Genomic DNA, 57,671 nt, shown 5'->3' with positions numbered 1-57,671 from the left:
ACATTAGCAATATATTCATATTTTGATTTAAGCACTGAATAAGTAATATAGTTGTCATTGATATTATTTATCAATCTACGATCTAAAATTATATAATCTACATCAAGATATAAGAAATTATCCGTATTCAAATATCCTTTACCAAAATCTCCAAGAGCAAACTTAACCCCTTTATTTTTAAGAAGTAATATTGCTTTTTGGATAGCATCAAAATTATCTGTTTTATCATGATTAGTTAATTCTAATGTGATATTTTTCTCCATTTCAAAAATATCCAAGCATTGATTTATAAAATCATTGTCGAGTAAACTTGCAATCGAGATATTCAATGATATGGAAACATCATCGCAAATATGCAATGATTTTCTGTCTTGAAGTACTTTCAAAATAATATTCAAATCAAAATGAGCTGAACATTGAATTGAATACACAAAATCCTCAACATTAAAATTGTGTATATGGCTTCTTAATAATGCCTCATAAGAGTATATCTCACCATTATAGTATCTGGGTTGATATCTAAAATATAAATCATGAATCATCTTAATTGTTTAACACCTAGAGCTTTAATTACCCATATATTAAGACACACAATATTAACACTATCAATACAATAATTGTGTATTTATCAATATAAATACGTAATAATACTTATAGGCATAATAGTATTCAAAATAGAATATAAACACCTAAAATTACCCGCTTATCTTTTCCTTTTATCGATTTTAAGTCACATAATAGCCACTAAATAGATACATTCTTCATATTTCTATATAAAATGTCAGAAATGTAAAGATAAAGTGCATACAGTATGGACAACCTTACTTATTTTTTTAAGCCACATAGTATTGCCGTCATTGGTGCATCAAATAATTTCAATCGAATTGGCCATATAGTTGTTAGGAATTTGTTATCAGGATGTTTTTCTGGGCCAATTATTCCAGTCACCCCAAAGTATGCTGCAGTTGCCGGAATTCTGGCTTATCGCAATATTGAATCAATGCCTATTATTCCAGACATTGCTATTGTGTGTACTCGCGCAGAGCTTGTTCCCGATATTATTAACCAGCTAGGGGAAAAAGGAATAAAAGCAACGATTGTTATTGCCGCGGGTATGGCTCCTCATACTAACAACAAAGAAGCTATTAGCCACCAGCAACAAATGCTTACCAATGCACAGCGTTATAATATGCGTATTATTGGCCCAAATAGCATGGGGATAATTTTACCTTGGTTGAACTTAAATGCTTCCGTCACCCCTACTCGTGCTAATAAAGGCAATATCGCATTTATTTCACAATCAGCAGCAGTGTGTACCACTATTCTTGATTGGGCACAGAATAAACAAATTGGCTTTTCTACTTTTATTTCTTTAGGAGATGCCTGCGACATTAATTTTGCCGAGTTACTTGATATTTTAAGCCAAGATACAAAAACTGAGGCAATCTTACTTTATATCGACAATATTAAAGATGCGCGCCAATTTATGTCAGCAGCCCGCGCAGCAGCAAGAAACCGTCGTATTTTAGTATTAAAGAGTGGCCGTACAAGCGCTGGACGTTCAGCAGCTTTATTACATACCAGTGGTGAGCATGGGGTTGATGAAATTTATGATGCCGCTATTCGACGCTCTGGTATGTTACGCGTACATACAACCCATGATCTATTTGCTGCGGTTGAAACACTGGCCCATTCAGTACCGTTACGCGGTGAACGATTAGCGATTCTCACTAATGGTGGTGGCCCTGCTATTATGGCACTAGACGCATTATCAGACAGAGGCGGAAAATTAGCCCAACTAAGTGCGGCAACAATAACAAAGCTGTCACAAGTATTGCCTTGTTATTGGTCACAGACAAACCCGATAGATATCATGGGTGATGCTAATACAGCGCGTTACCAACAGGTGATTAATATTCTATTGGACAGCGATGATTTTGATGCCTTACTTATTATACATAGCCCGTCAGCGATAGCTCATAGCACTAACACCGCCAAAGTCATTATTGATATCCTCCACCAGCATCCTCGCAGCCAACGATTTAACATTTTAACCAATTGGTCAGGTGAAAATGAAGCGACCAACGCGCGTAGTCTTTTTACTCAAGCGCGTTTACCGACTTATCGTACACCTGAAAGTGCGATTTCAGCTTTCATGCATTTAGTCGAATACCGCCGTAATCAACGTCAGTTAATGGAGACTCCTGTATCAGTCAGTGACATTACCGCAGACCCGCATTATGTTCGCCATGAAATACAACGTTTACTTCAGCAAAATATTTACCACCTTGAAACTCATGAAGTACGACCGTTACTAGAAAGCTATGGTTTTACAACATTGCCAACATGGATAGCCTCTGATGCCGCTGAAGCGGTACATATTGCCGAACAGATTGGATATCCCGTGGCTGTGAAGTTACGCTCTCCCGATATTCGTCATAAATCAGAGATCCACGGCGTTGTTTTATATCTACGAAATGCCAATGAAGTGGCTAATGCCGCCGATGCCATCTTATCTCGCGCCGCTTTACACTATCCAAGTGCACGAATTGATGGCTTATTGATTCAACGTATGGCTAACCGCTCCGGTGCGCAAGAATTGCGTATTGGTGTCCATAACGATCCTGTTTTTGGGCCTGTGATCATGTTGGGCGAAGAAACCATTCATTGGGATATTGAACGTGATGCCGTGGTTGCGCTACCGCCGCTAAATATGGCACTTGCCCGTTATATGGTCATTAATGCCTTAAAGCGTAACAAAATAAAGCAGCGCAGCAGTTTAGAAAAGATATCTATTCCCGCACTATGCCGATTGCTAGTGACTATTTCACAAATGGTCATTGATTGCCCTGATATTAGTGCATTAGATATTCACCCACTACTGATCTCTGGTGACGAATTAACGATCATTGATGCCTCTATGGATATCGCTGCATTTAATGGTGATATTCAACAACGATTAGCGATCCGTCCTTATCCTAAAGAATATGAACAGCAATGCCAGCTTAAAGACGGTAAATCAATATTACTTCGCCCAATATTACCGGAAGATGAACCTGCCCATAAAGCTTTTATAAGCCAAGTATCAGAAGAGGATCTATATAAACGCTTCTTTTCTGATGTGGGAGAATTAAATCATGAGGCCTTAGCCAAATTTACCCAAATCGATTACGATCGTGAAATGGCCTTCGTGGCGGTTTATGATGAAATGATTATCGGTGTTGCACGTGCATTATCGGATGCCAACAATAATGATGCTGAATTTGCGATTCTTGTTCGCTCTGATCTTAAAGGCGCAGGTTTAGGACGAATGTTAATGAGCAAACTTATTGATTATGCTAAACAACGCGGGCTTCATACTCTAACCGGAATGACAATGCCGACCAATCGAGGCATGATCACTCTCGCGCAAAAAATGGGGTTTGAAATTGATGTGCAATTGGCCGATGGTATCGTTGATATGCTATTACCGTTAAAATAAGCACAGCCAATATAAAACAACATGCAGTGAATCATTAATAGTTATAAATAAGGTGATTTAATGTTTTTACAGCGTTACCTATTGTCTCATCCGCTATAATTATCACTTATGATACATCTATAGCAGTATGAGGTGACATCGTGAATAAACATTTTATCGCTTTTGATCAACGGGTTGGTGAAAAGGTGAGTGCAAAGGCTAATCCAACATTTTCGCAGTTATCATCCCCACTAAAGTTCATATACGGCTTATTCTGCCTGACACTCTCTTGCTTTAGTTACGCAGGAACAGACCAACCAACCGGCGGTAGCTATGGATTAGCATTAGATCCTGTCCCTACGGTTAACTTTGTCTTTCTCACGCCCGCTAACACCCAACAACAACAAGCAAAAGACATCATTCAACACTCCTCTATCCTCGCAACCATTAAACAACTAAGTCAGACGCGGTATATTTTTGCCCCTAGCTTAAATATCGTTTTTGGTAGCGCTAAAGGACCTAATTTTGATTCAACCAAAGGACAAATCCAGATCCCTTACCAATATATTGATCAACTTTTAGAACATGTATCGAAAACAGATGCTTATCCAACCCAACAACAACGCTATCAGGCAACAACTGATGCCCTATTACTGACACTACTGCATGAGATTGGTCATGCTTATATTCTAGATCGTGCTATTCCCGTATTAGGCAATAGTGAAACAACCGTCGATAATTTTGTGGTTATTTTGCTACTTAATGATATTCATCGAGGTGATGACATTGCAATTAATGCTAGTCGCTTATTTAGTACTCAAGCCTTAAATAACTCGAACCTTAGAAATAACACTTTTATTCAGCAACATAGCCTTAGCCAACAACGTTATCAGCATATTTTGTGTTTGGTCTATGGCAGTAATCCTGCTCGTTACCAACGTTTGTTTGATTCTTTCCCTTTAGCACAGCGCCAGCAGCAACAAAGGCAATGTAACGGTATTTATTCAACCACCTATCAAGGATGGTTGTATTATTTAGACAATTAGTGCCAACAATAAAAGCGCATAGAAATTCAAACTAAAAGATGTAACACCGTATATTTTGTAACGATAAGAATAATTAGTCACTTTATAGTGAATTCTATTGAATTAATGAAGCGGATGACTTACGAATAGTAGAATCTGGTATATGTTTAAAGATGAGGTAAATGATCATCATTACTCCTTATCGTTTATCGGTAGTTTATTACTAATAACGACATTATTCTTTTTCATAAGGTGACCTATCGCTGTGAAATCGCCTGAGCACAATATTACGCCATCACCACCAACGGAGGCTAAAACGTCGCGGTTACGTAGCGGTACTAAAATTGGGTTATCGCTATTGGGATTGATACTACTGATGCCAATAATTGGTCTTATATGGTTGCACATTAACCATGTAACGATCACTGATCTTAAAGGACTGCGTTATGACAATGGTCTTCATGCAGAACATGTTTCGTTACGCATTTTCAGTTACAACGTCACTTTCCACCAGCTTGCTTTACAACATCAAACAGATCCTAATAATGACCTTGATGAAGGCAGTTATCGCTTATTTGCAAAGAAATATGAAATTGAGCTTTCCCCAACGGCCACTGCGATACTCGAAAAACAACAGCTTTATTTACGTTATATCCACTTTTTTGATGCTACGTTTAGATTTGTTGATTTTAAATACCCGCTCGCGATTAACGCCCATGCTCGTAAGGTGACCACGTCAGCAGCACACAGTGATGGTAAAGAAGCCGCTGCAACCCAAATTTTAGAACAGGTTGATGTCACTATCAGTCATAATCCACATCTGGTTATTTCAGGTCATTCAAGTAAAGGTAAATTGAGCCTTTTCTTTCCTCATATTCAGCCCTCACCACATTATTCCTTATTGTATAATAACAGCCAGTTCTCAATTGCATGGCTAGATAATAAAACCCCTGTTGCCGTTACTATTGCATCTATCCACCCGCAATGGGAAACACTAAATAACACACTAACTGAGCAAATTATCTCTCAATTATCGTTAACGTTTGATCTTAACCGTAGTTTACCCACAATGGTACTAGCGGCTAAAACAGTAAAGCTCGAACAACCTCAATATTTGCCCGCGTTTATCAATCGCACAGACATCGATAGCAAAGGGATCCATCTCGGACAAGCTATTGCTAATCTTGCTCGTTTACCCATTAAAAAATTAAAAGTAAATGCACTAACTTATGGTGATTTATTAATTGATGCTAAAGTCATTTTAGAAACACCAACAGCAGCGGCATCGTCCACAATGGCAAACCTAGCAACAGCTGCAAACATCAACCACAGCACAATTACATTTGATAAGCCTTCAGCCGTTACCAGTGAGAATAAACAACAACGCCAACGTCGAAAACAAGCGCGTCAGAAAATAGATCAACAAGCTAAAGATTTAAATATAGCGACAGAAAAGAAGACCAAAGCGCGTTTTATTGTTAAGGGAAAAGCGTTAAGCCCACACCCATACCTGCTTGATGTTAATATTTATCATCTATCAAAAACAGACGCTCGTGCTCACACCATAATGACTCGAAGTGACGGTAATAACCTTAATTGTGATATTAAAGTCATTTTTCATCAGCCATTACCACACTATTTAAATTGCAATGCTAACTTCAAAAACACCAAAGAATTTACCGATCGGTTAGGGCTTGAAGATGTTCCTGACGCTAAAATAAACGGCCCATTACGCTTTTATGCGAAGCAAATTGTGAGTGGTTTATCTAAACCTTTTCATCCCATGGTTATTAATAACAAAATTGTTGATGCCCATTACTTGATTGGTATTGAATTACCGCCATCTTTTACTATTGAACTCAATAAATATGCCTTTGAAGCTCCGTTCTTTGCTACTAAAGACAAAACCAAACGCCATAATAATGCCCCCAAACATGTCGCGAATATTCAAATGAACAGCGATGGTAAAATAAACTTTAATATCAATTATCAAAATAAGCTTTTTAGTCTCGCTTTAAGTGATAAAAATGAAACCATCAGTTTTAACAACGCCAAAACGAAATCTAAACTGCAATTACTTATTAATGAATTCAATTGTTTGTACCCTAACTTGCAATGTCACCTTAACGCTAAGATCAATGCTAGTATCAATACATTACGACCCGTCGTTGATAGTCAAGTTGATGACATCATTTTTAGATCAAACATAAAAGCCACGTGGGCTAATAATTACTTGATATCACAATTACAACACACACATTTACAAACCAAAAAGCTTACCTTTGAAGGTATTCCGACTTTAGCCAGTAATAAGATTGATGATATTGATTTCAGTTTAAATCAATTAATTGGATTGTTTGAAAAAAAGCAGGATCGCATTGCTCTGACGTTATACCAACCTCAACAAACTCAGGCACAGCTAACCGCCAAATTGGCAATCCGTCATCAAACACAAAAAACATTACCGATTACTGACTATAAAGCGCAACTCCACATTGATGTAAGCCAATTTTTATTACGCCATGAGTTCTTATTTGAAAAGACACCATTAAACGATACTCTTTTGAAAAACCGATCCATAAAAAACACATTTCCCCCAACACCGACAACATTATCAAGTCACTTTAAAATCATCATGGATGCCGCTCAACGTAATCGTAAACAGTTATTTCCGTTAAGTACGCTGTACGGGAAATTCCATTTAGCAGAGAAGACGCTTAACGTTAACGCGACCTTGGCCAATCGTCATGATGATATTTTAGCAAAAATGGATATTAACGCTGATCTCACAACCCAAAAAACCCATGTTAAATTACACCGTCAGACCATTGCTTTTACACCAGCCAATAGCTTAAAAAACTACTACTTTCCAACATTGGCTTTACCGATTGATATTACAGACGGAAATATCACTTACGGCGCTTCATTTATTATTGATCATAATAACCACATCATCGGCAACGCAACAGTTGCAACCGATCTACTTTCAGGCAGTTACTACGGCATTAATATTACTCAATTAGAAAGCAGTGCTAATATTGCTTTCTCTCCTCAAGGGATTCAAACCCTGCATCCTATTTCGTTATTTGCACAACAACTACATGCAGGCATCATACTCACTAACCCTAGTTTACTCATTGATATTAATACGCTAACAAACCAATATACATTACATCGAATATCAGCCGCATTACTGGGTGGAAGTGTCAGTGCACATAATATTAGCCTTACTAACTTGCATAAACTAACGCCCATACCCATCACTGTCTTTGGCCTTAACATTAAACAAGCAGCGGATCTTATTGATCATGAAAGCATTGAGTTCACAGGGATCCTTGATGGTACGATCCCGATCACAATGGTTGATGGTCACTTTGAGATTCATCATGCCACACTTCACTCTCGCTACCCTGGGGGGGTATTACGCTATATTGCAGGATCTGTCATTGATGAGAAAATCAAAGCTGTCGGTCATCAAAGTCCATTAATGGTCAGTGAAATACTTAAAAACTACCATTATCGTACCTTAGCCATAAAAGTTAACTATGCTAAAGATGGCGTGTTAAAAACACAATCTCATTTCAAAGGCTATAACCCTGATTTTCAATCTGGTCGCCCAATCAACATAAACGTAGCCATTGAAGATAATATTCTTGAACTTATTAGAACAATTAACATGCTAAATGCTTCAAATGTCGAGCAAAAAATTAGTGAGCATTTTAACCACCCATAGCATTAAAGGTTATCAGCATGAACTATTTTCAAGCAACACTGCACCAGCCCAATTTGCATTACGTATTTGCTATTATCATCGTTCTATTGCTTATTGGGTGTACGCCAACCATACAAGTTGCAGCATCAGACAAACCAATAGAGGTTAATCTTAATGTTAAAATTGAACATGAAATCAAAATAAAAGTTGATCGAGAAATAGAACAATTATTTGATAATAAAGCCGTCTTTTAATGGTTTTTGTCATTCAATATTAAGGTAACCTTATGAAATCGTCATCCCTTTACGCTGTGTTACTTGGCGGTTATTTACTGTTGTTCAATTCAAGCACTGTACTTGCAATTACATTGCAGCAAGCCAAACAACAAGGCTTAGTCGGTGAAACAAACACGGGCTTTATTGCTGCGATTAAATCGAGTAATAACGCTGATGTAAGTCGACTTATAAACTCAGTTAATAGCCATAGACAAGAGACATACCAAGCCATTAGCCAATCGCATGATTTATCTCTAAGTACCGTCAAACAGCGGGCGTACCATAAAGCGATAGAAAAAACCCAAGCCGGTCATTTTTATCAAAACAGCCACGGTTCATGGCAAAAAAAATAACAATCAGCATCAATGAATATTCAATATCCCTTAACCCTCGTTTAAAAATATTTAACTAAACTAAATAGAATGACGTGCGTATAATTCGAGATCTTATAAATAACCCATCTCAACCATAAAAATGACCCTAAATCAAAAAATTAGAAACTTACGTCCTGCTGATATTATATTTATATTAGCTGCAATAATATGTTTAGCGCCTTTCATTAGCTCACCCATTGCATTAATTCTTGGTTTTACTTTAGCCAGCTTTGGTTTCGTACCGACCCAATTTAATCTTGCTGCTCTAACCAAAAAACTTTTGTCATACTCCATTATTGGTTTAGGGTTTGGAATTAATTTAAACGAAGCCATTGAAGCGAGCCGTCAAGGATTAGGGCTTATTATCTCTTCTATTTTCTTTACTTTATTTTTGGGTTGGCTAGCAACGCACTTTTTAAAGTTGGATAAAAAAACCGGCCATTTAATCGCTGCGGGTACGGCTATTTGTGGTGGTAGTGCCATTGCTGCGGTATCGCCTGCCATTAATGCGCGTGATGACCAAACCTCATTAGCATTAGCCACTGTATTTGTACTCAACGCCATGGCGCTTTTCCTTTTCCCTGCGGTTGGGCATTTATTAGAAATGAGTCAACATGCCTTTGGTACTTGGGCTGCCATTGCCATTCATGATACATCATCAGTAGTAGGTGCGGCGGGCTCTTATGGGGATGAAGCACTAAAAACTGCGACAACATTAAAACTGGCACGTGCACTATGGATCATTCCTGTCGCGTTTGGCAGTGCTTTAATGTTTAAAGGTGACAGTAAGAAAATCAGTATTCCTTACTTTATTGTGTTTTATTGCCTAGCTATCTTAATTGCGCATTTTATTCCACAATTTCACTCAACCTATATTCTTATCTTTGATGCATCAAAACGTTTATTAGTAGTGTGCCTATTTTTAATTGGCTCAGGTATAACCGTCAGCAAATTACGCAATGCAGGACATAAGCCTTTATTACTGGGTGTTATCCTTTGGTTAGCAATTGGTACTGCATCATTGACTTACATTGAGCTATTTCTTTAATAAACAAGCGTTACATTTATAACACCCTTCTAAGCCAGATATAGTATCTGGCTTTTTTTATCTCACTCGCGTCACAAATTTTTCATTGATATAATTTTTATTTCCTCTGCTGAGTGATTTCATCCATAAAGTTAAGTATTTTAGACTTTTAATGCTAAAAATATATGATGCCATTACTGATCTTTTTATTTTTCTTAACACGGATGTAATTAATGAAAACGCCAAAATTAAAACTGATGTCAGCTTTAATCTCATCATTATTAGTGATGGGCTGCGATGAAAAATCCCCAACTGTTAGTGCAGATACTATTTATAGTGGCGGTAATATTATTACCATGAACGATGCTCAACCTTCTGTACAAGCCATTGCAATTAAAGACGGAAAAATTATTGGTGTTGGTGATACAGCTATAATTAACCAAACCTTTAAATCCCCAAATACCGAACTGATCGACTTAAAAAATAACAGCTTATTGCCTGGCTTTATCGATGCTCATAGTCATTATTTCAATTCATTACAAGTTGCTAACCAAGCTCAAGTTTATGCGCCACCATCAGGTACAGGTAAAGATGTTGACAGCATTCTTGCCGCTATTAAGCAATATGCTGATGAACATAAGATCCCTAAGGGCGAATTGATTATTGCTTATGGCTATGATGATACTGTTATGCCAAATGGTCGCTTACTCAATCGCGACGATATCGATAAGGTATTTCCTGACAACCCAGTCCGTATCGATCATGTCTCTATGCACGGTACGGTACTTAACAGTCTTGCTTTAAAAAAATATGGTTACAGTGATAAAACAGTCACCCCTGCTGGTGGCGTTATCGTTCGTAAACAAGGCACCAATGAACCGTTTGGGTTAATCATGGAAACAGCGTATCTTCCTGTTCTTGCCCAAGCAGAAGTCATGTCACCAGAAGATGAAATTAAAGCCACTAAAGCTGGGCAACAACTGTATGCTCAAAATGGTATAACTACCGCTCATGAAGGAGCAACCCATTTAAATCAGTTTGAAACCATCAAACGTGCTTCTGATGCTAATGCCAATATTATAGATATTATTGTTTATCCTTTTATTACCGATATTGATGCTATTTTAACTAAATACCCTATCGATCAATGGCTGCAATACAACAATCGTTTTAAAGTCGGTGGTATTAAAGTCACCATTGATGGTTCGCCTCAGGGTCGTACTGCACGATTTACAACGCCCTATTTAACGGGAGGCCCTGCGGGAGAAAAAAATTGGATGGGTGAATTGACCTTTCCCCAAGATACAATCAACAAAATGGTAAAAAAAGTCTATGACTTAAACGTACCTTTAAATTTACATGCCAACGGTGATGGCGCTATTGATGCATTTTTTAAAGCACACCAATCCGCAGCTAAAGGCGATCTAAACAAAGATCGTGACATTACAATGATTCATGCGCAATTTGCACGTAAAGATCAATTGAGTAAATTTATAGAATATAAGATAAGTCCTTCTTTCTATACCTTACATACCTATTATTTTGCAGATGCACACCTCAACAATCGTGGTAAAGAGCAGACTGACTACATTAGTCCAATGCGAGATGCCATTGATATCGGTCTTCACCCAACCAATCATACTGACTTTGTTGTTGCACCTTTAGATCAAATGATGATGCTTTCATCGGCTGTAAATCGATTATCACGAAACAATCAAGTTATCGGAAAATCACAGCAAGTCACACCACTGGAAGGGTTAAAAGCAATGACCATTTGGGCTGCTGAACAATATAACGAAGATATGAACAAGGGCTCTCTTGAAGTGGGAAAACTTGCTGATATGGTTATTCTTAATAATAACCCCCTCACCATTGAGCCCACTAAAATTAAAGATATTAAGATTGTCGAAACCATCAAAGAAGGCAGGACTATTTACTCAAACCTGTAAATATAAATACGGTTAAGATACTGACAGCCTAATCCGCCGTCTTTCATAATCAAAAAAAACCTCTATTCTTCAATGTCCAACATGAAGATATAAAGGTTTTTTATTTAATCTACTTTATTTTTTACGTTGTATTTACCTTGTTTTTTACAAGACAAAACTTGCGAAAATAAAGCCAAAGATAATACTAAATACCATGCTTAATAAACCTGGAATCATAAAGCTATGGTTAAAGATGTAACTACCAATCTTTGTTGTGCCAGTACGGTCAAAATCAATTGAAGCAATAATAGGGCCGTAGTTAGGAATAAAGAAGTAACCGTTAACCGCAACGAATGTCGCAATAATAACTTCAGGTGGTAAACCAAGTGTAATACCAACTGGCACAAGTACCGCTGTTGTTGCACCTTGGCTATTAACCATCACAGATAATGCAAATAGAGCAAATGCAAACGTCCATGGTGCAACTTCTACTAAGCCAGACACAGCCTCTTTCACCATTTCACTGTGACCAGCGATAAATGTGTCACCTAACCATGCAATACCAAAAATTGCTACAATCGCACGCATACCAGCATGGAAAACAGATCCTTGTGTGATCACATTACCGTCAGGCTTACAGATCAAGATGATCAAAGCTGCAATAGCTAACATCACGATCTCGATCGTGTGTGCCATGCCCATTGCAGATCCATTAAAGTTAGGACGTAGTCCAGGGAACGCACCCATAATAACAACAGCTAACGCACCAAATAAGAATAGACCAACCGCTTTCTTTGCTGCTGGTTTAATAACGATCTCTTCTACTTTAACTTCTTGTTCCATTTCTTTACGGAAAGCAGGATCTTGCATACGGCGTTGATATTCTGGGTCATCTTTTAGATCTTTACCCATTTTATTAACGACAACACACGCTAATGCTAAACCACAGAATGTGCCTGGGATAGTTACCATTAATACATCAGCTAATGTAATACCTTGAGGCTCAAGAAAAGCAACTAAAGCAACAACAGCCGCAGCAATCGGGCTTGCAACAATCGCAAACTGAGATGCGATAACAGCCATACCAAGTGGGCGTTCTGGACGAATGCCACTGCGACGGCTCACTTCAGCAATAACAGGTAATACAGAGTAAGCAACATGACCTGTACCCGCTAAAAAAGTGAACATATAAGTCACTAGCGGCGCTATAAATGTAATATGACGAGGATTTTTACGAAGAATATTTGACGCAATTTTAATTAAGTATTCAAGACCACCCGCCGCTTGCATTGCAGCCGCAGCCGCAACAACTGCCATGATCATTAACATTACATCAATTGGTGGACTGGTTGGTTGCAAGCCAAAAACAAAGCTTAGAATTGCAAGGCCGATACCCCCCATTACACCCAAACCGATACCACCGATTCGTGCACCCACTAAGATACATACCAATACAATCAAAAATTCAATAATAAACACATCTATACTCCCTAATAACAGCGTTTACATTACTGATGTAATATTCAGTAAAAATTCGTGCTGATAATAAAGTTTATATAGAAGCAATAATTAGCACCTAATCACATTTTATTAAAATATATATCAATAAAAGTATGAATATAAACGATTAACTGGTTGTATGTTCTGTTTTATTTGCATAATTGTTGCGTTATTGTATTTGCTTTTACCTATTATTCCTTGTGGAGTTATCTCACTCTCCATAGGAATAACATCTTATTAGGGCTTAATTTTTATTTTTACAGAAGGAATTAATTACTCATTCGACTTATATCGGGGCTGTGATTCACACACCTTTAACCATACAACAGTGAATAAAATAGCAAATGCGCTTAAATCACATAATGCACTGATAAACCCTGTCGTAACTAAAGAAATTGCCACCAATAACATTGCAGCGACGGTTGCCATAATCAGTCGTTTACGGTCATGTATTCTAAGTAACCATGCTTTCATAAAAACGATCCATTCAAAACTCAGCTTGTTATTAATATGTTAACTAATGATTTGAGTTTTAAAAATACCGTTTCCCTCTATGAAAGAGTAAAAAAATATATGCCCTATTTAAACATCAATTATTCAAGAGAATATAACCTATTCTCATTTGGAATAGTTGACTTGATTAAAAAACATACATTTAACCTGTAATCTGTAATTATCATGTCAATTATTTGCCGTTTTTCGCTACAATACATTCTAAGTATAAAGACATTTGTTAATAGTGATATTTGCGTCATGAAAAGTCATGAATACTGCTACCACATTTACAAATTATTAAATATTCTTCGGAGAAAACAATGACATCTCGTCCATTAAAGGCAGCAGTTGTATTAGGTCTATTCGCATTATCTGGTTGTGCTTCATCTGATAGCCCTTGTGATTCTGGTTACCTGTTACCGTCTAAAGTTGATAGCGCAAACCTACAGTGTCAACAACAACCAGTAGAAACATCAGCACCAATTGAAACTGTTGCTCCTGAAACAACAGTAACTAACGAGCCAGTTATTGATAGTGATTACATTAATAATGATGATGCACATCTTGCTGATGAAGAATCAATGACCAACGATCAAGCGTTTGGCGATATTAACCCTTCACACTTTACCATTCAGATTTTAGCATTAAGTGAAGAACGTAACCTACGTGGTTACCTTCAGCCAATCACTAGCGATCAACCAATTTGGGTTAACTGGAAACATGCACTAGGTCGTAACTGGTATGCAGTTACTTACGGTAATTTTGCAACCCGTGAAGAAGCAAAACAAGCAATTCAAACATTACCAGCAACTGTTCAAGCGCAAGGTCCATTCGTATTAAGCTTTGCTGCTGTTAAAGCTGATAAAGAAGGTCAAGTGTACCAATTACGTTAATCGTATAACGACACTTCTTGCTGCAACCAATGCTGTAGCCAAAAAAAACCAGACACTCAGTCTGGTTTTTTATTTGTTAACGATTATTGAATCATTAACTATTAGTCATCTTGGCTTACATCAGTATTGCGTTTTTTCTTAGGGATAAAGACATCATTACCCACAGCTTGGTTTTCGTAAAAACGCTTATCAACTCTTTTCTTCGCTTTAGGTGCTTGCGTTTGTTTAGCAGTACCCGTTTTATTCGTTGTTGTTTTCTTAACAATCTTCTTCTTCGGTGCCGGTTTAAGACCTTTAAACTTACCAACTAAGCCTTCGATTGTTGTGAACTCAATCTTTTGTTTCAAGAATGCTTCAACCGCTTTAAAGCTCTTCCAGTCTTTAGGACCAACTAATGAAACAGCATCACCTTTGTTACCGGCACGACCAGTACGGCCCACACGGTGAACATATTCTTCAGCATGTTTTGGCATATCAAAGTTAATAACAAGCGATACGCTATCAATATCTAGACCACGAGAGGCGATATCTGTTGTCACAAGAATCTTATGACAATTACGCTCAAACTGGCTCATGATGTTATTACGTTGCGATTGATTCAAGTTACCGCTTAGTGCAACAGCTTTTAATTTACGTTCATTTAACTCAGCGGTTAGACGATCGGTATCAGCACGTGTTGCAGTAAAGATAATAACTTGATTGTAATCTTCTACTTCTAACACTTTATCAAGCAATGCTTGTTTATGATCTAAGTGATCACACAAAATAAAGCGTTGAGTAATATCTGTGTGTTCTTCTGCTGAGTGGCCAATTGAAATGCGCTTAGGGTTATCTAACATTTCAGAAGCCATATCAAGAACATCAACATGGTCCATCGTGGCTGAGAACATCAATGTTTGACGGCGACGGTGGTTAGCCGCTTCGTTAATACGACGTAGTTGAGGTTCAAAGCCCAGATCAAGCATACGGTCTGCTTCATCAAGAATCAGCATTTCTAAGCCATCAAGATGTGTACTGCGGTGCTCAAGGTGATCAGCAAAACGACCAGGAGTTGCAACAACAAACATCGGATCATTACGTAATGCTTTTACTTGGTCGTTGAAGTTTTCACCGCCAACAATCAATGTGCCATCGTACGGTGTTCCCGCATTAAGCGTGCGTAACTGTGCAAAAATTTGTTTTGCTAATTCACGCGTTGGCGTCAAAATTAGAACACGAGGATCACGACGAGTAAATGGCTTGCTACGGTACATACGTTGCATCGCAGGTAATAAAAATGCCAGAGTTTTACCGGAACCCGTTTTCGACGATGCCAAAATATCTTTGCCTGCAATAGCAACAGGGACTGCCGTTTGTTGAATTTCGGTTGCTCGATCAAACGCCAAATGAGTCAGTTTCTTTAATAGGCGTGGGTCTAAGCCAAGATCTTTAAAATGCAAAATGATGCTCCGGTAAAAACAACTCAGATTATGAGTGTGTACTGTCAAATATGATGAATATCACAATATTGTGAAAACATTAGTTGGAAATTATAACACAAACCAATTTTAAAAAACCTAAAATAACGCACCTCACCTGCGTTAACATATTGATAATCTTTATTGCTATAACTACATCAAAAACGTTATCCTTTGGATCAATACTAATGATAAGGAATTGAAATGATTAGGAACAAATACCCCAAATGGTTAGCGCTGTGCTATATCATCTTTTTTATTGCGCTTGGCCTTAATCCTGCTTTTCGTGCAGTATGGATTGCAGAAGCTATTCCTCTCGTCATCGTATTTTTATTTTTAGTGATCAGCTACCGTTATTTTGTGTTTAGTAACCTTGCTTACACGTTAATGGCAGTATGGCTGGTATTACATAATATTGGTGCCCATTACACGTTTGCAAATGTCCCTTTTGATTGGATTAACCACCTTCTAGATTCAAACCGTAATCAGTTTGATCGCTTTGCACATTTTTCAATTGGTTTATATGCATTTCCAGTCGCCGAATTTTTAGTACGTAAAGGCCATTGCAAACCAATCATTGCTGCACTCTTTGGTTTATTTGCCATTATGGCAACAGCCGCCGCTTATGAAATTGTTGAATGGTGGTATGCCGCCAGTGCTGGTGGCGAAGCAGGTATTGAGTTTCTAGGATCCCAAGGTGATATTTGGGATGCGCAAAAAGACATGCTAGCCGATACTCTTGGTGCTATTGCTAGTTTGATCATCTTCTTTGTAGCGAAACCCTATGCTACCACTAATAAACATTATTAATGTCTATTCTTTCCTCATAAAAAAAGGCGCTAAATTAGCGCCTTTTTATTTAATCCAATCTAGAATTACTCTGCGTCAGGGTAACCATCTGGATTTGTTGACTGCCAACGCCAAGTATCTTGCGTCATATCATCAAGTGTTAGTTTTGCTTCCCAATGCAATTCAGCTTTTGCTTTCGCAGGATCAGCCCAACATTCAGCAATATCACCAGCACGACGTGGTGCAATCTTATAAGGCACTTCTACACCAGAAGCTTTTTCAAATGCTTTTGCCATTTGCAATACACTGTTACCGTTACCAGTACCTAAATTGTAAATGTGTAAGCCTGCTTCACGGCCTTTGTGTGTTAATGCTGCAAGGTGACCATCAGCAAGATCAACCACGTGAATGTAGTCACGCACACCTGTACCATCAACTGTTGGGTAGTCGTTACCAAAAACAGATAAGAACTCACGACGACCAACAGCTACTTGAGAAATAAATGGCATCAAGTTGTTAGGAATACCTTGTGGATCTTCACCCATAGTGCCTGATTTATGCGAACCTACTGGGTTAAAGTAACGCAGTAATGTCACACTCATTTCAGGATATGCATGTTGAATATCAGCAAGACACTCTTCTACCATTAGCTTACTACGGCCATATGGGTTAGTTGCACTTGTTGGAAAATCTTCAGTGATCGGCACAGATGCAGGATCGCCATAAACTGTTGCTGATGAGCTAAAGATAATTGCATTAACACCAGCGGCACGCATCGCTTCAACAAGCACTAATGTACCACTAACATTATTGTCGTAATACTCTAGTGGCTTTTCTACTGACTCGCCTACGGCTTTTAGTCCCGCAAAGTGAATTACCGCATCGATATCATTTTCAGCAAAAACACTGTCTAAAAATTTACGATCACGAATATCACCTTTATAGAATGCAGGTGTTACGCCAGTTAAGTTATTAATGCGCCCTAATACGGTTTCTTTACTGTTATACAAATTATCAACAATAATTGGGGTCATACCCGCTTCAATCATTTGTACACAAGTATGACTACCAATGTAGCCCATACCACCAGTAACTAATACACGCATAGTGTCTCCTAGTCGTTAATACGTAGTTTCGATCTAAATATTAATACATATTTCGTATGGCAATAATACGATTATATATAAAAATTTATTATAGAAAAAGATTATGCTATCGATTGTTTTCTTTAGCAACATACTGATTAACATAAAATTGAATTTTGACATAATGCTAACTCAAAAAACAAATACAGACTTCACATTTTTATTATTAGCTATGAATATTCTTACCAACAACAATAAAACATCGTATAATTAGTTCGTTTTTCAATTATTAGAGCAACCTATGAAACGATTCATACATTATTTTATCCTTTTATGGACATTAGTTTTCATGACTACTGGCTGTGAAGTTGTTCGTTGGAAAACAGAACACGATCAGTCATCTTTAGAGAAAGAAGGCTTTAGCAAGCACCAAATAACACTCAAAGAAGGCGGTAAACTAACCTATTGGGAAGGTGGTCAAGGTCAGCCTCTATTATTATTGCATGGTTTTGGCGGTACTGCGGCTGCGACATGGAAAGCTGAAATGTTACAGCTGAGTAAAAAGTACCATGTAATTGCACCCGATTTACTCTGGTTTGGTGAATCATACAGTGATAATGCCGCACAACTCTCAACCCAAACGAATGCTATTTGGCAATTAGTTGATACGTTACAGCTAAAGAAAGTAGATGTCGCGGGTATTTCTTATGGTGGTTTTATCACCTATGACATGATGTTGACACCTGAACGCATCAATAAAGCGGTGATCATTGCTAGCCCAGGCCCATTATTTAGTGATGACGATTTAGATGATTTAGTTAAACGCACAGGTATTAACTCGCCAGAAGAGTTATTTGTGCCCAACAGTGGTGATGATGTTAAACGTCTTTATGACAACGTATTTATTGAGAAAAAGCGCATCCCTGATTTTATTGCAAATCAAATTTACCTTGATTACTTTTCGCAATGGAAGCCACAACGAACACAATTAATTAAAACATTGCCTAATGACAGAGATCGAATCCAACAATATGATCCTAAAAAACTGCCTCAAGCGCTTATTATATGGGGACAAAATGACCAAATATTTCCGCTTAATAGTGGCATAAAACTAAGTAAATATATTCAAGCACCTATCATTGTATTACCAAAAACAGCACATGGTATTACTAACGAGCAACCTCAAATAACAGCTGATTTGATTGATAATTTCTTATCATCGTTATAAATCTAAATATAGCTGCAATAAAAAAGAGAAGCCGACCACGCTTCTCTTTTTTTATTTATTATGATTTTTGTTGTAAATAAACAAAGATTTCATCTTTTAATAACAGCTTTTCTTTTTTCAATTGTTCAATGAGCGTTTCATCAAAACCATTTGCGGAAGTCATTACATTAATTTCATCATCTAATTCATTATGCTTTTTAAATAGACGATCAAAATGCACATCATGACCTTTTAGTGATGTAATTAAGCTTCTATATTCTGGAAACATTGTCGCTCCTACTCATTTTAAAACACACTTTATTTATACTAAACTAGAATAATTATTCATGGGAGTAGATCTCATTTTTAATCATTCAAGCTAAAAAGTTTGTATTCTCATAAATAGACATCATAGATAAAATCCATTTTTATACTTTCCATATCATACAGTTACACCTAAAAACCACGTCTTTCGCATTCATTACGATAACAAGATCTCTTTTTAAAATATTATTTTACATTAAAGTTAAAAAATAATTAGACATCAATCACAATACTGATATGCTTCCAAAAAAAATGTACAATGTGTTGTATTTGTCCAAATGTTGTTATAAAGGTTTTTTCATATCATGGTTACATTGATTAAAAGTACTCAGCTGCAAGCTACAAACTTTGCCTATATTGAACTGAGTGAGAAAACATTAAAAAAACAACTTTCTTTATTATTTCCTTTTGCTGGCGCCATCTGTGCCATTATTGCCTTTACTTATTTCGTCTCACAACAAGCACATTATTTTACTGTCGTCGGTATACTCGGTATGACATTGTGCTACACCCTTGCAGCATTAAATCGAACCCTCTTTTCTGCCACTATTCTTTTTTGGATCTTTTTAATCGCTACTACACTTATTTGCTCAACTGGTTTTTATTTTACTGGTGCTCGTCATATCAGTAATACCATCGGCTTAACAATTCCATTATTAAGTTTTTTCGCTTTACAAATCAGAACGGCTGCTTGGTATAGTACTATTTTTGGGCTGTTGTATATCATATTGAGTGTGTCCGAAATAACGAACAAACATATGCAGATTTCATCTGCCCTTCAAAACATATGTGCATATTCTATTATCTTTGTCATGGCCTTTTTATTATCTCGTCATCGTTATGATGCTATTTTGCAAGTGAAAAGAACCACTACCAATGATTTCCTCACCGGTTTACTCAATCGTGAAGGGTTACTGCCCCTGTATCAAAACGAATCATCTCGTTGTAAGCGTTATCGCCGCGATATTTCAATGTTATTAATAAATATTGATAAATTTAGAGAAGTAAATGACCGATTTGGACTTGATGCTGGTGATAAAACACTCATGATGATGGCTAAATTCCTACGTGAAACCTGTGGGGATAATATGCATATTGCTCGTTTAAGCAGCCAAGAGTTTTGTATCATTATTCCAGATGCCGATATTCAAGCAGCGGAACAATTTGCCATCAAAATTCGTGATGAAATTAGTCAGTGGATATTAGAACTAACGACTGGACACCAAATAAAGATCACCGTAAGTATCGGTATTACTAACATTGAATATCAAGATTTTAGCTATGACTACATCAAAGCCGAAAGTGCATTGATGCGGGCAAAACGTTGGGGCTATAATCAAATAGCAACCAACGATTAGAGAATAGTAATGAACATAAAAAAACACTACCAATGGAAATGTTTTAGTATTGAAGAACAACCGCATTTGCTACCCGATGGCAGAGAAATAGCCTGTACTAGTATAAAACATCCTGGCGCTGTGATTATTATTCCAATAGATCATAATGGTGATCTGGTACTTGTTCATCAATACCGTCCAGCAGTCAGCCAATGGCTATATGAATTTCCAGCAGGCACGCTTGAAGTAAAAGAAGACATTTTCATTTGTGCACAACGTGAATTAGCAGAAGAAACTAACCTCGCAGCTAGCCAATGGCACCCTCTTGGTCAATTACTTCCAGCGCCTAGTTTTTGTGATGAAATACAGTATTTATATGTTGCTCAAGGGCTATCAGCAACCGAAGGCCAACTAGATGATGATGAAATCATTAATGTTGTGACATTATCTGTCGCTGAAGTAGAACAAAAAATTGCAGATAACCACATCCAAGACAACAAAACCTTAGCGGCTTTTTTAAAGGCACGGATTTCAGGCTTTATTTAAAAAAAATAAATATAAACATATTGCGATATTCGATAATAAATAGCGCAATATGTTTAATCTCGCTCATATCTGAAAAATTACTATTCACACAAATACATCGCGTTAAGCTTCATTTCAGTTTATAAAAGCATTTTTACGAGATGAACTATCGTGTCTTTCTTACTCGCTTTGATATTCTCCCTTTCATCAAATCTCGATAATTTCGTTATTGGTCTAACTTATGGCGTAAAGAATGAAAGGATCCCATTGGTCTCTAATGCAATCATTGCTTTTATTACTGCATTAGTTACCTTTATCTCTATGCTTGGTGGACAATTAGTAACCCAGCTGATCCCTCATCAAGTCTCTAATGAATTAGGTTCTGTGATTTTCATTTTAATGGGAACGTGGTTCATTTGTGCCGATATGCTAAAAAAACAGCAACAAAAAGAAGAAAAGCAAAGCACTGTGCTAAATTTTAAAGGTGCAGTAATGCTAGGTTTATTACTTTCAATTAATAATATTGGCGTGGGTATTTTAGGTAGTATTACTCATCTTAGTATTTATTTGGTTGTCGCACTGACCTTTATTACAGGCATGATGCTCACTTATGCTGGTAACAATATTGGCGATAGTGTGATAGGAAAAATGGTGGGAAAATATAACGATTTGATCTCTGGCGGGTTACTGATTTTATTAGGTATTCTGTCTTTGTTCTTTTCGTTTTAAAACAAATACACTTAAATAGTATGAAGCCCAGCAATTATCTCGTAAAACAACAATCTGGGCTTCTATTTCTAAGATTATAATTTAATCTGCCAGCGTTTTAGTGGCTCGCTATGATTAATACCAACACGACCCCAACGATCAACACTATCAACAATGAGTACAGATGTACCTTTAGGCAATAAAGCCTGCTGAGATAAGGTTAATTTTTTTGTACTCAATAACCACAATGCTTTATCTTCTGCTAACAATGTTGTCAGTTTTTGTTTATCTGCTACTGTCCACTCAAGTTCAGGTTTGGTTAAACGATCCACAACAAAGAGCTGGTTACCAGACGCGAAATCTTCAAGCTCAGTTGATAATAAGACTACTGAATCAATTTCTGCATCCATTAGCACTTGTTGTTGAGCATTAATCAACTTACGAACATCCCCCATCAGTTGCTGTTGATTTTGTTCAATTTGTTGCGCTTTATTCGGCCATAAACGCTGTAAATCATCACTTACAATAGCAGCCATTCGACTTAAATTTGTCGGATTTAACCACGAATACATTGATACTGAACCGTCATCTAAACGCAATGCTGCAATACCTTGCCCTTGTGGTGAAATCGCCTGTGATGCATCAATTTCAATAATATTAATATTGCCTTGGCGGGCATAGATATAAAGTGGGTCTTGCGGCCAAACAGCGCCTAATGTCACGACAGCTTGTGCATCTTTACTGGCCTCTTGCGTTACAATGTCACCTTTTGAAGCAAACCAATTCGGTAATCGTGACACACCGTAACGTTTAGGAGGCAGATATTTTGTCGTTATACCTGTGTCATGGGTCAGTTCAGATGCCAACATATAAGTTACGGGCGTTGCAGTTAAAATATCCTCTGCTTTTGCTGAATGACTATAACTGCTGCCGCTCACAATAATAGCAACAGCACAAACCGATTGAATCAGTGAACGTATTGGGTGAAGCTGGAGATGACTCATGATGATTCCTTAAACAAAATACAGCAACTACCCTTTACGAACAATGCGGTAACAGGTGGCGATTAAAAAGAACGTAGCAGCAACAATAATAATTGCCGCTCCTGATGGAATAGGTAATTTAAGCTCCATCGGTAAAATAGTACCAATCACACAACTTATGGTCGCTAATAACGATGACAACAAAACAAAGCTACCCATATTTTTAGTCAATAAACGTGCTGTTGCACCAGGAATAAGCAGTAAAGCACCGACCAGCACCGCCCCCACAATTTTAACGGATGCAATAGTGACGAGGGTTATCATGATCACAAACAGATAATCATAAAAATTCGTTTTATAACCTCGAATACGTGCAATGTCAGGGCTGATACAAGTTAATAATATTCGGTTAAATGTTGGTATGAGCACCATAATAATTAAACTACAGCTTATTAATAACACCCATAAATCTTGATCTGTTACGGTTAGAATTGAACCAAACAGAACATTTTCTAACATATGAATATTGATTTTTCGCGCCACATACATCAATAATGCAGCACCAACGGCTAATGCTAACGCTAAAAATACACCGACTAACGTATCGTAAGGCACATTAGTTCGATTACGAACAAAGTGCAGCAGTAACGCGAAGATCATGCAAAAACTAAATAAACCGATAAAGGGATTTTCTGGCGGTTCACCTAATAACACTCCTAATGCGATCCCTGTTAATGCCGCGTGACCAACTGCCTCAGAGAAAAAGGCTAGTCGCTTAGCAATAACTAAAGTACCCAACCCTCCGAGTAATGGACCTAATAACAGTGCGGCAACGATAGCATTAACCATAAAGACATATGAAAAGCTGTCACTTAACAATCCCGCATCAACCCCCAGTTGTGCCCAATGACGTAATAACTCCATTACGCAACCTCGTGTTGATTTGCCACAATTGGCGCATGACTGTAATGATTAAATAACCGTTCAATTTTTTCAGGAACCAGCACTTCAGAGTGATGACCAGAATCAACAACGATACGATTAACCACATGTACTTGCGCATCAAGGCGTCGAACTGCGGTTACATCATGATGAACCGCTAATACAGTTTTTCCTTGCGCAACAAATTCATGAATTAATGATTCTAAATAACGAACTCCTTGCTCATCCATGCCCGTTGTCGGTTCATCAAGCACTAATAAATCAGGATCATCCAATAACGCTTGAGCAAACAAAACCCGTTGCTGTTCACCACCAGATAATTGCCCCATGCGTCGATCAGCACGATTGGCCATACCGACACGTTCTAGTTGGCTTAATGCAAACAACTTATCTTGTTGACGTTTACGCCAAAACAAAGGAGAACGGGTTAAATTTAATAAAATAAAATCCATCACTGTTAACGGTAAACTTTGTTCAAACATCGCTTTTTGCGGCACATAACCAACGGAGCCGGGTTTACCATTATTGGCAGCATCATTCCATAAAATATCAACGTTGCCTTTGAACGGTGTTAAACCTAAAATTGACCGTAATAACGATGTTTTCCCACCACCATTAGGCCCCATCACAACATGGCATTGCCCTGCTTCAAAACTATGGTTGATGTTAGATAAAATATGGGTTTCACCGTATTGCAGCTCAAGGTTTGCAATCTCAATGCGAGGACCAAAACTCATGCTTGATCCTTACTAACAGCAAATTGCATTGCTTCAACTAATGTGGTTAAGTTTTGCTGCATCTCAATTTCTACTTTATTCGCTTCATATTCGCCGTGCGTCATATGTGAAAAACGGTATAACTTCACTCCCGTTGCTTTTTCTATGGTGTCGACGTAACGATTAGGCATATTTAATTCATAAAACAATACATCAATACCTGATTGCTTTATTTTTTCGATGGTTTCTTGTAATTGACTCGCACTGGGTTCAACACCATGTGCTGGTTCAATCACTGCCGCGACATCAACACCAAATTCTTGTAATAAATAACCGTAAGCATTATGCGTTGTCGCAACTTTCATTCCTGAAGTATCTAAATCACCAAGTGCAAGCATGGCTTTACGTTTCATTAATCGAAATGTTTTTGCATAACTACGGGCATTTTTTCGGTATTCCGCAGCATTGTCAGGATCAAGCTCAGCCAACTTATTCGCAATGGTATACACTTTTTGAATCGTGGTTGATAAACCAACAAAGGTATGAGGGTTTACCGCACCATCACCTACAGACTGCCCCATTGCAGGTAGTAACGGCACATCATTGTTGGCTTTAATAACCACAAAATCATCACGTTGAGCCGCATCAATCACTTTCAGAGCAAAGTCATCGTGACCAATACCATTAACAACAATTACATCCATTTGTTTTAAACGACGTAAATCATTAGGTTGTGGTAAATAGTTATGCGGATTAAAACCTGCATCAACTAGAGGAAGAATATCGGCCTTATCGCCAACGACCGCTTTAACGTAACTATAATAAGGCTGCAATGTGATACCGATAGTTAATTTTTCAGCGGCAATACTCGAAAAGCTTGCGAATAATGCAACAGCTGTTAATGCTGTTTTAATGACTATTTTCATAATATTTTTACTTCAATGTTAAGAAATGAATACACCGCAAGCAATACACGATAAGTAAAACAAAAGAGGTTAATGCGCTAACGCTTGTTTATTACTGTCGTGATTAAACACAATCTGTGTCCAACCTTGATTAATCAATTGTTGCGGTTCAAAAGCACCATCATTGTTAGTGAACAGTGGTGTTGTCTGTTTAGAAAGAGCCAACCAAATATCAGGTTCAGGGCGACTGCTATTAAGAATAACGGAAGATGCCCCCTGATTGTCACGGCGCAAACCTTGATAAATTGCATCATTAATATGCTGCCACTGATGGCGGCCTTTACGCTCCCAACTTTTATCTTCAATAAATGGCGCTAACCATAATTCAGATAACTCAGCCATATTTGGCCAATGATTCTGATGTTCAAATTCACGGCTATCTTGATGTAAATTCCGAATTTCTTCATGTGCCAAACGCAACTCAGCTACCATCGCGAGTTCTTCTGAACTTAACTCAGTGACCGCAATTTGATGAGCATCCAATGGTTGTATTTTTGTTTTATTTTGGTGATACGGTAACAACACCGTGGCAAGTAACAGGATAGAAACGATAATACCGCCAACCCATTTCCCTTCCTTACTGCCATTATCTGAAGATACGGCTTGGCGGATCATTTTTCTTTAATCTCAACAACATCGACTTCTACTGGACTTTCATGCCCGGAATCAAACACTAAATAGAAATCAGTTTCAGGTTTAGAAAATTCAGCAATAGAACGTTTATCGGTGTTTACTTTAGCAATCAAATTATCATCGTAATCATACATATTAACGTTGTAATCAACTGCTTTACTGCCATCACTGTAGCCGGTTTCACATGCCACTTTATCGCTTTCAAACCAACAACTCATTAATGGAAAATGTGCATGAGCGGCACTTGAAAATAATCCTAACGTTAAGATTGATAACGTGATCATCGGTAACTGCTTTTTCATAACAACCTCAAACCTGCCCATGTAGTGGGTGTAGGTTACACATTGTGGGTAAAGGTAACGTGCTGTATCTAGATCAGAAACAGCACATTGATAAATAGTTAGTGTAGCGATGCTTCAAAAGTGATATGCACGTTAACGTTAGCAGTATCTACCATTGGGTTATTAGCAACATCACCGCGGTAGTTCGCTTTCATAATATAGCGACCCGCAATTTCAGGTGTGAAAGTCACCTTACCGTCTTTATCACTGATAACATCAATCTGTTGTTGATGATTACGGTATAACGTTCCTTCACGGGTTACTTCCGCTACAACGCCTGCTTGTGGTTTACCATTAAAGTAAAATTGGAATGTCACTGGCTCACCCTCAATAATATCGGCTGGGTGAGTGATCGGAAGCAACTCTAAATATTTGCCAGTAATCTCCATTGCCTTAGTGCTTGGCTTACCTACGGTTACGTATGTTTCAGCACGGGTGTAACCCACTTGAGTGACAACGTCACGTGATTTTGGTGGTAATACAGCATCACGCTCAACTTTGTTAGCTGCGATCCATTTCACAGTGTCACGACGACCCGCTTTGTATTGAGTAAAATATACTGGCGTCTGATTTACTTGAATTTTATGTGTGCCTTGCTCTTCAAAGTAAAAATCAAAAATAGCACGACGTTTACCACGAATAGTAAAATTAGGACGCTCATTACGCCCATCAGGCATGATTACTTCAGCTGTTTCTGTACTTGCTGGCTTATCATAAACAAACGTGCCATGTGACGCGGTAACATCAAAAGATAACCAATCCCCCCCCTCTTTTGATACGGTAAAATGTGAAGGTAATATCCAACGAGGGTGTGCATTTGCTGTTGCTGATACCGTTAAGCCTGCAATCACCGCACATGCCAGAGAAAACGCTTTTATTTTATTATTTTTCATAACGTTACTATTACTCAAAGTTTATAATTAAGTTGAATAGCACCTGTTTCTTCTGTCGGTGCAATAACATGGCTAAACGCGTTTTCGCCTAGCTCAATTTTTTGTCGTAAATAGTTGCGACCACCATGTTCACGCACAACTTCAACGTAGAAAGTGTAATTACCTTGTTCAACACGTTGGCCTTTATCATTTAAACCATCCCAGACAAATTTATATTCACCAGCAGGACGGGTGGCTGACGTTACCGCATCAACTAACTCACGATCATAACGACCGACTTTTCGCCACCAACTGCGTAAATCTTTTAACCACTCATCTTTACCGACCCATAACTGCACTGTACGTACGGGTTTACGCTGTTGATCTTCGATCCAAACCGCAACATAAGGACGGGCATATATGGTGGTATCAATAGCCGGTAGCGCAAAATTCACTTCTAGTTGTGCTGCTTCCGGTACGGGTTTAGCTATTGCACTGGCCAATGGTGTTAACAATAACGCGACCAATAATGGTTTTTTGATGATGTGAAACACGGTCATAATGAACCTTCAATAAAATCGACAATCAAATACTGGCTTATGGCACAGCAACAATATAAATCAGTAAACTCACCACAGAGCCCAACCCCATCCATTTCAATGAAGTACGAAAAGTTTTCTTTTTTGGGATCAACAAGCACACGCCAGTTAAAACAAACAACACCATTAATACTGCAGTAATATCAATAAACCAGCGCCAAATCTCACCACTATTACGCCCTTTATGGAGATCATTAAGCACTGCAATCACACCATAATGGGTACTTTCAATAGTGGCTTGTGCGGTTGTCATATCAATAAATACCGTGGCGTTATAACCAGGGCCTTTATAATCCAGTGAAATTTCACCTTCGACTAACTCATCACCATCGATATCTGTAAAAATATCTATAGCTGACGGTGTTCCACGAACCTCACCATGCTTGGCAAGATATGCTATTAATGCAGAACGATTTGGTGCAAAAGGCCCTTTTTCTGACGCTAATAACTCATTGGGAATTACAAGTTGTTGCTCAACCACATTTGGTGATTGGCTAACAAAAAGATGCGGTCGATTTAATGTAATGCCTGTGATAGCAAAAAATAACACCACCAGCAGTAGTGCCATTGAAATATAAATATGTAAACGTCGCGCCCATAGTTGCACGGCTTTATTTTTTAACACCATCACTAACATCATGCATAAGAGTAACTGGAATAATGATAATTTAATTGATAATCGTTCTTATTGGCATTCAATTTACATTGTTTACGTTGGTTAGAAACGCGTTACGAAATAGAGGTGCGAGGTGCGAGGTGCGAGGTGCGAGGTGCGAGGTGCGAGAATAATAAAGGCTATAAAAAAATAAACCCCTAATAAAAGATCATTAGGGGTAATATTTAACGTTGATCCATATAAACTGTCTAATTAGTACGACATTGACGGAAAATATCTTGCTTCGGTTTATAAACAGACGTCTTCACATTCATAATACCTAACATGGAACTAAAGACATTATCTTGTGAATAATCCCCTTGCTTCGCGTTAGTGGCAAGGCTTTTAAGGCAAGTTAGATTTAATCCGCGATCTTGAGTAAAACCGTTAGAGAACCACACCATCATTGGCACAGTTGTTTGGTATTTAGGCGCTAAACTATAAGGTGTGCCATGTAAATATAAACCGCCCTCGCCTAGTGATTCACCATGGTCTGAAATATAAAATAACGCTGTATTATATTTATCACTGTAACCTTTTAACTTTTGGATCAATTGACTGATCATATAATCGGTATACAAAATTGTATTATCATAGCTATTTACTATTTGTTCTTTAGTGCAGTTTTCAATATCAGCACGTTGACAGTCCGGCTTAAAAAATGCGCGATCTTTAGGGTAACGTTTATAATATGTTGGTCCGTGACTTCCCATTATATGTAGCGTAATAAACTTGCTGCCCTTCATATTCGCCACTTCTTGATCGAAATTATTCAATAGCGCCATATCAAGGCATGATTCACCATCACATAATGGATCTTCAGTACTATAATTCAAGGTTATTTTTTGAATACGATCACCTGCGCCTTTATCTCCACCATCGTTTTCTTTCCACAACATCGAAATGCCAGCGCGATGCAGAATGTCAATAAATGTATCTTGGTTATAGGCAATCGCTTTTTTATAGTTACTGCGATTCATTGCAGAGAACATACAAGGAACAGAGACTGCTGTAGCGGTGCCACAAGATGATACATTTTTAAATGAAATCATATTATCAGGCTGAGTATATCGATTCGTTGGGCGCTCATAGCCATTTGCTTGATAATTTTGAGAGCGTGCGGTTTCACCAAGAACAAACACAAACAACGTCGGTTTACCATTAGATGTTGTTGCCGTTACCAACTTAGCATCAGTGCCAATGTGTTGATAAGGGATAGGTTTAGTTAAATAAGTTCGATCAATATATTTAATACCAGTATAAACATATGACGGGTTAATTACTCGATTAAGATATTTATTATTACGCCCTACAGACGCATAGTCTTTGTAGAAGAAGGCAGCAATTAATACAATAACAATAATAGATGCAACAATGGATATTATTTTATATATTACAAATGTTTTAATAAAAGATTGCTTCTTTACCTTTATAGCTATAATAAATAAACAAGGAATAATACCAAGAATGAAAATAGTTATAAAACCAGATAAACTTAGATAAGAAAGTGCCTCACCACTATTGGTTTCAAATATATTCTCCATCATTCCATAATCAAAAATAATCCCATAATGATAGGATGCATAAGCTGTTATAGCTGAAATAAAGGTAAGAACACTAAACAATAAACGCCCAATATAAGGCCACGCTAAAAGTTGAAAAATAATGTTAAGCGCAGCAATAAGAAAGATAGGCAGTGATATTATAAAACCCACACTCACGATTTCTAGTTTTGATAGTATTTCATAAAACTTTTGCCATAGTGGAATATTTAAGACAATCCCAAAATATATAGCAATAAAAAAAACCAATATATTATAATTTAATTCTTTATTAAAAATAGAAGAAGAACGCTTCATTTATCTAACCTAAAATAATAACACAACGAAATGTCAGCCGATGACGATTTTTATGCGCACAAGTATACTATATGCCTATGTAAATAGTAGCACTAAATAACTATGCTTTGAGTGTATATTTATTGAAGAGTTAATGATATTTCTGAGAAAGAAGCTTCTGTTCTATATAAAAAAAGCGAGCTTAATAACTCGCTTTTCTAAAATAATACCTTATTAGTTTATTGCACTAGCTATTAAGCGCTTACATCCATCTTTCGCATCTGGCCTAAATATTTAATCCAACTTTTGGCGGCAGACGATGCCTGAATGTTATTTGCTTGCTTAGCATGAATAATAGCTTGATCGAATTTATTCAATTTGTAATAAATACGTACCTTTGCTAATTCAACATCAGCGCGTTTATCTTTACGTTTAACACGATTAAGCTCAGTTAGTGCTCGTTGATAATGTCCTTCTTGCAATAGCAATTGTGATAACTGCCAGCGATAATGGTTATCTTTATTCGCTACGACTGCCCACAATGCGATAGCTTTATTCCATTCACGTGCCATTTGCCAGTAATTAGCTTGTTCAATTAATAACGTCTTATCACTATTGGCATCTTTCAATGCGGCTATTTGTTCCGCTGCACGTTCTGGAATACCACGCTGAGCATATAATTGCGCTAATACTTTAAGATCTTGCTGACTCAGTGCCACCCCTTGATATTTTGCTAACTTTAATGTCGCTAATGCATCAGCATTTTTACCTATTCGCATTTGAATACTGGCTAATTGCTGCCACCAAATTAACTTATTTGGTTCAAGTGCAATTAAACGATTCAATGTTGCCGAAGCACCTTGCCATTGTTTAAGTTGTAGCTGTGCCCCAAGCATAATCGATAACGGTGACATTGCGTCTTTAAGACGATAACCATCATAATGCTTCATCGCTGTTAAAACTTGCTGCCATTGTGCTTGCTGGTAATGCGCTTGAGCAATCCGAAGCCACAATTCATCCCCTTTTTGCTTAACAGGAATATTTTTAGTCAACTTATAATAATGCGGTAGCGCCTGGCTATATTTAGCTTCTGATAACAAAATATCAGCCAACATGCGTTCAGTCGTCCATGCTTGATCATCATGCAACAAACCACTGTTTACTGCTTTTGTTAACAAAGAAATAGCTTGTGACTGTTTCCCTTGCTGCCAATAAAACACCCCCAGCATTCGTTGCACATACGCTTTATCGTAGGCAGAACGTGGATTCATTTCAGCTAACAATCCAATGGCTTGAGTAAGCTTATCATTTAATTGTAAGTCATTAGCGCGTTGTACCTTGTTGGCTGTCGCTTGTGATAACTGACCACCACTTGCATAAGCATTTGATAATGGCAGTGAGGCCGATAAGGTTAACGCGACAATAAAAGCAATCTTTTTCATTATTGATTCAACCTAAATTCAAGACGTACTGTCTGCCCTTGTTGTGCCATAGCCGTGCCATTAACGACTTGTGGTTGGTACTTCCACTTACGTAATGCACGAATGGCTTCCTTATCAAATAAACGACGAGGCTTGGCATCCATAACAGCAATATCGATTGGTCGACCTTGAGTATCAATGGTGAATTTAAGCACCACATACCCTTCTTTACCTTGACGTAAAGCTCGAGATGGATAACGCGGCTCAACGCGATAAAGAGGCATCGCTTGTTGAGATTTACCTAATCCGTCACCTATTGCTGCTGCACTACTGAAATCAGTAAATTTAGGCGCGTTAACTGCTAAACCATGAATAGACGTATCTAAACCTAAGCTAGGAATTGACGCCATTGGCATCGTCGTTGATGTTGCCGCTTGTGACTGCGACGGTTGCGCTTCAGGTGGTGGCGTTGGCGTTTCAGGTGGTGGTGGAGCAACACGCTGACGACGCTGTGGCGCTTGTTCGTGTTCTACCATCACCATATTAAACGCTAACGGCGGTGTATTATCTTGAGGTTGATGATTACCGTTATCGACCATCCATGCCATCAGCGTAAACAGACCTAAAGCCACCGCGAGCGCCAATGGCAACGCCATTAATATGCGCATCATTAGTTTTTCTCCGCCGCCAAAGCAATATTCTTCACCCCTGCACCTTTTGCAGCATCCATCACCTTAACGACCGTACCGTTATAAGCATGTTCATCAGCTTGAATCACTAATGCGGCATCAGGTTGTTCCGTTAACATGTGCTCAAGTGTCGCTTGAACACGCTCAGGGTCAACCACACGTTTATCGATGTAAATATCATTTGCTGCGGTAATAGCGACAAAAATACCCGCATCTTTTTGGCTAACCACATGGCTTGCTTGCGGGCGATTCACTTCAACCCCAGATTCACGCACAAAAGAACTAGTAACAATAAAGAAAATCAACATGATGAAAACGATATCTAACATCGAGGTTAAATCTATTTGTGCATCTTCACGCACTGACGAGCGACGACTGAGTCTCATTGCTGACTCCTTAATGATTTTTCTAATTTTAACTCACGCATTTGACACGCTTTTGCCAATCGAGCATGAATAAACATCCCCGCTAGTGCTGCCACCATGCCCGCCATAGTTGGTAATGTCGCCAGTGAAATTCCTGACGCCATTAATCGAGGCTGGCTACTGCCTTGGGTTGCCATTACATCAAACACTGAAATCATACCCGTAACCGTGCCAAGTAAACCTAACATGGGACAAATAGCGACTAACACTTTAATAAAATTAAGGTTTTTGTTTAATGCTATTTTAGCATCACTCAACCAGCCATCTCGAATTGCATGAGCATACCAAGATTGATGATCAGCACGTGCTGCCCATAATGCTATCCATTGTTGCTGTTGTTGTGGAAAGTAAAACACAAGGTAAATAACCCGTTCAAACACCAATAACCACAACACCGCAACCACAGCGGCTAACCACCATAAAATCACACCGCCTTGCGCCATAAAATGCGACAGTGATAACCACCACGTTTGTAATACGCTGCTATCCATTAGGCGGCCTGTTCAGTTGTCATGCCAGAATTTTTAATACCACGGTGGTCATTTTTCTCGGCTTGTTCCGCCACCAAGCTAATACCTTGTTTTTCAAGGATCATACGAATATTTTCAGCTTGAGAACTTAAAATGTTATGCGCCAATAGCAATGGCATTGCCGCCACTAAGCCTAGAACCGTGGTCACCAATGCCATTGAAATACCCCCCGCCATCACTTTTGGATCGCCATTACCAAACTGAGTGATCACTTGGAAGGTTTCAATCATACCTGTTACTGTACCTAGCAAACCTAACATCGGCGCTAACGCAGCAAACAGTTTCAGCATTGACAGGCCTTTTTCTAGCCCTTGTTGTTCATCAACAATCGTTTCTAATAAACGCAATTCTAACGCTTCAACGCTGCGGCTTTGCTCTTTGTTATAAACCGCTAGAATATGACCCAGTGGATTATTGCCCGGCTTAGAAGGTTGCTTTAGCTGTGCTTTGATTTGTTGACGAATAATGGCTAATTTCACACCTCGGAAAATCGCAATACCTGCACCAATAGCCAGTAGTAATAGAATGATTTTGCCAACTGCGCCACCTGCTTGCAGACGATCCATTAATGTCGGTGCTTGGGCTAATTGCTCTAGCATCACCCCACGTGAAGGATCGACCACCAGCATGTCATTACCTGTTGATATTAGTTGATCGTAATCAGCCAATGTCGGTGCATGTTCAGGTTGCTGTAAATACGCCATTGCCACGTGTTGGCTGCCATCCCAATTGAGATAGCCGTTATCACCCACTAAGCCAATACTGCCTAAACGCAATGCCTGAATATCACTTTGCTCACCATCACCGTTAATGTATGGCACGGTGACTTTCGCAATTTGTCCGCTCGCAACGATCTGATTAGTCATTGCTTGCCATAAACCTTGTAATTGCACCATTGATGGCAAGACTTTCGCCGCGACAATCTCATTCACAACGGCGTTATCCTGGCTGTTATCAATCGCGGTTACAGCATGTTGTTGTTCAGCTTGTACTTCTTTGGCGGTTTGACGTACGACACCAAATAACTCGCCTAAGCTGCCACTTTCTAGCCGTAATTGTTGTTCTAACGTCGCTAAACGTTGTTCATTAGCACTAAAAGTTGTACTTAATACTTCTGTAGCAGCCTTTAATTTATTACGTTCAGCTAATAACGCATTGTATTGCGCTTTAATATTATGATGAGTGCTATTAAAGCCCGCTTCACGTTGAACATTATGCTGAGCCTGTTGGCTATGCTCTTGTTGTGCTTGCTTTACTACAGATTCTGCATTAACGGTCAATGGCAAACTTGCAATACATAATGCGGCAACTAACGTTTTTAATTTCATGTTATTTACTCTCTACGCTAGTTGATACACCTGAAACAGGTAAGGTAATTAAACTTGGTGCAGCTTGGTTATCAGCAATCGCAAATGCTTTATCGATATTTGTCCCCTCACTTGCGTCAACAGGCTGCCATTGTTTCGCGGCTGTATTCCAGCTCCAGTAATGGCTACCATTTAAACTACGGGCAACCAAAGCAATGCGACCTAAATGCAACACATTCACTTCGAGGGTTTTGTTATCAGCAAGGGTTATTTTTGCTTGATAAGCAGCAAGCTTGGTGCCGTAATCCATTTCAATTTGATAAGCTTCTAAAATACGACGGAATTTTTCAGCATCGCTAATATCGGCTTGTGACATCATGGTTTCAAGTTTACCCACTCGCACCAAACGCGCTTGACGTTTAATCGGCTTATCGTGCTCAACAATGGTCTTCAAGCCATCAATCATTTGGTACATCAATGGCACCACACCTTGACGAGTTTGCTTAATGTCAGTGATTTGTTGATCAATAGACGTCACTTCTTGCGCTTGATTTTTTACCAATCGCGCAAGGTGATCATGATAAACCGTTAAGTTTTTCACTTCTTCTTGCAGCTGTTCCATACTGGCTTTCATTGCTAAGACTGAATCTGCACTTTTGTCTATTTTATTCTGACTCACTGCTGATGCAGTATTAGTACTATTTTCAATCGAACGTGCATTATCAAGACTAGAAGCATGCGCTCCAGAAGTAATACTGAGAATAACAATAGCCAGGCTCGTTTTAATAAAATTCATAATATTCAATCAATCGTTATCTGTAATAACCAAAAAACAAAAAAGTGGTGTTAAAAATAAAAAGCACCGCAAAATTGGCGAACTATAAACAATAACTATTATGATTAACAGTTTATAGACCGCCACATTCAGATCGCAACAAGGGGAAGTTAAGACTCCCCCTTAAATATTCAACTTACTTATTAATACTTAAACTCAATGGTTGCCATAAAGTTACGCCCTTCACCTAGGGTTACACCTGTTGCGCCCACATAATCTTTGCTGGTTGAACCACCACCCGCCATGTAGTCAGTATCAAACAAATTCTCTACATTTACACGACCAATGATATCCAATTTATCGTCATATTTATAAGTATGAGCGACACCCACATCAACACGGGTATAACCGTCTTTCTTAAAGGTATTGGCTGCATCACCAAAACGTGATCCTTCATAGATAACACCAAGGTTGACATCTGTCGCCTGTGTCACGTTATAGGTTGACCACACACTTGCTGCAAACTCAGGCACATCAACAGGACGATTACCTTCATAATTCTGATCTTTAGTGTATTCCGCATCAAGGTACATAGCAGAAGCATTCATGCTTAGTTTATCAGTAATGTTACCTTGTAACGCAAACTCGACACCATTATGTACCCGTTCACCCGCTTGGGTTAGTGTTTGATTATTATCAGGTCCAACAGCAATCTTTGAATTTTCTTGCGTAATATTAAATACTGCCGCTGTTGCAAATAAACGTTTATTTAATAATTCCCACTTGGTGCCAAGCTCATATTGCTTACCACGTAACGGATCAAGGTTATCTCCCGCATTGGTGTAATCAGAAGACACCACACCTTGAGGCTCAAAACTTTCAGAATAAGCTAAGTAAATAGAGCCATTCTCTGCAGGGTGATAAATTGCCGCTAATTTAGGTGATACTGCTTCTTCAGCAATGCCACTCTTCACTTGGCGATCAAAACGGATGCCAGCCAGCACTTGCCAGTTATCATTCAAGGTGATCATATCTTGTGCATAGAAACCCCATGCATCATATGAAGAATTAGACACTTTTGGGTCTTTATTTGAATATACTGGTGTAGGCGTTGTTTGACCTGGCTTAACATCGACTGAATCAAATGAACGCTGGAAACGGTCGTAGCTATAACCTAACCAGTTCGCACCCACTAATAGCTGATGTTGCATGCCTAGCGTATCAAACTCACCCACAAAATCGGTGTAAGCGGTTTTAAATGCCCATTCATCATGGCGATCACTACCACCTTGTTTAATGGTGCCATTTTCTTCAAAATTACTAAAACTAGGGTAACTTTCTTTGTCATTTCGCACAAAATCTTGGTAATTAAAACCAGTATTCAATGCCCATGTATCATTCAATTGCGCTTTAATATCAAAGCCAACATTCTGTACATCGTTATCAATTTCAGACCATTGTGCGTCCCACACATGATCACGGCCCATAACTGGCTTACCATCGACAATATAAGCGCCAGAATCTACGCTGCCCTTATCTTGAGTACGATCATAATGTAATGACACCATCACGTTATCATTAACATCATAATCAAGGAACATACCGCCAACAAAGCGATCTGTTGATGGCGTTGAACCATCACTGAACTTACGCCATGAGTCGTAGTCTTCTTTCGCTAATACTACGCGTCCACGCAGTGTTTGATCAGCATTAAGTGAACCACTGACATCTAACACACTACGGGTATGATTATTTGAACCCACATCTTGGCTGAAATTCATTTGTGTTTCATAGGTTGGCTTTTTTGACACCATATTGACTAAGCCGCCAGGTGCTGATTGGCCATAAAGCAAACCCGCAGGGCCTTTCATAACTTCAACACGCTCTAATAACTCAACTGGTTGGCGGTAATGCGACCAATGCTGGTGGCCATCACGTAAGAAACCACTACTACTGCCTAATTCAAAACCACGTAAAGAAAAACGCTCACGGTTACGACTGGTGCCACCCGCTGAAATACTTGCGTCATTTTGCAACACTTCCCCTAAGGTACTTGCACGCTGTTCATCAATTAGCTTCTCATCGATAACGGCAACTTGTCCTGGCGTTTCTAGTTGTGTCATCTCCATTCGCATTGCGGTCGAATTAGTGTCAGCCTTATAGCCATAATCACGCCCGGTGACCACCATGTGCTCATCTGTATCTGTGATTTCTGCGTGAGCAATCGGCGCTGATAATACTGCACCAATCAATAGTGTTAGCTGACTTTTAGAAAACATATTCCGTTATCTCCAATTACCGTATCTTTGAGAATAAAACCAATGTAGATGGGTGTTCTTCATTACTGCATCTTGAGAAACTAACAACAGCTAGCTTTTGAAGATGTTCAGTACCTGAACTCATCCACCTTTAAGGTGATTTGATTGCTTGGCATCTGTGCCACTGCAGCCAAACCGCAAACAGGAATATAAGTGATAACAATTACCATTTGCATTAAATTTACATTCTTTGCATTCGTAAATTTTTTGTCAATAAATACAATTGATAATCAATTCGTTATCAATAATTACAACCTATTCTCAAATTAGAAAGGATTGCGCGCCCTAGAACACACAATTATTCCGTACTCAATACTGTTTTTTCGAAGACATTCAGAACAAACGGGCGTATAATTCGGCCGTTTTTATTGATTTCTGCGGTATTAAAAGTGACTCAATTAAGTCTTGAAGCTATTCATCAACAACTAGAAGAACGCAATTTTATTGCCGAGAAAGTCCGTATTGTAACGGTAGAGGCAATGGATCCTGAGGTATTAGCGGCCTGTACAACCACTGAAGATGAAACATTCTATAACAGTTATATGAATGTGATTTACTGTCGTGGTGATCGCTATGTTTTAGGTTATCGCTGTAATGAAGCAACAATCATTGACCAAGCGATTATTTTTAAAGATGGTAAGTATTACGATCCTACTTTACAAGCAAATGGCGAAGGTGAATTTGTCCCTTATTCCTTTGCTGTCTTAGCGGAATTTAAAGTCTTTGACATGATGACACATGCTAAAAACAATAAAGACTTCCCGCCAGATGTAGACTTCTTATTTACACGTAAGAAGCACTTCAAAAACGTTATTCGATAGCGATATCTGTACCCGTTATTAAGCTTTAATGGCGGGTATTTCTTCTCTAGCCGACCCAATATATAAAATTAGTATAATTTGTTACATCCCTTCCCCTTTATATAATGGCATAAACTGTTTCAGTCTTGATACGCCATAAGCAAATAAACGCACGAACTATCCATTCAGCCCATCAAACACTTGAGAATAACCACAATAAATGTACTATTTTAATATACAGCGTTTTATATTGGGTATCAGTATATGGATCAGGCAAAAGGATTGCGAAATTACTTTATAGACAATAAGCGCCAACATATTTTTATACAGCAAAAACACGTTAGACAATTAATCATTCAAAAAAGAAGCCACGTTGAGATTGCCGCCAGCCTAATTGAATTGGAAAAAGCGTGGGTCGAGTTTGAACATGAGAATAATCAGTAAGCAGCGTTTAATGAGTAAGAAAACATCATTCAACCTTATACTATTTAGTGTCGTATAATTTCCTGTTTAAAGGTCACTGTAAATTATAGAAGCGCATATTGATTTCTAAGCTGCCTGTACAGCAGTTAACCCAGAATAAGCACCTAAATCTGTGGTGTAAATTTCTAAGCTGCCAGTGCGGCAGTGAACTTATTGATATCATGGTTAAACCTGCCAAGTTCTTTCTAAGCTGCCTATTTCGGCAGTGAACATAAATGCAATCTAACCCCTGATTGTTCGCATCATTTCTAAGCTGCTTATACGGCAGTGATCATTAGAGGTTATCTACGCCAGCGCTCTGAATTTTTCTAAGCTGCCTGTACAGCAGTGTATAAAACCTATCATGTCTAGGCATCTGTAAATATTCTAAGCTACCAGTACGGCAGTGAACAAACATCGAGTCAATAGTTTCTCAACTGCCTGTGCAGCAGTACACAAGATGTGTTGTTATTTCTAAGCTACCTGTACGACAGTAAACATAGTAGTACAATACATGATATTTTGTATATTCCCTAAGTTAACAGTGCAACAATGAACTCAAATACAATTACAATAAGCTATTGTTTAAGTTAAATAAAAATCAAAAAAAAGATTAAATAGTCACCTAACATATCGCAGCGATTACGATTAAAACAAACTTAAAATACAGGTATTGTAGCCGTAGCACTTAATCCATAACTATTAAATACACCATCCGTTGCATCACTTACAACCTTACTATGCTCAATAAATACCCGCATAACGTTCTGGTTAGATAAGCTTTGCATTTGGATATAAGGCAACGTTAACTTACGCTCTGCGGTGTCAGGGATCGCATGAATAGCTTCATCTGCACTGATCCAACCTTTAGCAATCGACCGTTTACGCTTATTGTTAGCACTTTTTGCTTGTACTCGTTTTACGGTTTGAAAACCTTTTGTATTACTCGGAACCGCAGTAATAGCAGTAACACAGGTATAATCTCTTAATCCTTTTAGCCAACTATCAGCCATCATTTTTTCAAGTGCAGCTTGAGAACCATGTAAGCGTAACGTATCGCCTAATGTTTTATGTGCATGAGGAAAACTGATCCCCACCTCTCCATTACCTACAATGCCTAACTGACGGTGTAATTTTGCAAATAAGTTATTCATTAATACTGGTGCTGAGGTCTCTAAATCAGGCAGAACTTGAATATCAATGTAATACAACATTATAGCTATTCTCCAAACACGCCGCCACGCACCAACATCGCCATAACATAGTGTTGTTGATCTAATTCAGGCGCTTTGTCTTTCAATAACCAGTTATCTAGTAAGTTATAGAAATCCGTTTTTTCTTTAGGTTGACGGTAGGCTTTACCACGATTCGTTACTGAACCATAAGGTTCAACGGCAATCGGTCCAACTTCATCTGTTTCAGGATGCCATGTATCAATGGTGCGTAATGCATTACCAATTTTTTGGGAGTGCATTGCCGCTTGACCATTTAGTTGATACAGATACTTACTCTTATCACCAGAACCCGTATTCATGACTAATTCTTGAGATGGGAATACTGTTTGACCATGACCTAATTGTACAAAAGCAGTCACCGTTAATAAGGTTGCTTTTTCGCCTAATAAACCTTGTTCAATCACTTGTGATAATGCGGCTAAATCACCATTCGCAACTGTAAATTGACGTAAGCTGAAATCTAAACTGTCAAATGTCCACAGTTGATCATGGTGTTGTACTGTTACCACCACATTTTCAGCCCCAACACGGTTACGCCATAGGAAGCGACCATTAGCAAGATTAGTAGCATAACGTGTCGCTAATTCTTTAAACCCATGATCAGTAACATAGCCTTTAATCAATTGACTTAATGCCGCTTGGTAATCAGGATTATTACACGTAGAAGGAACATTTAAATCACCGAGTACACGCAACGTAAAAGTCAATTTGAGCGTGTCGCAATCAAACGGTAATGCGGCATTATCTACTGTCTGTAAATTTGCCTTTTGAATTTCAGCATCTAGTTTAGCCGGATCATTTGCTTTTGGCCCTTTCATGCGATTAGAAATCGTACCACGCACTGATTTCTCATTCACAGCAATAGGCCGCCAATTTATGTTAGTGGCTATTTCATTCCAATTACCTGCAGCCATAACGGCATCTGAACAAGCCAATTTGCCTTCAAATGCTAAAACTGATGGTGTGGTTAACTTGGTTGTCATTGTATACATCCTTGGGAATTTAATAAGAAACGTTTAAATCTTCATTACTTTCAATAGAATGAATAGATTGTTGGGCGCGGCATAAGTAATACGGTGAACGATATTGATAACGCCATAAGATTTGATTGATAGATTCAACCCGACTCGGACTGCCTATCCACTCACCGACACTATAAACCGCTTCAGTAAACGCAAATGGGGTTGTGTTATCACGAACATTAGCCACCACTCCGGCATCAAATACCTCGCTAATTTGTTTATAGCCGATCATCAGTGGTATTAAATAGCCACTTTGAGGCTTATTGACACGTTCCCACTGCCCCTGTTCTGCCGCTACACTGTCACTTTCCGTCAGCGTTTCATAACGGTAACGTAAGGCACTAAAATCGAGCCAATTCATGATCATATTTTGATCATTACTTTCATTATGTTGCTGTAGATAATCGCTACGATCACATAAAATAAACCCTGGTAACAATGGTCGTAAAAGTTTACGACAACCACAGGCCTCATTCGGCATTGGTTTAAAATGACACGCTTCAATATGGGTAATATGTCCACCAGCACAACGTTGACTTAATGCTAACGTTTTTATAGCGTCAATGATGCTTTGTTCTTGGTCGCTGTTACCGCCACTAAAACCTTTGCATTCAATTAGTAATGATACACAAAGGTTCATTTTCCCTTCTTCAACGATAGGTGCTGTTTTACCGTCTTTCGCTAAAGGATTACGAGTTAATGCAAAACCATAATCATCCCAATCACTGCCCCGATAAGCATGCACTTGATACTGGTGGCACATCACTGCACAGCCATCAAAACTGATCCCATATTGAAACTTAACGTTGCGTGATAATGCGTGCACAAACCCTAAAAATTGGGTAATCGCTGGAAAACCATAAGTAAAGCCTGCAATCGCGTTTGCACCTTCAATGTGCATATTTTTAATAATAAATAAACTCATCGTCCTGCCTCACGAATAGCGTCATGACATAATGTTTGCCAATGCTGCAATGCCTCACTGCCTAACATTAATTGTTGCTGACTAACCTTTTCTAAACGGTTATTAAGCCATAAACCAAAATCACGGCTGACTTCCGTTTGCCAATCTCCGTCATACAGATGATCGGCTTGAGGATCTAACCAGCACTGTTGGGCAAGTGATAATTCACTCTCTTGACTCCAGCCTCGCGTATTTGTTTGATGGCTAGTCGCCAAAGTTAAAATACTATCAAGAGTTTGATTCGCTAGTTGATCTCGACGTTGGCGAATACAAAGTGTGCTATCAAATGGTTTTGCTTTTATTAGAAATTCAGCCAATAACTTAACTAAATAGTCAGTTTGACTAACAACCTCATGATTATCTAACCAATTTAAGCCAATCATTGGTGGTTTATATAGGCTTTTCCAATCAGGCGCAGAGCAAGGAAATAAATAGGTTTTACCGTAACGCTTAGAATTCAATTGCGAGATATTTTGAGGCTTTGAACCACCACTAATGGTTACCGCTAAATTCGAATAACGCACCACATCAACATCACTCGGTTGCTTTTTACGGTACGCTTCTCTGGCAACTTTCATCTCATCACTAAAACGGGAATGTTGTACCTGATGAAATAGTTCATGGGCTAAGGCTGATGAATATAACGGGCTAATAAGGTGATATTGATTCTCACCAACAGGGAAATATATTTGTTTGGCTAAGGTATGGCTACTGGGTGTTTTAACTTCTAATGCTTGACGCAACCCATCAGCCCATAATTGGCATTGCTCATCACTACTCGCCAAAGAACGTAAAACATGATCGTCCCCTTGTGATAAATAAATAGCCAATGTGGCATTACCATCATCAAGCTGGAGTAATTTAGCCACATCTAGCGCAGCAGCATTACCCACGGCATCAACGGCAGGTGCTATTATTGCTGAAGAATCAAGATATGGAGCATCAGTGTTCAAGGCTAATGCTAAGATATTACTGCCTTTTGCACTGCCATGAGTAAACTTGACGGCATGGGTTGCTAAACTGATTTGTTTTGCTCTAACGGCGGCATTTGTAAGCCATGTTTGAACTTCAAAATCTTGATGAATAATTTTTATAAGTTCATTTAAATTAGCTAATTCTGTTTCCGACACTCCATTTTTGACATTTTTTTTCTTTTCTATTTCATCTGATTTTGTTTGTCGCCGTTGTTCAATGTACGCTTGAACTAACATGCTGATTTCAATTTGCATAGCAACTCCAGAGCCGAATTTACCACGCCAAATATAAACCTAACGATATAAGCATCAAGTTAAACATTGCTACAACATATATCTATATGCATTTATGAGGAATTATCTACAAAACAAAGAAAAAATAATACCTTTACGTCCTATATTTCCCCTCAAACACTCCTAGCCACGGATGGTAATGAAATCGTGGGGTTTTATTCGAATCATTAAGGTTTATACCACCAAATAATTCACTGATCTGCTCACTGTCTTTATCAAAGATGTCACTTAGCTCGTCATACACTGCGCTGTATTGACAATCAAACCACGCTTGATTTCCATTCGCGATATTGTCTATCGCCGCAAGATGAAACAGCTCGGTTTTATTAACAAACTCACCGCTGTATTCATCACGCACTTTAATGCTCAGCGCTTGATCGTCATTATCGATAAAGAAATAATATTCCGTTTGCGGTAGAGATTGTCGAAACCGTGTTTGGCTCTGATATTCGCCAAATAAGTGTAAATACGGTTGCAACCACCAGTATTCAACCTTCTTAGCACTGTCTTTAAATAAGGTATAAATCAATGCGTAGTGTTCTAACTCAATTAAACCAAATGGTAGCTTTAATGGTTCTGGTTCCACAAATCGTGGGTAAGCAGAGATAGTCTGATAGTCGTCAGCGACTAACAATTTAGTCAAATCATGTTGATTTAACCGCAAATGTCCTTTATTTAGATCATTTTTAGGCAGCTCAAAACCAGGATTACAATACGCAACATCTGTACCTAATAATGCCTTAATATTTTTAGTTAATATCATGATATTGGGTGAATTAGGCACACATTGGCGATGACGCTGAATACGCCCGGCTAACTGAATAATCGACCGCATTGAACTGGGTTCAACCACTGCCCAATCATAATCATGATCGCGCCCAACTTCTGCCACCGCAGTGGCGACCACCACAAAGATATGATGTTGTTGAGGCTGTTGTTCTAATGCAGTTTTGATTTGAGGTAAATCCAATATTGCTTGTGAATCTGCAGGATCGCGCATTAACACCGTGTCTAACTGTTGCTCTATATGCGCTCTAACTGCCATGGGATGCTGGCTATGATAAAAACAATAATGAACACAGGTATTATCTGGTGTCGGCATTGATAATAACGACTCACCCACCGCAATTAAGGGTTCAATATTTGCCATTCTAACTAAGCCAATCGAAATGGTTTTATCGTTTGGTGCAACTTGGCGATGCCGTTCATCTAAAGTGTAAATCGCCTGTTGAATATGGCTTGATAGATAATTAACCGCATCGGTTTGCGTTAATTTTTCCGCGTCTAAAGGCATTAACTCAGCTTGGCGTAAGGGTAATGATTTACGGTTCAGTGTTTTTGCTCGTTGGGTAATAAACTGCGTGTGTTGTTGTTTGAAATCAGCATCATCAATACAAACTGATTGTACATTAAATTCATCAAACCAGCCACATTGTACTGTTGTTTCGGTAATGCCGTGGCTATGGTTATATTGCTGGCGACCATGAGAATAGGCTTTAAATAAAGCAGTAATTAATGACGGTGCTAACGTCGCTGATGACAGTAATACTCGTGAACCTAACATGCCAGCCCAATGGACTAAACGGCATAATGCAGGTAAATCTTCTAAGCCAAAATCATCAGGCTCATCAAGAATCAGATCCCCTGTAAATAATCGCAACATAGGTGCAATTTGCTGCCCGCCTCGCGTACCCTCTGTGGCTGGCATTAAATAATCAATGGTACTCACCGTAATCGGAGCACTGACCAATTTATGAATGGTTGGTTTTTGCTTGAGCCACTGGCTAAGATGACCATCATCAAGGCTACCGTCATAACTAACATACATATGCTCTGAAAATAACGTTTCCGACTCACTGCCTGTTTGTTGTGCTTTTGCTTCTTGCTGAATTGTGAGCTTACTTTGATGCAGATCTTTAACAGCTTGCGATCCGACTAACACAGCTAAATCATCACTATCCAGTTTTAAACGATCTTTGAGTGCATCCCCTGTTTGTAGGGTTAATGTTCGCAGTCCTAAAGCAATGCTAAATCGACAGCCTTGTTGTTGATTGGCTAATCCATACATAATTCGCGCATTGGCAAAGGTTTTACCACACCCCGTTGACGCCATATTGACCCCAAAAAAGCCGTGAACCTCAGAAATATCACGCACCGAACACGCCAGATCATAGGCTTTATCTTGCCAGCGAAATTTATTAATTGTGGTACGTTTTTTAAATAACGAATGCCGAGTAATTGCAGGTAAACTCAAACGTAATTTTGGTAAGCCTAAGCTTACTCGATAGGCTAACTGCGCTACTCCGATATTATGCTCATCTAATTTTTGTTTTAATTTCCCCGTTTTACGATCGGTATTTGCATAAGCTTTGTAGAGAGGATCTTGCCAAGCGACAACAGGCTGACTTGATGAATAGCAGTGATCAGCAAGCATTAAACTTAATCGTGCCATATGCAGTGGAAATGCGTTCTCACATTGTCCAAAATGACGCAAATTAGGGTGTGCTAATGCTCGTTTCGCCAGCTGTTGCGCTTTGTTTTGCCATGTTTGACTTTGTAGTGGAATACCATGAGGGAAAATAAAGTTATCCGCTATTTTTGCGATTAACTCAGGGTTTTTATGATTTTTTGCATTCCACTCAGGGCACAGTTTTTGTTCTAACCAATCATCTGAATCACCAATTGTCGGCTTAAAGTCTGACAGTTGATAAGTCGGCAAGCGATGGTGAGAAACAATTAACCATCCAATCGTTTTTGCTAATTCGGTCAGGCCAATAAACGGTGACAACGCTGGGGTATAGTGCACATCATTAACAATCTTGCTAATTTTTTGTGGTGATAAATCCGCTAATTCTGTTAGCCATTGATCATCGGTTTTATTCTTTGCAAATGCTTGAAAAACCAACAACGATAGCCATTCATGCCGCAATGGCTCAGCAATATTCCCTTTGCCCGTTAGTTTCTGTTGAAATAAGCTGTTAGCTTTACCTACATCATGAAATAAACCCGCAAGTGATGCCATTAATGCAACAGCATAGTTACTTTGCCAGCCATTTTCATCTTCCGAACGCAGAATATTACGCTCAGTTGTATTTGTGGGTACTGTACCCTGTTCATTGAAACGACGTTTATTACCGACAATCCACATTAGTTCGGTATTATTTGCGCCTCGAATCCAATGGCAAGCGACCGCAGTATTCCGCCTTGCGGTTTGCTTTAATAATTGACGTAATGTTTTTAAGCCTTCTAACGTAATCGGCGTTTGCCATGTACGATCACCTTTACGTTCTGCAAATTGATCCAGCACTTTACGGGTTTCATCAAGGGCTTTTTTATTACATTGAGAGATAAGAAGAATATTCATTTATAATTTTGCAACCGCTTGTGCTGTGTCTTTAATCGCATCGATCATCACATCTAATGCATTGGCTTTTCTAAATCCATTCAAGCATCGTTGACGAAATTCTTGTTCGTCATCCCCTGCCATTGCGGCAATAAACGCATTCGGTAGCACAATCGCGTCTTTTATTAAATCAGCAACATCAAATACTAAACCACCACGACGAGTTTTACCATGTAGAACGGCGAGTCCATGTGGCAATCCAATAACCCAACATGCGGTCGCCCCTAAACCATAAGCTAAATAGTTACCATGATCTAAAAATCGATTAGCAATATCAGTGCTATTTCCTCGCGAAGAACGAGTAAATTCACCATATTGCACTGTATTGACTGCGAGTTTATATAAGGCTTTGGTCATGACGGCTTCTAATAACAATAAGTCAGTGCTGTTTTGACAATGACTAAGTTTATTTTCAAACGTAGATAAAATGTGCTCTAGTTTTTCGGCATCAATAATGAAATTGTTATCGCGTTGCATGGTTGCTGATAACCATACTTTTTTAATTTGCTGTAATCGGACTCGTTGGAAAAGTATTGCCGCTTCTAGACGTTTAAAGTCATCAAACCAGAAACTCACCCACCATTGAAGATATTCTGTTGGTCGATATTCAGATTGCGGTGTTAACCAACTAACATCAGGTTCAACTTCATTAGCTGAGAATAACGGCGTTCCGCCACCACCGCAAAAACCGACTAGCACGCCAGCTTTAGCTAATTCGCGCATTGCAGCTTGAGTAATCGATGTACCAGTTCCAAGCATAATGGCGGTCGTGTTTGCTATGGGGATATTCCAATATAAAGATTGCTTACCTTCGTCAGTGACATATTCAACCCGTCCACCATTCACTAACACGCGACAATGCTGTAAATAATAAAGATTGGCACGTTTAGAATGAATAATCGTTTTTAGCTCACTCGGTGTGAAAGACTTAGCGCACATAGCAATCACCAACAATAAAAAAACGAATTATATACATAATGCGTATAATTCGTTTAGAGTGTAATCACAAATACCCTTTTTTATTTGATAACAACTCATACCATATAAAACAACGACTTAAAATATCAGTTTAAATAAGGGTATTTGGTGGGAATTTACTGTTTAGCTTCTATAAGCAATCACTTATACTAATTAAGCTTCAGTTCACTGCCGTACAGGCAGCTTAGAAAAATGGCGGCAGCTGCGGCCCCCGCGGCAACTAGTTCACTGCCGTACAGGCAGCTTAGAAAAATATTCGTAATTTCTTCACTGCTTAACATTTGTTCACTGCCGTACAGGCAGCTTAGAAATGAACTTTACCAGAATTGAATATTTTCAAGAAAGTTCACTGCCGTACAGGCAGCTTAGAAATTATTAAGTTCATGTGTGGAGGTGGTGAGTTTGTTCACTGCCGTACAGGCAGCTTAGAAACACAGAGGAGCGGCCAATTTTTAAATTTGATAGGTTCACTGCCGTACAGGCAGCTTAGAAACCGTTCGAACCGGCATGGCGAGAGATTTTGACGTTCACTGCCGTACAGGCAGCTTAGAAATGCTTTTCGGAAATGCGACGCACTTCGTCTAGGTTCACTGCCGTACAGGCAGCTTAGAAAAGTCGTATAAACCCCCTCACTTACACAATGGCGTTCACTGCCGTACAGGCAGCTTAGAAATGAGCATCAATGGTTTAGATTGCTTTGCCTGAGTTCACTGCCGTACAGGCAGCTTAGAAAATTTTCCAATAGCGCCGCTCGTCTCTAAAATCGCTCACTGCCGTACAGGCAGCTTAGAAAATCATGGCATTGACAGAAGTTAAGCTTAGGTTGTTCACTGCCGTACAGGCAGTTTTAATTACTTACTGCAGCCATCGCTTCTTTGATTTCATCTGAGCTATAGCCTTTTGATGACAAATACGCATAGGCTTTACTTTTGTCTTTAAAATTCGATAGATCAAACCGCTTTTTCGCTAACACTAATTGGCAATTTTCATAAAAATCGACCTCACCCGCTTCCTCTAAATCATAGAAGACTTGCTCAAGATTAGTAATATCAACATGTTTCATTTTAAGCTCTTGCTTAATCACTGTTTTTCCTTTGAGCTTTCTCACCAATTTCAATACTTCGGTTTCAAGATCCGCATTCATGCCTTTGATTTTAGCTTTAGTTAATAGCGTATCGGCAGCATCATGTTCAGCAATCGCTCTTGAAATATCTTGAAAACTGTACCCTCGCTTAGTGAGATCGTTGGTTATTTTCTCTTTGGTGGTTTGACTAAAATCATCATAACTATCTAAACGACTTTTGATCATATCAAGTTCAGACACTTGTTTTTTCTCCATAATCTCAATTAATGCTTCTTCAATGATTATTGCAGGAATACCTTTACCTTTTAATTTCTGTTTAATGTACTGTTGTCCATGTTCATTAGAGAAAGCCATCTCACTAAAGTGCAGTGCAAATTGAAGATCTTCTTTTACATAACCGAAATCTTTCATTTGTTGCAACACAGTCTCAATCCAATCTTGTTGCTCTGTTTTGGCCTCTAATTTTTTTCGTAGTTCATACTCGGTATGATCACGTAAATTGAGATGATAAATCGCACTGTTAATCACATTCTGGATAGTTTTTGCTGGATACGGTTTTTTCATATGATTAACCCTTATTGATAATAAAAATTCGAATGAAAATGTTATTTAAACACAGCTGATCGTCGAATCGTTGCTCGAACTGTAATCGCGGTTAAGCCAATATAGTAAATAGCAATGATTACAGCGGGTAACGCATCACGATCAAATACTGAATGAACAGCAAAAATGCAGTAACTGATAATAATGGCAGGAATAATAAATACACTATTATTACGAGGATAAAGATTTAAGATCAAAAATAGCTGATGAACGCCCGCTAACACCAACGGTAACGTTATCATTAAAAACCATAACATAGTCAATTCCTTTGAAGCAAAAGTACCTTTAGTTCGCCATTGTATACTGATAATGAAAGAAGCTAACTATTATGCTTCGTTCTTTTTTGATTAAAATAGCAGACATTAAGCCTCCACTTTTAGACATCATTAAACCTTAACCGTCAATAAAGACGCATATGGCTAAAAATCATCAAGACTTTAATAACTTACACTCGAAAATTTCAAATCATGAACTAAGATAATGAAGTAACGCGCTACGTTATTTAAATAAAATGAATACTGCATAGGAATGGATGTGCGAAATAATCACTTTAATATATCAGTTGCGTACATCCTTATGCGTTATGTGACTAATATCCCAGATATTTAGTCGATATAACGTAACTATAAACGACTAAGTAATTAAGGAGTTACTATGAATAATATCGCTAATCTTATTTATGACACTTTGGTCGATCTATCAAACAATGCACCAGAACAACATGCAAAAATCCGTCAAAATTTATACGACCAATTAGATCTACCATTAAACAAGCAACGCGACTTATATTCAAATGCACTTGGACCTGCAAGCTCAGGAATGCTAGAAAATAATAGTGATTTTAACAACACAGTTAATATCGCTATTAAAGCGCTTGAGACACCTGAAAAATAAATTAACGAAGATTAATAACAATATAAAAAAGTAATCACTATTTAGTTGAGGAAACAAAGCTCTCAGATAAAAACAATATCATTGTATGGTATTGTTAAAATATATCAACTACATACGGAAACGCCCAAGGTTATTAGCCTTAGGCGTTTCTTCTTACGAACATCAAACTTTACAGTGTCACATACGAAGTCGTATAAAACATTATGCTATTGGTTTTAATACTTTAGTTTGTGCTAAAAACACCCACAAGAAAAATATCATAAACACAAAATCATTAGCACCATAGATACTATAAAATATACCGGCAAATAAATCTTGATCATAAACAGCACTCAGATCATGACCTTTAAACCAACAGATCCACGATATTACATAGACTAATTTTTCAATAACAAATGCTCCTGCCACCGATATTCATCATGGCTGCAGCGATAAATCCCAATTTAACTATTTTATCTTTCATATATTACTCCCCTAAACTTACTAGAATAAAAATAAAACATATACATTACTTTAGTAAAAATAAACGCGTATTTATTTATATCTCGATACTTAATTTCACTTTGACAAATATTATACATATCGAATAAAAACAAGATGGATAACACATTTTAAGCTGTCACATAACAAATGTGGTCTGTCTTAATTGAAATATATACACACATTAAGACATGTTAGCATCATTTTTTTACCACAAAAAAGAATGACTAATGAAAAAAATCACCATTTCAGATTTAAATAATTGGAAAGTATTAGGTAAAAAATTTGCAGCAATCACCGCTTATGATGCAAGTTTTTCAAAGGTCTTTGATTCACAAAACATACCAGTATTGGTTGTCGGAGACTCCCTTGGTTCCGTTATACAAGGAAAACCCACAACACTCGATGTCAGTGTTGATGATCTGGTTTACCACACACAATGCGTGAGAGCAGGAAGCCCAAATGCATTTATTATTTCAGATTTACCTTTTATGAGTTATCACACGCCTAATACAGCATGCGAATCAGCCGCCAAGCTAATGAAAGCGGGAGCTAATATGATAAAAGTTGAAGGCGGTAGTTGGTTAATCGATACTGTTAAAATATTAACAGAACGGTCAGTACCAATTTGTGCACACTTAGGCTTAATGCCACAAGCTGTTAATATATATGGTGGATATAAAGTTCAGGGAAAAACAGAAGCACAAGCCACAGAAATAATGGAAAATGCTCAACAGTTACAACAAGCAGGTGCTAAGGTGTTAGTTCTAGAATGCGTACCCGCTAAATTAGCCCAACAAATTACACTTGAACTCAATATTCCAGTAATTGGTATTGGTGCAGGTAAAGATACCGATGGCCAAGTTTTAGTTATGCACGATATCTTAGGTGTATCAGCTAATTATATTCCACGTTTTTCAAGGAATTTCCTCGCAGAAACAGGTTCAATTGAAGCAGCTGTAACAAAATATCGCGAAGAAGTGGAACAACAAACGTTCCCTGATGACAAACACAGTTTCTAAAATAAACAATTTAAAACCGATTAACCATATCGGTTTTATTTATTGAATCTATTACGATCGAAATCCCCATACAGCATCAATAAGCTTTACCATTAATTCTTTAGATATTCCATTATCATCAAGCTCTGGCATATACTCAACAAAATCAGCACCAATAAATTTAGGGCTAGAAGCAAGACTATAAACAAGACGCAATGCTTCTCTCGCGCTTAAACCACCTACATTTGGAGTTGCACAGGCTCGAAATATGCAACCATCTAACGCATCATAATCAAATGATAAATAAATATGGTCGTAGTCTTGTTCCAATGTTGTCATTAAGCTTTTTATAACATTATTAAATCCATGTTCCTCAATAAATGCCATATCATAATTAGTAATATTCAATTCATTTATTAAATCGAACTCATTTCGCATAACATCTCTAATACCAATGTAATAAACATCCTGAGGATTAATTGCAATATCAGCAGGCATATTCCATTCATTATATGGGTATTGATTCATTAATAATGCCAGCGGTTTTCCATGCAAATTACTGTCTAAGCTATTATTGATATCAGCATGTGCATCAACCCAAACAACAGCAACCTTTTTACCTTTCCCTTTTTGGTAAAATTCCATCGTTGCTTGTAATGTTCCAACCGCAATCGAATGATCGCCACCAATTGTAATTGGAATGCGGTTATTCTGATAACTCTTTAACAACGTTGATTTCAGACTATTTGTATAATTCAATAATGCGTTGTCTTTATCGCCATGATCAATGAAATGTTTAACATCAGACGTTACCGCAACATCACCAATATCGATGATATCTGAGGCCCAACGTTGTGTTCTGACTTGAATCCAATCAGTAAGCCCGACCCATGAACCCTCATCCATTTCACGAAGACCATCAACCGTATTTTTATCCGTCGTTACACACCCTAATTGGTTAAAGGGAGCACCAATAATATCAAAACCTTTTTTCATCCGTGCTCCCTATCGTTAATTACATCCATGTCGCTACATCACTATACTATAGAGATGACTATAGTGGATATAGTGGACAGCCATATAAATTAGCACCTAAAAATCAACGCTAACCTCTCGTTTAACTATTGATAATCTCGTACTTTTCTCATTGGACAGCCAAATCTTTTTATTCTGATATAAACCTCAGTTGACTAAAAAGTAGACTATAGTGGACAGCCATATAAATTAGCACCTAAAAATCAACGCTAACCTCTCGTTTAACTATTGATAATCTCGTACTTTTCTCATTGGACAGCCAAATCTTTTTATTCTGATATAAACTTCAGTTGACTAAAAAGAAACCCCCAACGATTTTAATTCGCACTCACATTGTATTGAATCTTTAAATTGAATAGCAGAAAAACCTAATGTTCTAGCACCTTCAACATTAGGTGACATATCATCAATAAATACAGATTCAGATGCCTGAAGATTATATTTATTAAGTAAACAATGAAATATTGCTACCTGCGGCTTTAAGCATCCCACTTCAGCAGACACAATCGCACCATCAAACATTGGCCAAAAATCATATTGTTTTTTAAGATAATCAACAATTTCAACAACATTATCAGTCAAAGCATAAATATTGTAGCCAGCTAGTTTTACCCTATTAATCAACTCAACAGAGCCAAATAAAAGAATTTGACTTTGCTTTATATAATAAAATAACCGTTCAATATCCTCTTTAGAATACTTAAGCTGCTCTTGATATCTTATTTTAGCTTCTGATTCAGTCAATTCGCCTTTATTCAGCGCTGCCCATAACTCACTATGAAAAATAGTTTTTGTTAATTGTTCTGGGTATTCTATTTCACCAAAAGTTAGCTTAATAATTTCAAGTGGATTCCAACGTACAACTACATTTCCAATATCAAACACTATATTTTTAATGTTATTAGTCGTCATTATTCACCTCCTCTATATAACAATAATTAAACACAATTTATTTAAAATAATACTTGAAGTTAATATTTTAAAATGAGAAATACTCGACAATAATTTAAAACAGGATCGACAACACCCACAATCCTGGCTGTGATCGCGGTATCATTATCTAATAAAGATAAACACATCTAACTTGGATGTAACTGGTGGCTTGCTGATTTTCCCTTGCACCACTGCCCACCAACGCGTTGTTTGAAGGCACACATTTGAGACCATTTACCACTCACGTTGGCATAATGTTCCATAAATTGTTCACTATGCTCAAGCCAAGCATCTGATGTTATACCCATTTTCTGCAAAATTCTTGGTTGGTTGGGTGCAATAAACCCTTTTTTATCATTTCGAATAAATCGACCCGTCCAATCAATAAGCTCAAGATAATCGGCAAAAGTGACATTAACACCCACTTTTTTAGCTTGATGTTCACCACCAACAAAAGGTAATAATTGAAAACGAGAGATATCTGATGATGATTGTTGTGTCGATGTTTTCGTTTGGTGATGTTCACGAATACGTTGCTGAATAGAGGTAAAATCTGATTGTTCTAATGACGGTGTAACGCCAGCCCTGATCGGGTTTAAATCTACGTACATCATGCAAGATAATAATGCCTGTTCGTCTAACAACGCTTGAGATTTAAAACGTCCTTCCCAAAATGCACCTTTGCATTGATCTTCTTTATTGGCTTTTCGCGCGATTTCTTCATTAAGACAACGCATAAACCAACTAATACTGCCTAATCGTTGTTGCCATTCAGCCACTAAATTTGATAATGCTTGTTGTTTATCTGCGGCTATTTGCCCATCTTTTAAAAAATCAACCGCGATAGGATGGCCGCTAAATAACTGTAACCAACGTGATATTACTTCTTCTGGGGTTAATTTTTGTTGCTGCTCAATATCTATTTTTAGCACTAAATGATAATGGTTACTCATAACGGCATAAGCACAAATATCAATACAAAATACAGCTGCTAATTGTTTGATTTTATTTACTATCCAACCACGACGATGTTGATAGTTTTTACCGTTATACGGATCATCCCCACACAGATAAGCACGACGCACACAGCGATTAATTACATGATAAAAAGGAGTAATTTGAGGTTCTATCAATTTTCGTCTTGAAATTGTCATTCGTTTCACCATAAGCAACTTGAAGCTTAAGTGTAGTCACTCATTACTGATGTGCAAGAATATGGCTGTCCACTGTTTTTTCTGTTTTTTGATATTTATGGTGGCGTAAAAGCCTAATATTTTAAGTCCGAAAGCAAAAAAGCCGCCATATAACGTGGCGGCTATTATCAATCAATATTAATTTTAGTTAAGCGGCATTTCGGTAGGCAATTTACGTCCTGTCACTTGTTTCCAAACTTGATCTTTCGCGCTATTACACACTTGCTGACCATTCACATCATGGCAATTAAGGTTAGTTAACATTTTACCCTGATACTCACCTGTTAACGTTTTCAGATAAGCAACCATCGCTTTGGTGTCTTTTGGTGTAAAATCAGTATTACACTGATACTTCGCCATTGCATTAACCGCTTCAGATAATGTCGCTGCGCGACCACCAGAGAAATAAGGCCCAGTTATTGCTATATTACGTAAATTAGGCACTTTAAAATAATGCATTTGCTTTTCATTATGAGTAACTAAATAGCGCCCTTTATCACCCTCAATATGCTTACCCTTAAGGTTACCAAAGAAGCTACTATAAACACCCATTTTCTCGTATGATTGCCCGCCCATACTTTGACCTACGTGACAAGTTTGACAGCCTGTTTTTAAGAATAATTTAAAACCTTCAATTTCTTCAGGTGATAATGCACTTAAATTACCTTCTAAGTATTGGTCAAAACGGCTATTAGGCGTGATCAATGTTTTCTCATACTCAGCAATCGCATTGGTGATATTTGCCCCTGTCATACCGTCTTTATACGAGGCATCAAATAATTTAACTAACTGAGGATCTTGCTTAAGTTTAGCTATAATATTGCCCCAATTTTTTGATCCCATTTCAACGGGATTAAAAATAGGGCCAGCCGCTTGAGCAGCCAAATCTGCGGCACGACCATTCCAGAACTGACTCATATTAAATGCAGAATCATAAACGGTTGGCGCATTCATAGGATCATTAAGATTATTAATACCTAAACTGGTTGGTAAGTTATCGGTACCACCAGTATGGATAGAATGGCAACTTGAACATGCATACTTATTATTAGCTGATAAGTGGATGTTATTGTAAAGCGATAACCCTAATGCAACTTTCGCTGGATCTGTTTTAAATACGGTATGAATTGGTTGAATAGCCAAATTCTTAAACTGTGGTGCTGCAGTTGGGTTTGGATAATATTGTTGACGTTGATGCTTGATCCAATCTAACAGCAACTGTCGATCAGCACTGTTGAGGTATGCTGATGGCCAGTGTATAGCTAAATATTTAGGAATTGGCATTGAGTTATTGTTAAGAACAAACTCTAATTTAGCAAGCGCGACTTGATTTACTGCTTGATGTTGCTCAACTGCCTGTACAACAGGAGCAAGTTCAAACGATTGATTAGCTTTATCAATATCTGCTTGCATCGTTTGTTTCACACCTGGCAATTTAGCATAAAAAGGCAATGGGCTATTGATCGTATGGCAATCTGCACAGCCTTTTTCAGCTAATAATCGCATCGCTTGTGCGGATAGATCATCAATATTATGTAATGATAAAGCATCTAAGCGTTTATTCGCTAAAGTGACATCTTCTTTATGCACAGCGTATACAATTACACCATAGCCAACGATACCTAATGCTACTGCACTCACAATTGCTTTTTTTATATATTTCTTATTAATCATGATATTACTCTTTTGAAAACTTCCGCCAGCAATATATACCTATGCAGAATAATCAAAATAGCTAAATCACAAAAAAAACAAATACCTTGATTTAAATCAATATCATGTATCAAAATATTTTGTGTTGTTAATGAAAAATACACATCATAAAAACACAAAAATAATCATTATCTATTCTTTTTTAAAAAGCAGTGCATTAATTAATCACTTAATCGACAAAATAGATTAATAACTATATAACCAATCTACAAAAACTAAACTATAAATTTTATCTTTACATTCAATAAGTAATAATTATTCAAATGATATTCTTATTTATTCATTACTGGTAATAACAATTGAATTATCAAGCCATGAGGATGACGATTCTTCGCCTTCACGGTTCCATTCATTACCGTCATTGCTTCTTTAACAATCGCTAAACCGAGCCCATAACCTCCTGATTGTTTATCTCGAGCACCTTCAATACGAGTAAATGGATCAAAGATCCGTTTAAGATGTTGTGGTGCTAT

At 38.1% G+C, this 57,671-nt stretch carries 52 protein-coding genes, 1 pseudogene and 1 CRISPR repeat array (2 of these 54 cut by a window edge); of the genes and pseudogenes, 17 read left to right on the top strand and 36 right to left on the bottom strand.

Translation table 11 applies throughout. The features are described 5' to 3' along the window. Positions 1 to 542, bottom strand: the start of a protein-coding gene (locus C9I86_RS02380) for a GGDEF domain-containing protein (RefSeq protein ID WP_107275508.1). Its footprint begins 1,162 nt before the window's first position; only the first 542 of its 1,704 coding nucleotides appear in the window; the start codon lies at positions 540 to 542; its stop codon lies beyond the left edge, outside the window. A gap of 269 nt (positions 543 to 811) precedes the next feature. Here C9I86_RS02380 and C9I86_RS02375 point away from each other — a divergent pair, with 269 nt between their 5' ends. The 7 genes from C9I86_RS02375 to C9I86_RS02345 all read left to right on the top strand — a co-directional run bounded on the left by C9I86_RS02375 (position 812) and on the right by C9I86_RS02345 (position 11,822). Then, entirely contained in the window at positions 812 to 3,481 is a 2,670-nt protein-coding gene (locus C9I86_RS02375; RefSeq protein WP_107275507.1) for a bifunctional acetate--CoA ligase family protein/GNAT family N-acetyltransferase, read from the top strand. Positions 3,482 to 3,621: 140 nt separating this feature from the next. Continuing rightward, positions 3,622 to 4,506, top strand: coding sequence for a DUF4344 domain-containing metallopeptidase (locus C9I86_RS02370; RefSeq protein WP_158258906.1), 885 nt, complete (start codon positions 3,622 to 3,624; stop codon positions 4,504 to 4,506). A gap of 244 nt (positions 4,507 to 4,750) precedes the next feature. After that, the gene (locus C9I86_RS02365; RefSeq protein WP_107275505.1) at positions 4,751 to 8,218 is read left to right on the top strand and encodes a YdbH domain-containing protein; all 3,468 of its coding nucleotides are present in this window, start codon (positions 4,751 to 4,753) and stop codon (positions 8,216 to 8,218) included. Positions 8,219 to 8,235: 17 nt separating this feature from the next. After that, complete coding sequence (locus tag C9I86_RS02360) at positions 8,236 to 8,451, top strand: YnbE family lipoprotein (RefSeq protein WP_080155920.1); 216 nt, start codon at positions 8,236 to 8,238, stop codon at positions 8,449 to 8,451. A gap of 32 nt (positions 8,452 to 8,483) precedes the next feature. Continuing rightward, entirely contained in the window at positions 8,484 to 8,825 is a 342-nt protein-coding gene (locus tag C9I86_RS02355) for a YdbL family protein (protein WP_080155919.1), read from the top strand. A gap of 121 nt (positions 8,826 to 8,946) precedes the next feature. Further along, positions 8,947 to 9,894 carry a YeiH family protein gene (locus C9I86_RS02350; protein WP_080155918.1) on the top strand — a complete coding sequence of 316 codons (948 nt, stop codon included), beginning with the start codon at positions 8,947 to 8,949 and terminating at the stop codon, positions 9,892 to 9,894. A 212-nt stretch (positions 9,895 to 10,106) separates the two neighbouring features. After that, the gene (locus C9I86_RS02345) at positions 10,107 to 11,822 is read left to right on the top strand and encodes an amidohydrolase (protein WP_199190731.1); all 1,716 of its coding nucleotides are present in this window, start codon (positions 10,107 to 10,109) and stop codon (positions 11,820 to 11,822) included. Positions 11,823 to 11,966: 144 nt separating this feature from the next. Here the strand turns inward: C9I86_RS02345 and C9I86_RS02340 are convergent, their stop codons facing one another. Together C9I86_RS02340 and C9I86_RS02335 are read right to left on the bottom strand one after the other, a co-directional pair. Next, positions 11,967 to 13,280: an anaerobic C4-dicarboxylate transporter family protein gene (locus C9I86_RS02340; RefSeq protein ID WP_080155917.1), complete on the bottom strand. Its 1,314-nt coding sequence runs from the start codon at positions 13,278 to 13,280 to the stop codon at positions 11,967 to 11,969. A gap of 294 nt (positions 13,281 to 13,574) precedes the next feature. After that, positions 13,575 to 13,775, bottom strand: coding sequence for a hypothetical protein (locus tag C9I86_RS02335; protein ID WP_080155916.1), 201 nt, complete (start codon positions 13,773 to 13,775; stop codon positions 13,575 to 13,577). Positions 13,776 to 14,116: 341 nt separating this feature from the next. Here C9I86_RS02335 and C9I86_RS02330 point away from each other — a divergent pair, with 341 nt between their 5' ends. Then, a complete protein-coding gene (locus C9I86_RS02330) occupies positions 14,117 to 14,689 on the top strand; it encodes an SPOR domain-containing protein (protein ID WP_080155915.1) in 573 nt (190 codons plus the stop codon). Between the two features lie 101 nt (positions 14,690 to 14,790). On the opposite strand, the gene C9I86_RS02325 is transcribed toward C9I86_RS02330, so the two are convergent. Further along, a complete protein-coding gene (locus C9I86_RS02325) occupies positions 14,791 to 16,128 on the bottom strand; it encodes a DEAD/DEAH box helicase (protein WP_107275504.1) in 1,338 nt (445 codons plus the stop codon). Positions 16,129 to 16,350: 222 nt separating this feature from the next. Here C9I86_RS02325 and C9I86_RS02320 point away from each other — a divergent pair, with 222 nt between their 5' ends. Further along, the gene (locus tag C9I86_RS02320) at positions 16,351 to 16,956 is read left to right on the top strand and encodes a DUF2238 domain-containing protein (RefSeq protein ID WP_107275503.1); all 606 of its coding nucleotides are present in this window, start codon (positions 16,351 to 16,353) and stop codon (positions 16,954 to 16,956) included. A 65-nt stretch (positions 16,957 to 17,021) separates the two neighbouring features. Here C9I86_RS02320 and galE read toward each other — a convergent pair whose 3' ends face one another. Beyond that, positions 17,022 to 18,041, bottom strand: coding sequence for a UDP-glucose 4-epimerase GalE (gene galE / locus C9I86_RS02315; RefSeq protein ID WP_080155912.1), 1,020 nt, complete (start codon positions 18,039 to 18,041; stop codon positions 17,022 to 17,024). A gap of 328 nt (positions 18,042 to 18,369) precedes the next feature. Between galE and C9I86_RS02310 the strand changes: the two genes are divergently transcribed. Next, a complete protein-coding gene (locus C9I86_RS02310; protein ID WP_241956832.1) occupies positions 18,370 to 19,248 on the top strand; it encodes an alpha/beta fold hydrolase in 879 nt (292 codons plus the stop codon). 58 nt (positions 19,249 to 19,306) lie between these two features. Here the strand turns inward: C9I86_RS02310 and C9I86_RS02305 are convergent, their stop codons facing one another. Next, positions 19,307 to 19,516, bottom strand: coding sequence for a DUF465 domain-containing protein (locus C9I86_RS02305; protein ID WP_107275501.1), 210 nt, complete (start codon positions 19,514 to 19,516; stop codon positions 19,307 to 19,309). 340 nt (positions 19,517 to 19,856) lie between these two features. On the opposite strand from C9I86_RS02305, the gene C9I86_RS02300 reads away from it, so the two are divergent. The 3 genes from C9I86_RS02300 to C9I86_RS02290 all read left to right on the top strand — a co-directional run bounded on the left by C9I86_RS02300 (position 19,857) and on the right by C9I86_RS02290 (position 22,142). Continuing rightward, entirely contained in the window at positions 19,857 to 20,909 is a 1,053-nt protein-coding gene (locus C9I86_RS02300) for a GGDEF domain-containing protein (RefSeq protein WP_080155909.1), read from the top strand. A gap of 9 nt (positions 20,910 to 20,918) precedes the next feature. Then, complete coding sequence (locus C9I86_RS02295) at positions 20,919 to 21,434, top strand: NUDIX hydrolase (protein ID WP_107275500.1); 516 nt, start codon at positions 20,919 to 20,921, stop codon at positions 21,432 to 21,434. Positions 21,435 to 21,584: 150 nt separating this feature from the next. Beyond that, positions 21,585 to 22,142 carry a manganese efflux pump gene (locus C9I86_RS02290; RefSeq protein WP_080155907.1) on the top strand — a complete coding sequence of 186 codons (558 nt, stop codon included), beginning with the start codon at positions 21,585 to 21,587 and terminating at the stop codon, positions 22,140 to 22,142. Between the two features lie 74 nt (positions 22,143 to 22,216). Here the strand turns inward: C9I86_RS02290 and C9I86_RS02285 are convergent, their stop codons facing one another. The 17 genes from C9I86_RS02285 to C9I86_RS02205 form a co-directional block, all read right to left on the bottom strand. After that, on the bottom strand, positions 22,217 to 23,125 hold the full coding sequence (locus C9I86_RS02285; protein WP_080155906.1) for an ABC transporter substrate-binding protein: 909 nt from the start codon (positions 23,123 to 23,125) through the stop codon (positions 22,217 to 22,219). 27 nt (positions 23,126 to 23,152) lie between these two features. Then, positions 23,153 to 24,028, bottom strand: coding sequence for a metal ABC transporter permease (locus C9I86_RS02280; RefSeq protein ID WP_080155905.1), 876 nt, complete (start codon positions 24,026 to 24,028; stop codon positions 23,153 to 23,155). Then, entirely contained in the window at positions 24,028 to 24,783 is a 756-nt protein-coding gene (locus C9I86_RS02275) for a metal ABC transporter ATP-binding protein (protein WP_107275499.1), read from the bottom strand. Before C9I86_RS02275 ends, C9I86_RS02280 begins: the two co-directional genes overlap by 1 nt. Further along, on the bottom strand, positions 24,780 to 25,688 hold the full coding sequence (locus tag C9I86_RS02270) for a metal ABC transporter solute-binding protein, Zn/Mn family (RefSeq protein WP_107275498.1): 909 nt from the start codon (positions 25,686 to 25,688) through the stop codon (positions 24,780 to 24,782). Before C9I86_RS02270 ends, C9I86_RS02275 begins: the two co-directional genes overlap by 4 nt. Before the next feature lie 69 nt (positions 25,689 to 25,757). Next, positions 25,758 to 26,342: a hypothetical protein gene (locus C9I86_RS02265; protein WP_107275497.1), complete on the bottom strand. Its 585-nt coding sequence runs from the start codon at positions 26,340 to 26,342 to the stop codon at positions 25,758 to 25,760. Then, entirely contained in the window at positions 26,339 to 26,662 is a 324-nt protein-coding gene (locus C9I86_RS02260) for a hypothetical protein (RefSeq protein WP_080155901.1), read from the bottom strand. Before C9I86_RS02260 ends, C9I86_RS02265 begins: the two co-directional genes overlap by 4 nt. Before the next feature lie 98 nt (positions 26,663 to 26,760). Continuing rightward, on the bottom strand, positions 26,761 to 27,594 hold the full coding sequence (locus tag C9I86_RS02255; RefSeq protein ID WP_080155900.1) for a DUF4198 domain-containing protein: 834 nt from the start codon (positions 27,592 to 27,594) through the stop codon (positions 26,761 to 26,763). Positions 27,595 to 27,608: 14 nt separating this feature from the next. Beyond that, on the bottom strand, positions 27,609 to 28,133 hold the full coding sequence (locus tag C9I86_RS02250; RefSeq protein WP_107275496.1) for a DUF2271 domain-containing protein: 525 nt from the start codon (positions 28,131 to 28,133) through the stop codon (positions 27,609 to 27,611). Positions 28,134 to 28,170: 37 nt separating this feature from the next. After that, positions 28,171 to 28,800, bottom strand: coding sequence for a PepSY-associated TM helix domain-containing protein (locus C9I86_RS02245; protein WP_107275495.1), 630 nt, complete (start codon positions 28,798 to 28,800; stop codon positions 28,171 to 28,173). Positions 28,801 to 29,036: 236 nt separating this feature from the next. Next, positions 29,037 to 30,686 (bottom strand): phosphoethanolamine transferase, encoded by a 1,650-nt coding sequence (locus tag C9I86_RS02240; RefSeq protein WP_107275494.1) that lies wholly within the window; start codon positions 30,684 to 30,686, stop codon positions 29,037 to 29,039. Positions 30,687 to 30,919: 233 nt separating this feature from the next. Beyond that, positions 30,920 to 32,107 (bottom strand): hypothetical protein, encoded by a 1,188-nt coding sequence (locus C9I86_RS02235; RefSeq protein WP_107275493.1) that lies wholly within the window; start codon positions 32,105 to 32,107, stop codon positions 30,920 to 30,922. Further along, entirely contained in the window at positions 32,107 to 32,757 is a 651-nt protein-coding gene (locus C9I86_RS02230) for an energy transducer TonB (RefSeq protein WP_107275492.1), read from the bottom strand. Before C9I86_RS02230 ends, C9I86_RS02235 begins: the two co-directional genes overlap by 1 nt. Beyond that, entirely contained in the window at positions 32,757 to 33,161 is a 405-nt protein-coding gene (locus tag C9I86_RS02225) for a biopolymer transporter ExbD (protein ID WP_045031104.1), read from the bottom strand. The genes C9I86_RS02230 and C9I86_RS02225 overlap by 1 nt, the downstream gene beginning before the upstream one ends. Then, entirely contained in the window at positions 33,158 to 33,691 is a 534-nt protein-coding gene (locus C9I86_RS02220; RefSeq protein ID WP_045037744.1) for a MotA/TolQ/ExbB proton channel family protein, read from the bottom strand. Before C9I86_RS02220 ends, C9I86_RS02225 begins: the two co-directional genes overlap by 4 nt. After that, positions 33,691 to 35,058, bottom strand: coding sequence for a MotA/TolQ/ExbB proton channel family protein (locus C9I86_RS02215; RefSeq protein WP_107275491.1), 1,368 nt, complete (start codon positions 35,056 to 35,058; stop codon positions 33,691 to 33,693). Before C9I86_RS02215 ends, C9I86_RS02220 begins: the two co-directional genes overlap by 1 nt. A 1-nt stretch (position 35,059) precedes the next feature. Then, the gene (locus C9I86_RS02210) at positions 35,060 to 35,833 is read right to left on the bottom strand and encodes a DUF3450 domain-containing protein (protein WP_107275490.1); all 774 of its coding nucleotides are present in this window, start codon (positions 35,831 to 35,833) and stop codon (positions 35,060 to 35,062) included. Between the two features lie 182 nt (positions 35,834 to 36,015). After that, complete coding sequence (locus C9I86_RS02205; RefSeq protein ID WP_107275489.1) at positions 36,016 to 38,091, bottom strand: TonB-dependent siderophore receptor; 2,076 nt, start codon at positions 38,089 to 38,091, stop codon at positions 36,016 to 36,018. Positions 38,092 to 38,519: 428 nt separating this feature from the next. Between C9I86_RS02205 and C9I86_RS02200 the strand changes: the two genes are divergently transcribed. Both C9I86_RS02200 and C9I86_RS02195 read left to right on the top strand, forming a co-directional pair. Further along, complete coding sequence (locus C9I86_RS02200) at positions 38,520 to 38,951, top strand: hypothetical protein (RefSeq protein WP_080156542.1); 432 nt, start codon at positions 38,520 to 38,522, stop codon at positions 38,949 to 38,951. A 243-nt stretch (positions 38,952 to 39,194) separates the two neighbouring features. Then, positions 39,195 to 39,374: a hypothetical protein gene (locus tag C9I86_RS02195; RefSeq protein WP_107275488.1), complete on the top strand. Its 180-nt coding sequence runs from the start codon at positions 39,195 to 39,197 to the stop codon at positions 39,372 to 39,374. A 677-nt stretch (positions 39,375 to 40,051) separates the two neighbouring features. Here C9I86_RS02195 and cas6f read toward each other — a convergent pair. From cas6f to C9I86_RS02155, 8 genes and pseudogenes are all read right to left on the bottom strand, one after another. Continuing rightward, positions 40,052 to 40,606: a type I-F CRISPR-associated endoribonuclease Cas6/Csy4 gene (gene cas6f / locus C9I86_RS02190; RefSeq protein ID WP_107275487.1), complete on the bottom strand. Its 555-nt coding sequence runs from the start codon at positions 40,604 to 40,606 to the stop codon at positions 40,052 to 40,054. A gap of 5 nt (positions 40,607 to 40,611) precedes the next feature. Beyond that, entirely contained in the window at positions 40,612 to 41,610 is a 999-nt protein-coding gene (gene csy3 / locus C9I86_RS02185) for a type I-F CRISPR-associated protein Csy3 (RefSeq protein ID WP_107275486.1), read from the bottom strand. A gap of 19 nt (positions 41,611 to 41,629) precedes the next feature. After that, positions 41,630 to 42,574: a type I-F CRISPR-associated protein Csy2 gene (gene csy2, locus C9I86_RS02180; protein WP_107275485.1), complete on the bottom strand. Its 945-nt coding sequence runs from the start codon at positions 42,572 to 42,574 to the stop codon at positions 41,630 to 41,632. After that, complete coding sequence (gene csy1 / locus C9I86_RS02175; RefSeq protein WP_107275484.1) at positions 42,571 to 43,842, bottom strand: type I-F CRISPR-associated protein Csy1; 1,272 nt, start codon at positions 43,840 to 43,842, stop codon at positions 42,571 to 42,573. Before csy1 ends, csy2 begins: the two co-directional genes overlap by 4 nt. Positions 43,843 to 43,975: 133 nt before the next feature. Beyond that, the gene (cas3f, locus tag C9I86_RS02170) at positions 43,976 to 47,245 is read right to left on the bottom strand and encodes a type I-F CRISPR-associated helicase Cas3f (protein ID WP_107275483.1); all 3,270 of its coding nucleotides are present in this window, start codon (positions 47,243 to 47,245) and stop codon (positions 43,976 to 43,978) included. Next, a complete protein-coding gene (gene cas1f / locus C9I86_RS02165) occupies positions 47,246 to 48,223 on the bottom strand; it encodes a type I-F CRISPR-associated endonuclease Cas1f (protein WP_080155884.1) in 978 nt (325 codons plus the stop codon). It abuts the gene before it with no gap. A gap of 202 nt (positions 48,224 to 48,425) precedes the next feature. Next, a CRISPR array of direct repeats spans positions 48,426 to 49,115; the repeat unit is 28 nt; unit sequence GTTCACTGCCGTACAGGCAGCTTAGAAA. A 21-nt stretch (positions 49,116 to 49,136) separates the two neighbouring features. Beyond that, positions 49,137 to 49,910 (bottom strand): annotated as a pseudogene (locus tag C9I86_RS02160) (RecX family transcriptional regulator); the annotation flags it as partial. A 41-nt stretch (positions 49,911 to 49,951) separates the two neighbouring features. Further along, entirely contained in the window at positions 49,952 to 50,206 is a 255-nt protein-coding gene (locus tag C9I86_RS02155) for a hypothetical protein (protein ID WP_080155883.1), read from the bottom strand. A gap of 406 nt (positions 50,207 to 50,612) precedes the next feature. Here C9I86_RS02155 and C9I86_RS02150 point away from each other — a divergent pair, with 406 nt between their 5' ends. Together C9I86_RS02150 and panB are read left to right on the top strand one after the other, a co-directional pair. Then, a complete protein-coding gene (locus tag C9I86_RS02150; RefSeq protein WP_107275673.1) occupies positions 50,613 to 50,843 on the top strand; it encodes a PAS factor family protein in 231 nt (76 codons plus the stop codon). A gap of 710 nt (positions 50,844 to 51,553) precedes the next feature. Next, on the top strand, positions 51,554 to 52,345 hold the full coding sequence (gene panB / locus C9I86_RS02140) for a 3-methyl-2-oxobutanoate hydroxymethyltransferase (RefSeq protein WP_107275482.1): 792 nt from the start codon (positions 51,554 to 51,556) through the stop codon (positions 52,343 to 52,345). Positions 52,346 to 52,396: 51 nt separating this feature from the next. Here the strand turns inward: panB and C9I86_RS02135 are convergent, their stop codons facing one another. From C9I86_RS02135 to C9I86_RS02115, 5 genes are all read right to left on the bottom strand, one after another. After that, a complete protein-coding gene (locus C9I86_RS02135) occupies positions 52,397 to 53,320 on the bottom strand; it encodes an arginase family protein (RefSeq protein WP_107275481.1) in 924 nt (307 codons plus the stop codon). A gap of 333 nt (positions 53,321 to 53,653) precedes the next feature. Next, on the bottom strand, positions 53,654 to 54,271 hold the full coding sequence (locus C9I86_RS02130) for an HAD family phosphatase (RefSeq protein ID WP_080155878.1): 618 nt from the start codon (positions 54,269 to 54,271) through the stop codon (positions 53,654 to 53,656). A 167-nt stretch (positions 54,272 to 54,438) separates the two neighbouring features. Continuing rightward, positions 54,439 to 55,446, bottom strand: coding sequence for a transposase (locus C9I86_RS02125; RefSeq protein ID WP_080155877.1), 1,008 nt, complete (start codon positions 55,444 to 55,446; stop codon positions 54,439 to 54,441). A 183-nt stretch (positions 55,447 to 55,629) separates the two neighbouring features. Next, positions 55,630 to 57,159 (bottom strand): cytochrome c peroxidase, encoded by a 1,530-nt coding sequence (locus tag C9I86_RS02120; protein WP_107275480.1) that lies wholly within the window; start codon positions 57,157 to 57,159, stop codon positions 55,630 to 55,632. Positions 57,160 to 57,470: 311 nt separating this feature from the next. After that, positions 57,471 to 57,671, bottom strand: the 3' end of a protein-coding gene (locus C9I86_RS02115; RefSeq protein WP_107275479.1) for a sensor histidine kinase. 1,191 nt of this gene lie beyond the right edge of the window; 201 of the gene's 1,392 nt are visible here — the last part of the coding sequence; its start codon lies off the right edge, out of view; its stop codon occupies positions 57,471 to 57,473.

The organism is Photobacterium sp. NCIMB 13483 (assembly GCF_003025475.1).
Taxonomy (GTDB): Bacteria; Pseudomonadota; Gammaproteobacteria; order Enterobacterales; family Vibrionaceae; genus Photobacterium; species Photobacterium piscicola.
The sequence above is the reverse complement of the archived record's forward strand: the minus strand, read 5'-3'. Positions and strand labels throughout refer to the sequence as shown.

Excerpts from the sequence above, each read along its gene's own strand:
- C9I86_RS02205 (WP_107275489.1), bottom strand. The coding sequence starts at position 38,091 with ATGTTTTCTAAAAGTCAGCTAACACTATTGATTGGTGCAGTATTATCA.
- cas1f (WP_080155884.1), bottom strand. The coding sequence starts at position 48,223 with ATGTGCGCTAAGTCTTTCACACCGAGTGAGCTAAAAACGATTATTCAT.
- C9I86_RS02230 (WP_107275492.1), bottom strand. The coding sequence starts at position 32,757 with ATGATGCGCATATTAATGGCGTTGCCATTGGCGCTCGCGGTGGCTTTA.
- C9I86_RS02295 (WP_107275500.1), top strand. The coding sequence starts at position 20,919 with ATGAACATAAAAAAACACTACCAATGGAAATGTTTTAGTATTGAAGAA.
- C9I86_RS02320 (WP_107275503.1), top strand. The coding sequence starts at position 16,351 with ATGATTAGGAACAAATACCCCAAATGGTTAGCGCTGTGCTATATCATC.
- csy1 (WP_107275484.1), bottom strand. The coding sequence starts at position 43,842 with ATGCAAATTGAAATCAGCATGTTAGTTCAAGCGTACATTGAACAACGG.
- cas6f (WP_107275487.1), bottom strand. The coding sequence starts at position 40,606 with ATGTTGTATTACATTGATATTCAAGTTCTGCCTGATTTAGAGACCTCA.
- C9I86_RS02355 (WP_080155919.1), top strand. The coding sequence starts at position 8,484 with ATGAAATCGTCATCCCTTTACGCTGTGTTACTTGGCGGTTATTTACTG.
- C9I86_RS02335 (WP_080155916.1), bottom strand. The coding sequence starts at position 13,775 with ATGAAAGCATGGTTACTTAGAATACATGACCGTAAACGACTGATTATG.
- C9I86_RS02285 (WP_080155906.1), bottom strand. The coding sequence starts at position 23,125 with ATGAGTCATCTCCAGCTTCACCCAATACGTTCACTGATTCAATCGGTT.
- C9I86_RS02310 (WP_241956832.1), top strand. The coding sequence starts at position 18,370 with ATGACTACTGGCTGTGAAGTTGTTCGTTGGAAAACAGAACACGATCAG.
- C9I86_RS02220 (WP_045037744.1), bottom strand. The coding sequence starts at position 33,691 with ATGGATAGCAGCGTATTACAAACGTGGTGGTTATCACTGTCGCATTTT.
- C9I86_RS02265 (WP_107275497.1), bottom strand. The coding sequence starts at position 26,342 with ATGATCCGCCAAGCCGTATCTTCAGATAATGGCAGTAAGGAAGGGAAA.
- C9I86_RS02125 (WP_080155877.1), bottom strand. The coding sequence starts at position 55,446 with ATGACAATTTCAAGACGAAAATTGATAGAACCTCAAATTACTCCTTTT.
- cas3f (WP_107275483.1), bottom strand. The coding sequence starts at position 47,245 with ATGAATATTCTTCTTATCTCTCAATGTAATAAAAAAGCCCTTGATGAA.
- C9I86_RS02130 (WP_080155878.1), bottom strand. The coding sequence starts at position 54,271 with ATGACGACTAATAACATTAAAAATATAGTGTTTGATATTGGAAATGTA.
- C9I86_RS02210 (WP_107275490.1), bottom strand. The coding sequence starts at position 35,833 with ATGAATTTTATTAAAACGAGCCTGGCTATTGTTATTCTCAGTATTACT.
- C9I86_RS02250 (WP_107275496.1), bottom strand. The coding sequence starts at position 28,133 with ATGACCGTGTTTCACATCATCAAAAAACCATTATTGGTCGCGTTATTG.
- csy2 (WP_107275485.1), bottom strand. The coding sequence starts at position 42,574 with ATGAGTTTATTTATTATTAAAAATATGCACATTGAAGGTGCAAACGCG.
- C9I86_RS02275 (WP_107275499.1), bottom strand. The coding sequence starts at position 24,783 with ATGAGTTTTGGTCCTCGCATTGAGATTGCAAACCTTGAGCTGCAATAC.
- C9I86_RS02255 (WP_080155900.1), bottom strand. The coding sequence starts at position 27,594 with ATGAAAAATAATAAAATAAAAGCGTTTTCTCTGGCATGTGCGGTGATT.
- C9I86_RS02235 (WP_107275493.1), bottom strand. The coding sequence starts at position 32,107 with ATGAAAAAGATTGCTTTTATTGTCGCGTTAACCTTATCGGCCTCACTG.
- C9I86_RS02225 (WP_045031104.1), bottom strand. The coding sequence starts at position 33,161 with ATGAGACTCAGTCGTCGCTCGTCAGTGCGTGAAGATGCACAAATAGAT.
- C9I86_RS02215 (WP_107275491.1), bottom strand. The coding sequence starts at position 35,058 with ATGAAATTAAAAACGTTAGTTGCCGCATTATGTATTGCAAGTTTGCCA.
- C9I86_RS02270 (WP_107275498.1), bottom strand. The coding sequence starts at position 25,688 with ATGAAAATAGTCATTAAAACAGCATTAACAGCTGTTGCATTATTCGCA.
- C9I86_RS02350 (WP_080155918.1), top strand. The coding sequence starts at position 8,947 with ATGACCCTAAATCAAAAAATTAGAAACTTACGTCCTGCTGATATTATA.
- csy3 (WP_107275486.1), bottom strand. The coding sequence starts at position 41,610 with ATGACAACCAAGTTAACCACACCATCAGTTTTAGCATTTGAAGGCAAA.
- C9I86_RS02135 (WP_107275481.1), bottom strand. The coding sequence starts at position 53,320 with ATGAAAAAAGGTTTTGATATTATTGGTGCTCCCTTTAACCAATTAGGG.
- C9I86_RS02345 (WP_199190731.1), top strand. The coding sequence starts at position 10,107 with ATGAAAACGCCAAAATTAAAACTGATGTCAGCTTTAATCTCATCATTA.
- C9I86_RS02260 (WP_080155901.1), bottom strand. The coding sequence starts at position 26,662 with ATGAAAAAGCAGTTACCGATGATCACGTTATCAATCTTAACGTTAGGA.
- C9I86_RS02245 (WP_107275495.1), bottom strand. The coding sequence starts at position 28,800 with ATGGTGTTAAAAAATAAAGCCGTGCAACTATGGGCGCGACGTTTACAT.
- C9I86_RS02360 (WP_080155920.1), top strand. The coding sequence starts at position 8,236 with ATGAACTATTTTCAAGCAACACTGCACCAGCCCAATTTGCATTACGTA.
- C9I86_RS02305 (WP_107275501.1), bottom strand. The coding sequence starts at position 19,516 with ATGTTTCCAGAATATAGAAGCTTAATTACATCACTAAAAGGTCATGAT.
- C9I86_RS02155 (WP_080155883.1), bottom strand. The coding sequence starts at position 50,206 with ATGTTATGGTTTTTAATGATAACGTTACCGTTGGTGTTAGCGGGCGTT.
- C9I86_RS02120 (WP_107275480.1), bottom strand. The coding sequence starts at position 57,159 with ATGATTAATAAGAAATATATAAAAAAAGCAATTGTGAGTGCAGTAGCA.
- C9I86_RS02330 (WP_080155915.1), top strand. The coding sequence starts at position 14,117 with ATGACATCTCGTCCATTAAAGGCAGCAGTTGTATTAGGTCTATTCGCA.
- C9I86_RS02300 (WP_080155909.1), top strand. The coding sequence starts at position 19,857 with ATGGTTACATTGATTAAAAGTACTCAGCTGCAAGCTACAAACTTTGCC.
- panB (WP_107275482.1), top strand. The coding sequence starts at position 51,554 with ATGAAAAAAATCACCATTTCAGATTTAAATAATTGGAAAGTATTAGGT.
- galE (WP_080155912.1), bottom strand. The coding sequence starts at position 18,041 with ATGCGTGTATTAGTTACTGGTGGTATGGGCTACATTGGTAGTCATACT.
- C9I86_RS02280 (WP_080155905.1), bottom strand. The coding sequence starts at position 24,028 with ATGGAGTTATTACGTCATTGGGCACAACTGGGGGTTGATGCGGGATTG.
- C9I86_RS02240 (WP_107275494.1), bottom strand. The coding sequence starts at position 30,686 with ATGAAGCGTTCTTCTTCTATTTTTAATAAAGAATTAAATTATAATATA.
- C9I86_RS02375 (WP_107275507.1), top strand. The coding sequence starts at position 812 with ATGGACAACCTTACTTATTTTTTTAAGCCACATAGTATTGCCGTCATT.
- C9I86_RS02195 (WP_107275488.1), top strand. The coding sequence starts at position 39,195 with ATGGATCAGGCAAAAGGATTGCGAAATTACTTTATAGACAATAAGCGC.